Here is a 56,917-nt window from a genome sequence, read left to right on the forward strand (position 1 = left end):
TCCCAGACCTTGCTGCCCAAGGCTTGCCAGCGCTTTCACCAGCAGCACCGGGGCGTGAGCGTGAGTATCCTGGCGCAGGAGTCGCCGTTGCTGGAGGAGTCACTGGTTGCCCAGCAGCATGACCTGGGCCTGACCGAGGTAGAACAGATACCGCGTGGCGCCTACGGCGAATTGCTATTCAGCGCCAACATGGTGTGCGTGCTGCCCGACGGGCACCCGTTGCAGGCCAGGGCCGAGCTGGAGCTGAGCGATTTCCATGAGGTCGACTTCATCAACCTGGCCAGCCTGGACACCTACCGGCAGCGCCTGGACCAGCACTTTCGCGCGGCAGGGGTGAACCGCCGCACGGTCATCGAGACCACCAGTGCTGCCTCGGTGTGCGCCATGGTCAGGCAGGGCCTGGGGGTGGCGATCATCAACCCGCTGAGCGGCCTGGAGGCGGCGCAGGGCGGGTTGCCGATCCGGCGGTTGCGGGTGTCGGTGCCGTATCAGGTGATGCTGATCAGGCCGGACCACCGGCCGGCGTCGGCGGCGGTGGAGCCGTTTTGCCAGGCGTTGCGGGTGCAGGCCCGGGAGATGCAGCAGGCTCTGGCATGATCGTTGTGGGGGAACTGCCTTGCACAAAACCTAAAAACTGGCGCGATCACTGTGGGAGCGGGCGTGCCCGCGAAGCAGGCGACGCGATGGATGGCACCGGCTGTGCCGGTGTTCGCGGGCATGCCCGCTCCCACAATGATCGCGCCGGTATTCAGTTCGTCACAGCTCGCAGACGAAGGTGCCGGTCCCGGCCAGGATGTTCTCCAGGGTTTCCTTCACTTCATCCATGTCACTCAACTCGCTGGTCAGGTTGATCTCCAGCACTTCATCCCCCTTCAGCGCATCCCGGTCGCCGGCCGCCACTTCGATCAGCAGGCGCTTGGCACTCAGGGTCACTTTCAGCCCATCCAGCGTCGACGGCTCGTCATCCAGGGTCAGGTCGACGGTGTCTTCGTCCGGGTAGCGGGTCAGCAGGAACATCTGACCCTTGTCGCTGTGGCAGCACAGGGTCGCCATGTTGTCTTCCTCGTCATCGCAAGGGGTGGCGAACAGCAGGGCAGTATTGATTTGCATGGACAAGGCTCGGATCAAAGGAAACGGAAGGGAATTCTGACAGTCTTGCCGACAGGCATAAACGTAAAGTTACCCCCCCTTGACCGAAATTGTCGCAGCGCTGCAAGCCTTGATGACCGATCAGTCGTTAAGCTTCGGCGAGCCCTGGGCGTGCCTGCGCACGTTCAACGCCTGGTTTTACCGTCCGCCTTGCCACGGGTTGGCTATCGTTGATCCGTACACGGCGCACGCAGCGACGCTTCAATTATTACAAAGCCCAAGCGGAGTACCACAGATGGCGTTCTTCACCGCAGCCAGCAAAGCCGACTTCCAGCATCAACTGCAAGCGGCCCTGGCGCAGCACATCAGCGAACAGTCCCTGCCACAAGTCGCGCTGTTCGCCGAGCAGTTCTTCGGCATCATCTCTCTGGACGAACTCACCCAACGCAGGCTTTCCGACCTGGCCGGCTGCACCCTGTCAGCCTGGCGCATCATCGAGCGTTTCGACCCCGAATACCCGCAAGTACGGGTGTACAACCCCGATTACGAACGCAATGGCTGGCAATCGACCCACACCGTGGTCGAAGTGCTGCACCACGACCTGCCGTTCCTGGTCGACTCGGTACGCACCGAGCTCAACCGCCGCGGCTACAGCATCCACACCCTGCAAACCACTGTGCTCAGCGTGCGCCGCGGCGCCAAGGGCGAGCTGCTTGAACTGCTGCCCAAGGGCACCCAGGGCGAGGACGTACGCCATGAGTCGCTGATGTACATGGAGATCGACCGTTGCGCCAACGCTGCCGAGCTGACGGTGTTGGCCCGCGAGATCGAGCAGGTGCTGGCCGAGGTGCGGGTGGTGGTGGCCGACTTCGAACCGATGAAGGCCAAGCTGCGTGAAGTGGTTGCGGAGGTGGAGCAGACCGCCTTTGGCCCGGCGCAGAACGAAAAGGGCGAGGTCAAGGCTTTCCTCGAGTGGCTGCTGGACAACCACTTCACCTTCCTGGGCTATGAAGAATTCACCGTCAAGGGCGACGCCGATGGCGGCCAGATGGTCTACGACGAGCAGTCGTTCCTCGGCCTGCCGCGCCGCCTGCGCGTTGGCCTGACGAGCGACGAGCTGCGCATCGAAGACTACGCCGTGGCCTACCTCAACGAACCGCTGCTGCTGTCGTTCGCCAAGGCCGCGCTGCCAAGCCGCGTACACCGCCCGGCCTACCCGGACTACGTGTCGATCCGCCAGCTGGACGCCGACGGCAAGGTGATCAAGGAGCACCGCTTCATGGGCCTGTACACCTCGTCGGTGTACGGCGAAAGCGTGCATGCCATCCCTTATATCCGACAGAAGGTCACCGAAGTCGAGCGCCGCTCGGGCTTCGATCCCAAGGCCCACCTGGGCAAGGAACTGGCCCAGGTACTGGAAGTACTGCCGCGCGACGACCTGTTCCAGACCCCGGTCGACGAGCTGTTCAGCACCGTCATGTCGATCGTGCAGATCCAGGAGCGCAACAAGATCCGCGTGTTCCTGCGCAAGGACCCATACGGCCGCTTCTGCTACTGCCTGGCCTATGTACCGCGGGAAATCTACTCCACCGAAGTGCGGCAGAAGATCCAGCAGGTGCTGATGGAGCGCCTGAAGGCCAGCGACTGCGAGTTCTGGACCTTCTTCTCCGAATCGGTGCTGGCACGTGTTCAGCTGATTCTGCGGGTAGACCCGAAAAACCGCATCGACATCGACCCGCAGCAGCTGGAACGCGAAGTGATCCAGGCCTGCCGTTCGTGGCATGACGACTACTCGGCACTGGTGATCGAGAACTTCGGCGAAGCCCAGGGCACCAACATCCTCGCCGACTTCCCCAAAGGTTTCCCGGCCGGCTACCGCGAGCGCTTCGCCGCGCACTCGGCGGTGGTCGACCTGCAGCACGTGCTGAACCTGTCGGAAAGCAAGCCGCTGGCGATGAGCTTCTACCAGCCATTGACCCAGGTCGGGGAACGCACCCTGCACTGCAAGCTGTACCACGCCGACACGCCGCTGGCGCTGTCCGACGTGCTGCCGATCCTGGAGAACCTTGGCCTGCGCGTACTCGGCGAGTTCCCGTACCGCCTGCGCCATGCCAGTGGCCGCGGCTACTGGATCCATGACTTCGCCTTCACCTACAGCGAAGGCCTGAGCCTGGACATCCAGCAGCTCAACGACACCCTGCAGGATGCCTTCATCCACATCGTCCGCGGCGATGCCGAGAACGACGCCTTCAACCGCCTGGTGCTGACCGCCGGCCTGCCATGGCGCGACGTGGCGCTGCTGCGCGCCTACGCCCGTTACCTGAAGCAGATTCGCCTGGGCTTCGACCTGGGCTACATCGCCAGCACCCTGAACAACCACACCGACATCGCCCGCGAGCTGACCCGGTTGTTCAAGACCCGCTTCTACCTGGCGCGCAAGCTCACCCAGGAAGACCTGGATGACAAGCAACTGCGCCTGGAGCAAGCCATCCTGACCGCGCTGGACGACGTGCAGGTGCTCAACGAAGACCGCATCCTGCGTCGCTATCTGGACCTGATCAAGGCCACCCTGCGCACCAACTTCTACCAGCCGGACGCCAACGGCCACAACAAGTCGTACTTCAGTTTCAAGTTCAACCCCAAGCTGATCCCCGAGCTGCCTAAACCAGTGCCCAAGTTCGAGATCTTCGTCTACTCCCCACGGGTCGAAGGCGTGCACCTGCGCTTTGGCAACGTTGCCCGCGGCGGCCTGCGCTGGTCCGACCGTGAGGAAGACTTCCGCACCGAGGTGCTGGGCCTGGTGAAAGCCCAGCAGGTAAAGAACTCGGTGATCGTGCCGGTCGGCGCCAAGGGCGGCTTCCTGCCGCGCCGCCTGCCGCTGGGCGGCAGCCGTGACGAGATCGCCGCCGAAGGCGTGGCGTGCTACCGCATCTTCATTTCCGGCCTGCTCGACATCACCGACAACCTGAAGGACGGTGGCGTGGTGCCGCCGGCCAACGTGGTACGCCATGACGATGACGACCCGTACCTGGTGGTGGCGGCCGACAAGGGCACCGCGACCTTCTCGGACATCGCCAACGGCATCGCCATCGACTACGGCTTCTGGCTGGGCGACGCCTTCGCCTCGGGCGGCTCGGCCGGTTACGACCACAAGAAGATGGGCATTACCGCGCGCGGCGCCTGGGTGGGCGTGCAGCGCCACTTCCGCGAGCGCGGCATCAATGTGCAGGAAGACCCGATCACCGTCATTGGCGTCGGCGACATGGCCGGCGACGTGTTCGGCAACGGCCTGCTGATGTCCGACAAGCTGCAACTGGTGGCGGCGTTCAACCACCTGCACATCTTCATCGACCCGAACCCGGAGCCTGCTTCCAGCTTTGCCGAGCGCAAGCGCCTGTTCGACCTGCCGCGCTCGGCCTGGAGCGACTACGACACCAGCATCATGTCCGAAGGCGGCGGTATCTTCCCGCGCAGTGCCAAGAGCATCGCCATCAGCCCGCAGATGAAAGAGCGCTTCGCCATCGAAGCCGATCGCCTGACCCCGACCGAGCTGCTCAATGCGCTGCTCAAGGCACCGGTAGACCTGCTGTGGAACGGTGGCATCGGTACCTACGTCAAGGCCAGCACCGAGAGCCACGCCGATGTCGGCGACAAGGCCAACGACGCGCTGCGGGTCAATGGCAACGAGCTGCGCTGCAAGGTGGTGGGCGAGGGCGGCAATCTGGGCATGACCCAGCTTGGCCGGGTCGAGTTCGGCCTGCATGGCGGCGCCACCAACACCGACTTCATCGACAACGCCGGCGGCGTGGACTGCTCCGACCACGAGGTCAACATCAAGATCCTGCTCAACGAAGTGGTGCAGGGTGGCGACATGACCGAGAAGCAGCGCAACCAGCTGCTGGGCAGCATGACCGACGAAGTGGCCGGGCTGGTGCTGGGCAACAACTACAAGCAGACCCAGGCGCTGTCGCTGGCGGCCCGCCGCGCCCGCGAGCGGATTGCCGAGTACAAGCGCCTGATGGCCGACCTGGAAGCCCGTGGCAAGCTGGACCGTGCCATCGAGTTCCTGCCGTCCGAAGAGCAGTTGGCCGAGCGCCTGGCCGCCGGCCAGGGCCTGACCCGTGCCGAGCTGTCGGTGCTGATCTCGTACAGCAAGATCGACCTCAAGGAACAGCTGCTCAAGTCGCTGGTGCCGGACGACGACTACCTGACCCGCGACATGGAAACCGCCTTCCCGCCGTCGCTGGTCAGCAAATTCGCCGAGTCCATGCGCCGCCACCGCCTGAAGCGCGAAATCGTCAGCACCCAGATCGCCAACGACCTGGTCAACAACATGGGCATCACTTTCGTCCAGCGCCTGAAGGAGTCGACCGGCATGAGCCCGGCCAACGTGGCCGGGGCCTACGTGATCGTGCGCGACATCTTCCACCTGCCGCACTGGTTCCGTCAGATCGAGGCTCTGGACTACCAGGTGCCGGCGGAAATCCAGCTGACCCTGATGGACGAGCTGATGCGCCTGGGCCGTCGTGCCACCCGCTGGTTCCTGCGCAGCCGCCGCAACGAGCAGGACGCCGGGCGCGACACCGCGCACTTTGGGCCGAAGATCGCGCAACTGGGGCTCAAGCTCGACGAGTTGCTCGAAGGCCCGACCCGCGAGCGCTGGATGGTGCGCTACCAAGGCTTCGTCGAGGCTGGTGTGCCGGAGTTGCTGGCGCGCATGGTGGCTGGTACTACCCACCTGTACACCCTGTTGCCGATCATCGAGGCTTCGGACGTTACCGGCCATGACCCGGCGCAGGTGGCCAAGGCGTTCTTCGCCGTGGGCAGCGCACTGGACCTGACCTGGTACCTGCAGGAAATCAGCAACCTGCCGGTGGAGAACAACTGGCAGGCGCTGGCCCGCGAGGCGTTCCGCGACGACATCGACCTGCAGCAGCGGGCGATCACCATCTCGGTACTGCAGATGGCCGATGCACCGGAAGACATGGACGCCCGTGTGGCGCTGTGGGCCGAGCAGCACCGGGTGATGGTGGAGCGCTGGCGCGCCATGCTGGATGACCTGCGCAATGCAACGGGTACCGATTATGCGATGTACGCGGTGGCCAACCGCGAGCTGGTCGACCTGGCCATGAGCGGGCAGGCGGCGGTGGTGCCGTCCTGAGCCATGAGCTGAAATGAAAAGCCCCGGCAGTGATGCCGGGGCTTTTTTGTATTCCTGTGTTGGCCCCTTCGCGGGCATGCCCGCTCCCACAGGTCCCCACCGACCTTTAGTCTTGTGCGATACCTGTGGGAGCGGGCGCGCCCGCGAAGAGGCCGGTACCGGCTTACTTGAACCTGCGCTCCACCCCTTTCTCCACCAGGATCTTCGCCGAAATCTCTTCCACCGAAAAATGCGTGGAATTGATGTTGGGAATGTTCTCCCGGCGGAACAGGTTTTCCACCTCGCGCACTTCGAACTCGCACTGGGCAAAGCTGGAATAGCGGCTGTTGGGTTTGCGCTCGTGGCGGATGGCGGTGAGGCGGTCGGGGTCGATAGTCAGGCCGAACAGCTTGTTGTGGTGCTTTTTCAGCACCGCCGGCAGCTGCAGGCGCTCCATGTCGTCCTCGGTCAGCGGGTAGTTGGCGGCGCGGATGCCGAACTGCATGGCCATGTACAGGCAGGTGGGGGTCTTGCCGCAGCGCGATACGCCTACCAGGATCAGGTCGGCCTTGTCGTAGTAGTGGGTGCGTGCGCCATCGTCATTGTCCAGGGCGAAATTCACCGCCTCGATGCGTTCCATGTAGTTGGAATTGCCGCCGATAGAGTGCGATTTGCCGACCGAATACGACGAATGGGCAGTCAATTCCTGTTCGAGCGGGGACAAAAACGAAGAAAAGATGTCGATCATGAAGCCATTCGAGGTAGCCAGGATCTCACGGATGTCCTGATTGACGATGGTATCGAAGATGATCGGGCGTACACCATCGCGCTCGGCCGCAGCGTTGATTTGCTGGACCATGGTCCGCGCCTTTTCCGGCGAATCGATGTAGGGACGGGTGAATTTATTGAACGGAATGCTCTCGAATTGAGCGAGCAGACTCTGGCCCAGGGTTTCGGCGGTGATGCCGGTGCCGTCGGAGATGAAGAACGCGGTTCGTTTCATTTGCGATCTGGGCCTTAAGCTGATGACGTTTCTTGGATATGATAAGTTCGGTTTGCCGAATGCGGCTGTCGGCATTCTCACTTATTTTCCAGGTACAGGCCACAAGCGTCCGGCCAAGTCAACGAAGGCAGGCGGGCGCCATTGAGCTTTTCCAACACAGTTAGTGGAGAGATCACCTTGGTAGAGTACGTAGTTTCCCTCGATAAGCTCGGCGTCCATGATGTGGAGCATGTGGGGGGCAAGAACGCATCCCTGGGCGAGATGATCAGCAACCTCGCAGGTGCTGGTGTATCGGTGCCGGGCGGCTTTGCCACTACGGCGCAGGCGTACCGCGATTTTCTCGAACAGAGTGGTCTCAACGACCGTATCCACGCCGCGCTCGACGCACTCGATGTGGATGACATCAACGCCCTGACCAAGACCGGCGCGCAGATTCGCCAGTGGGTCATGGAAGCCGACTTCCCGGCACGTCTGGATTCGGAAATCCGTACGGCCTTCGCCGAAATGGCTGCCGGCAACGACAACATGGCCGTTGCCGTGCGTTCCTCGGCTACCGCCGAAGACCTGCCGGACGCCTCGTTCGCCGGCCAACAGGAAACCTTCCTCAACATCCGCGGCGTCGACAACGTGATCCGCGCGGCCAAGGAAGTGTTCGCCTCGCTTTTCAACGACCGTGCCATCGCCTACCGCGTGCACCAGGGCTTCGACCACAAGCTGGTGGCCCTGTCCGCCGGCGTGCAGCGCATGGTCCGCTCCGAAACCGGCACCGCCGGCGTCATGTTCACCCTCGACACCGAGTCGGGCTTCCGCGACGTGGTGTTCATCACCGGCGCCTACGGCCTGGGCGAAACCGTGGTGCAGGGTGCGGTCAACCCTGACGAATTCTACGTGCACAAAAACACCCTTCAGGCAGGCCGCCCGGCCATCCTGCGCCGCAACCTGGGCAGCAAGGCGATCAAGATGGTCTATGGCGAAGAAGCCAAGGCCGGCCGTTCGGTCAAGACCGTCGAAGTGGACCGCGCCGAGCGCGCGCGCTTCTGCCTGACCGATGCCGAGGTCAGCGAGCTGGCCAAGCAGGCCATGATCATCGAGCAGCACTACCAGCGCCCGATGGACATCGAATGGGCCAAGGACGGTGACGACGGCAAGCTGTACATCGTCCAGGCGCGCCCCGAGACGGTGAAGAGCCGCTCCAGCGCCAACGTCATGGAACGCTACCTGCTGAAAGAGAAGGGCACCGTTCTGGTCGAGGGCCGCGCCATTGGCCAGCGCATCGGCGCCGGCAAGGTCCGCGTGATCAACGACGTATCGGAAATGGACAAGGTCCAGCCGGGCGACGTGCTGGTCTCCGACATGACCGACCCGGACTGGGAACCGGTGATGAAGCGCGCCAGCGCCATCGTCACCAACCGCGGCGGGCGCACCTGCCACGCGGCGATCATCGCCCGTGAGCTGGGCATTCCGGCTGTGGTCGGTTGCGGCAACGCCACCCAGGTGCTGAAAGACGGCCAGGGTGTGACCGTATCCTGTGCCGAAGGCGATACCGGCTTCATCTTCGAGGGCGAGCTGGGCTTCGATGTGAAGCAGAACTCGGTCGACGCCATGCCCGACCTGCCATTCAAGATCATGATGAACGTCGGCAACCCGGACCGTGCCTTCGATTTCGCCCAGCTGCCCAACGCCGGTGTCGGCCTGGCGCGCCTGGAGTTCATCATCAACCGCATGATCGGCGTGCACCCCAAGGCGCTGCTGAACTACGCCGGCCTGCCAGCCGACCTGAAGGACAGCGTCGACAAGCGCATCGCCGGCTACAACGACCCGGTAGGCTTCTATGTCGAGAAGCTGGTCGAGGGCATCAGCACCCTGGCTGCGGCCTTCTACCCGAAAAAGGTCATCGTGCGCCTGTCGGACTTCAAGTCCAACGAGTACGCCAACCTGATCGGCGGCAAGCTGTACGAGCCGGAAGAAGAAAACCCGATGCTCGGCTTCCGTGGCGCTTCGCGCTACATCAGCGAATCGTTCCGTGACTGCTTCGAGCTCGAGTGTCGTGCGCTCAAGCGCGTGCGTAACGAGATGGGCCTGACCAACGTCGAGATCATGGTGCCGTTCGTGCGTACCCTGGGTGAAGCCAGCCAGGTTGTCGACCTGCTCGCCGAAAACGGCCTGGCCCGTGGCGACAATGGCCTGCGCGTGATCATGATGTGCGAACTGCCGTCCAACGCCATCCTCGCCGAAGAGTTCCTGGAGTACTTCGACGGCTTCTCGATCGGCTCCAACGACCTGACCCAGCTGACCCTGGGCCTGGACCGTGACTCGGGCATCATCGCCCACCTGTTCGACGAGCGTAACCCTGCGGTGAAGAAGCTGCTGGCCAACGCCATTGCCGCGTGCAACAAGGCTGGCAAGTACATCGGCATCTGCGGCCAGGGCCCGTCGGACCACCCGGACCTGGCCAAGTGGCTGATGGAGCAGGGTATCGACAGCGTGTCGCTGAACCCGGACTCGGTACTCGAAACCTGGTTCTACCTGGCTGAAGGCCAGGGCGCGGTCTGATGCAGTAAAACGCGGGGGTACGTCTGGCGTACCCCCGCCTGGTTTTTTCCAGGGCGAGCTCCAGCAATGGAACCCGCCCTTTTTTGTGCACCAAGCAACCTTATGCAAAGCAGCAGTACTCTATTCCCCGTGGCCCTGCTCAGTGCCGAACGCCGCGGCGACCTCAGCGAAGACGTGTACCGGATCAAGGCCGGCAACAGCCCTGACCCCAGCGTCGAGCTGGCTGTCACCCGCCTGGGGCTGGCCGATCAGGGCCAGGCCCAGGGCGTACCGGTCATTCTCTTGCACGGCAGCTTCTCCAACCGCCGCTTCTGGTATTCCCCCAAAGGGGTTGGTCTGGGCGCCTATCTCGCCCGCGCCGGCTTCGATGTGTGGATCCCGGAAATGCGCGGCCATGGCCTGTCGCCGCGCAACCATGACTGGAAGCACAACAGCGTTGCCGCCTATGCCCGCGATGACCTGCCGCTGATTGCCGCGTTCGTGCGCGAGCAGTCGGGCCAGACGCCGCACTGGGTCGGCCATTCCTTGGGCGGCACGACCCTGGCGGCAGCGCTGGGCGGTGGCTTTCTGGCTGCCGAACAGGTGGCCAGCGTGGCGCTGTTCGGTACCCAGATCAGCCGCGTGTACTGGCCGCTGAAGGTGCCACCGCTGGCCTGGGGGGCCAAGCTGCTGCTCAAGCGCTGGGGGCAGATTTCCGGGCCGCGTTTCAAGCGTGGGCCGGAGGATGAGCCGATCGGCCTGGCCCTGGAAAGCATGCGCTGGCATGGCCTGTTCGGGCGCTTTGGCGACAAACAGAGCGACTGGTGGGCGGGGCTGGCCAAGGTGGATGTGCCGCTGCTGGCCGTGGCTGGTGCGGGGGACTTCCAGGACCCGGTGTGGGCCTGCCGCAAGCTGTTCGAGCAATTCGGCGGTGAGCGCAAACAGTTTCTGCGGCTGGGGCTCGAGGAAGGCTTCGACGCTTTCGGGCATGTCGACATGCTGGTGAGCAAGGCCGCGCAGGTGCAGGTGTGGCCGCTGGTGGAGCGTTGGCTGCGGGATCCGCTGGTGCCGGTGCATGAATCCACGGTGGTGGCGGAGCCTGTGCCCGTCAGCTGAGTTTGCGTCGCCTGTGCTGGCCCTTTCGCGGGCACGCCCGCTCCCACAGGGACCTCACAGCATTCAGCCCCTGTGTGGTCCCTGTGGGAGCGGGCGTGCCCGCGAAAGGGCCGGTACAGGCAAAACACAACTGACTGCTTGGTCCCGGATGACTGCAATGGGCTCTACGGTGTAGCCTTGGCCGATATCCGCTTTCGTTGTGACTGACAGGAGCTTCCCATGCAGCATTACGTTACGCCCGACCTGTGTGATGCCTACCCGGACCTGGTGCAGGTGCTGGAACCGATGTTCAGCAATTTTGGTGGCCGCGATTCGTTCGGCGGCCAGATCGTCACCATCAAGTGCTTCGAAGACAACTCGCTGGTCAAGGAGCAGGTCGAGCTCGATGGCAAGGGCAAGGTCCTGGTCGTCGATGGTGGTGGCTCGCTGCGCCGCGCACTGCTCGGCGACATGCTCGCCGAGAAGGCTGCCAGGAACGGTTGGGAAGGCCTGGTGATCTACGGCTGCGTGCGTGACGTCGACGTGTTGATCCAGACCGACGTCGGCGTGCAGGCCCTGGCCAGCCACCCGATGAAGACCGACAAGCGCGGCATCGGCGACCTCAACGTGCCAGTGACCTTCGCCGGGGTGACCTTCCGCCCGGGCGAGTATGTGTATGCCGACAACAATGGCGTGCTGGTCTCGCCAAGCCCGTTGAAAATGCCTGAGTAAGGCGCCGCCCGCGCTGATGGAGCTTTGATGTTCGAGGAAGACAACGCGCAGTGGGGGCTGGTGCACGCCCTGGTGCTCGATGGCAAAGGTGGCGCGCGCTCGATTGCCCGTACCGAGCTGGACGACCTGCAGCTGCAACCCGAGCAAAGCCTGTGGCTGCACTGGGATCGCAGCCATCCGCAAACCCGCACCTGGCTGCTGCACGACAGCGGCCTGAGCGCGTTCGCCTGCGAGCTGCTGCTGGAAGAAAACACCCGGCCGCGCCTGCTGCCCATGGCCGATGAACAGTTGTTGCTGTTCCTGCGTGGGGTCAACCTCAACCCGGGTGCAGAGCCGGAAGACATGGTCTCGGTGCGTATCTTTGCCGAGGCGCAGCGGGTCATCTCGCTGCGCCTGCGGCCGTTGCGCGCCAGTGACGAGATTCTCCAGCAGCTCGAAGAGGGCAGGGGCCCGAAATCGGCTTCCGAGCTGTTGCTGCTGATGGGCGAACTGCTCACCGAAAAGGTTCAGGGTCTGGTCAGCGACCTGTCCGAACTGGCCGACATTGAAGAAGAAAAGGTTGAATCCGACGAACGGTATACCCCGGAGAACGGCAGCCTGCAGCAGATCCGCCGGCGTGCCGCCGGTCTGCGGCGTTTTCTTGCCCCGCAGCGGGAAATCTACGCCCAGTTGTCGCGCAGCAAATGGAGCTGGTTCGCCGATGCCGATGCCGATTACTGGAACGAGCTGAACAACAGCCTCATCCGCTACCTCGAAGAGCTGGAACTGACCCGCGAACGTGCCGCGCTGGTGCTGGAAAGCCAGGATCGCCGGCGTAGCGAGCGCATGAACCGCACCATGTACCGCTTCGGCATCATCACCTGCATCTTCCTGCCCATGAGCTTCATCACCGGGCTGCTGGGCATCAATGTCGGCGGCATCCCCGGGGCGGAAAACCCCTATGGTTTCCTGTTCGCCTGCATCGTCGTGCTGGGGCTGGCGGTGGGGCAGTGGTGGCTGTTTCGGCGGTTGCGGTGGGTATAGATGTCGATTGACCTGCTCTGGCCTCTTCGCGGGCACGCCCGCTCCCACAGGGACACCACAGCCTTCAGGTTCTGTGGGATCCCTGTGGGAGCGGGCGTGCCCGCGAAGAAGCCGACGCGCATTCATTTTGAAACACTCGTCCCAATGCGATGTGTGACCCATCGACCGGCCATCTCGTCTCTGACTGACACTGCGCGAGGTGCCCATGCACGATCCGTTTGAAGAATCCCTGCGCGACCTGCTCAAGGCGTCCCCCTCCGGCAATGACCGGGACGACCGGGACGACGCCGCTTGCCTGGGTCGCGTGCTGAAAACCGCCAACCGCCAGGTTGGCGCGGGCGATCTGTTCAGCCTGCTTGGCCGCTGGAGCCAGGCGCTGCTGATCGCCGTGAACAATGGCGCGGCGCATGTTGCGCCGGTGCGTCGACACTCTTCCCGCAACGCTGCCAACGGCAGCAAAGCAGATAAGGCCGATTGAATATGGAACTCGATCTCTGGACCCAGAGCCTGGTCACCGCCATGACTGCCCTTTGGACCAAGGTAGCGAACTTCATCCCCAACCTGTTCGGCGCGCTGGTCGTGGTGCTGCTCGGTTTCGTGGTGGCCAAGCTGCTCGACACGCTGCTGTCCAAACTGCTGGCCAAGTTCGGCCTGGACCGCCTGATGGCCGGCACCGGCCTGACCAAGATGCTCGGCCGGGTCGGCATCCAGGTACCCATCTCCACCCTGATCGGCAAGATCGTCTACTGGTTCGTGCTGCTCATCTTCCTGGTCTCGGCCGCAGAGTCGCTGGGCCTGGAGCGGGTTTCGGCAACCCTCGACATGCTTGCCCTTTACCTGCCGAAGGTGTTCGGCGCAGCCCTGGTGCTGCTGGCCGGCGTGCTGCTGGCCCAGGTGGCCAACGGCCTGGTACGCGGCGCTGCCGAAGGCATCGGCCTGGAATACTCGGCAGGCCTGGGCCGTATCACCCAAGGCCTGGTGATCATCATCAGCATCTCGGTGGCCATCAGCCAGCTGGAGGTGAAAACCGACCTGCTGAACCATGTGATCGTGATCGGGCTGATTACCGTTGGTCTGGCCGTTGCGTTGGCAATGGGCCTCGGTAGCCGCGAAATCGCCGGGCAGATCCTGGCCGGCATCTACGTGCGCGAACTTTATCAGGTGGGCCAGCAGGTGCGAATTGGAGAGGTCGAAGGGCACATCGAGGAAATCGGTACGGTCAAGACGACGCTGCTGACCGATGATGGCGAACTGGTGTCGCTGTCCAATCGCGAGTTGCTTGAGCAGCGAGTCAATAGCCGCTAACCGCACAAAGCTGTTAATGTATGCCGCCGCGAAAATCGACCCACGGGGTCGCGCGGCGACATTGACCTGACTGTCGGCCAGATCCGTTTTGAATAAAGTTCATTCGCCGCCCATGCGTTATGACCCCCGCGAGCTCACCGACGAAGAGTTGGTGGCGCGTTCGCATGAAGAGCTGTACCACGTTACCCGCGCCTATGAGGAGCTCATGCGGCGCTACCAACGGACCCTGTTCAACGTCTGTGCACGTTATCTGGGGAACGACCGTGACGCGGACGATGTCTGTCAGGAAGTCATGTTGAAAGTGCTGTACGGGCTGAAGAACTTCGAGGGTAAGTCCAAGTTCAAGACCTGGCTCTACAGCATCACCTACAACGAATGCATTACCCAGTACCGCAAGGAGCGCCGTAAACGTCGGCTGATGGATGCCTTGAGTCTGGACCCTGTCGAAGAGGCGTCCGAAGACAAGGCTCCGAAGCCGGAAGAAAAAGGCGGGCTGGACAAGTGGCTGGTGCATGTGAACCCGATTGACCGGGAAATCCTGGTGCTGCGTTTTGTCGCAGAGCTGGAATTTCAGGAAATTGCCGACATCATGCACATGGGCCTGAGCGCGACAAAAATGCGCTACAAGCGCGCGCTAGACAAGCTTCGGGAGAAATTTGCCGGCCTCGATGAAACTTAGTGGCGTGCAAATATCTCTAACGAACCGGCGAGTTCTGCTAGACTTGCCGTCGAGTTGTCCCCCTTGTTTGTGGTGGGACTGCTTAACTATCACCAGATGGGGATTTAACGGATGAAATTGAAAAACACCTTGGGCTTGGCCATTGGCTCGCTCGTCGCTGCTACTTCGTTCGGCGTTCTGGCTCAAGGCCAAGGCGCTGTGGAAATCGAAGGCAACGTTACCAAGCAGTACTACGACAGCGAACGTAACTTCAAGAACGACGGCACCAATCCTGGTGTTCGCCTGGGCTACTTCCTGACCGACGACGTTTCCCTGGACCTCGGCTACAACGAGACCCACAACGCTCGTGGTGAAGTCTTCAACAAAGACATCAAAGGTTCCAAGGCCAAGCTCGACGCTACCTACCACTTCGGTACCGTTGGCGACGCTCTGCGTCCGTACGTTTCCGCCGGTTTCGCTCACGAGAGCCTGGGCCAGGCCACTCGTAGCGGCCGCGACCACTCCACCTTCGCCAACGTTGGCGCTGGCGCCAAGTGGTACATCACCGACATGTTCTTCGCCCGTGCTGGCGTAGAAGCCATGTACAACATCGACAACGGCAACACCGAGTGGGGCCCGACCGTTGGTGTTGGTCTGAACTTCGGCGGTAGCCCGAAGCAAGCTGAAGTCGCTCCGGCCCCAGTTGCCGAAGTGTGCTCCGACTCCGACAACGACGGCGTTTGCGACAACGTCGACAAGTGCCCTGACACCCCGGCCAACGTTACCGTTGACGCTGATGGCTGCCCGGCTGTTGCCGAAGTCGTTCGCGTTGAGCTGGACGTCAAGTTCGACTTCGACAAGTCGGTCGTCAAGCCAAACAGCTACGGCGACATCAAGAACCTGGCTGACTTCATGAAGCAGTACCCACAGACCACCACTACCGTGGAAGGTCACACTGACTCCGTCGGCCCAGACGCTTACAACCAGAAGCTGTCCGAGCGTCGTGCCAACGCTGTCAAGCAGGTCCTGACCCAGCAGTACGGCGTAGAATCCAGCCGTGTTGATTCGGTTGGCTACGGCGAAACCCGTCCGGTTGCCGACAACGCCACCGAAGAAGGCCGCGCTGTCAACCGTCGCGTTGAAGCTCAGGTAGAAGCCCAGGCCAAGTAATTGGTTTGAAGCTTCATGAAAAACCCGGCCTCGGCCGGGTTTTTCTTTGCCTGGGATTTGTGTGGTGTGTGCCGACCCTTTCGCGGGCTTGCCCACTCCCACAGGTTCGTCGTATGTCGCAGGCTATGTGCAATCTCTGTGGGAGCGGGCAAGCCCGCGAAGGGGCCTTTACAGGCACTGCATTAACCTGCTATTGCCACCAATTCCTGAACCACCTGTTCCCCAACCACCTCCCCAATCACCAAAATCGCCGGGCTACGCAAGCCAAACCCCCGCGCATCCTCGACCATCCCCCGCACATCGCTCCTGCATTCCCGCTGCTGCGGCAACGAGGCATTCTCGATCATCGCCACCGGCGTCGCCGGTGCCATGCCCCCGTCCAGTAACCCTTGGCGCACCTGCTCCAGCCTGGCCACGCCCATGTACACCACCAGGGTCGTCCCGCCCTGGGCCAAGGCCGCCCAGTTCAGTTCGCTGTCGTCCTGGGTATGGGCCGTGACCAGCGTCACGCCACGGCTTACGCCACGTGAGGTCAGGGAAATACCGCATTGCGTGGCGCCGGCCAGCCCGGCGGTAATGCCATTGACCACTTCTACCTCGATACCATGCCCCTGCAACCACAGCGCCTCTTCACCGCCGCGGCCGAAGATGCACGGGTCGCCGCCCTTGAGCCGCACCACGCAGCGCCCTTGCCGCGCATGGCGCAGCATCAGGCGCTGGATGAATGCCTGCGGTGTGGAGCGGCAGCCGCCGCGCTTGCCCACGGCAATCACACGGGCCTGTGGGCAGTGCTCCAGCACTACCGGGTTGACCAGGTCGTCGATCATCACCACAGCGGCTTGCCGCAAGGCGCGTACAGCCTTGAGGGTAAGCAGCTCCGGATCACCAGGACCAGCACCAACTAGCCAGACTTTCGCATTCATCAGGGTTTCCTCATCGGCAAGGTGCGTTCAGCCCTTGAGCAGGGTGAGCAGCAAAATCAGGTTGAACAGCAAGGACAGCAGGGCCAGGGTGCGCCAGACCTTCAACGGTTCGCGCTCCAGCAACGGCCGTGGCCGGGTGGGCAGCTCCTGGCGGTCGCCACGTTCGAGCAGCAGCAACCAGTGTTCGGCGGTTTCGAAGCGCTGCGCCGGGTCGGCTGCCAGTGCCTGCTGCAGGTTGTGCTGCAGCCATTCCGGCAGGTCGGGGCGGTAGCGCGCGGCGTTGACCGGCTGGCCGAAGCGTGGGCGCTGGAAGGCCTCCACCTCGCCGTAGGGGTAATGCCCGGTCAGCAGGTGATACAACGTCACTCCCACGGCATATAGGTCCTGGCGTGGGCTGGGCGGTTGGCCGTCGAACGCTTCCGGGGCAATGTATGACGGTGTGCCCGGCAACTCGTGCAGCGGGTCTTCGGACAGCCCCGGGCAGTAGGCCAGGCCGAAGTCCAGCAGGCGCAGCTGGCCATCGCTGCCCAGGTGCAGGTTCTCTGGCTTGATGTCGCGGTGCAGCAGGTTGCGCCGGTGCAGTACGCCGACCGCCTGCAGCAGCTGCCGGGCCAGCTCCAGCCACTGCGGCATGGGTAGCGGGCCGTGCTCGGCCAGCAGCGCTGCCAGGCTCTGGCCGGGGTATTCGCGCATCACGTAGTACAGGTGCTGGCGCTGGCTGGCGGTGTGCAGCTCGGGAAAGTGCCGGCCAGCGACCCGGCGCAGGAACCATTCCTCCAGCAACAGCCCTTGCGCCGCGCCGGGCTCCTGCGCGCGCGCGGGTGGCAGTGTCTTCAGCAGCCAGGCTCGGCCCTGACTATCGCGCACCCGGTACAGCAGCGACTGGCGGCTTTGCGAAAGCAGCTTTTCGGCTTGCCAGCCATCGATTACCTGGCCTTCACGCAACGGGCCGGGCACCGGCCATTGCTGCAGTTGCGCCAGGGTGTCACCCAGGTTGGCAGTGCCCAATTGCTCGACCTGCACCAGCAAGGCACTGGCGTTGTCCTGGCTACCGTTCAGGTGCGCGCTGGCGACCAGGGTATCGACGGCCAGTTGCAGGTCGGGTTGCTCGCGCAGCACCGCCTGGATGTGCTGGTCGCCCAGGCTGGCCCATACGCCATCGCTCAACAACAGGAAGCTCTCGCCCGGCTGCAGCTCGCCTTCCAGGTAATCCACCAGCAAATGCTGGTCCAGGCCCAGCGCACGCTTCAGTACATGCTGCATGCCGGGCTGGTCCCATACGTGATCTTCGCTCAGGCATTGCAGGCGCCCGGCGTGCCAGCGGTACACGCGGCAGTCTCCCACGTGGGCCAGGGTAAAGCGTCGGCCGCGCAGCACCAGCGCGCTGAGGGTGGTCAGCAGTGGCTGGCCACTGCCTTGGGCGCGCAGCCAGCGGTTTTGCGCCAGCAGCAGGCGGTCCAGTGCCTGGGCCACGCTCCAGGTCGCGGGGGTGGCGTAATAGTCCAGGGCCAGCGCCTGCAGGCTGGCACGGGCTGCCAGGCCGCCATCGGCACATTGGCTGACGCCGTCGGCGAGGGCGAACAGGTAGCCTTTGCTGGCGGCCAGCTCCGGCGCCGGGGTAACCAGGCGCAGGGCGTCCTGGTTTTCCTCGCGCGGCCCGGTGGCGCTGGCCTGGGCAAAGTTCAGTTGCAGGCTCATGGCTGTGCCTCAGACCCGTGCCGCGGTAACCGCAGCCGAGCCCCAGGTGGTGCGCCAGCGCTGTTTCACGCCGTGCAGGCCGAACCAGGCCAGCAAGCCCAGGCTGGCGAACAGCCACAGCCCCAGTTGGTAGTCACCGGTGTGCTGCTTGATGGTGCCAAGCCCGGCGGCCAGCAGGAAGCCTCCGATGCCGCCGGCCATGCCGATCAGCCCGGTCATCACGCCGATCTCCTGGCGGAAGCGTTGCGGCACAAGCTGGAACACCGCGCCATTGCCGGCCCCCAGGCCGAGCATGGCGCTGACGAACAGGGCCAGTGCGGCGGCGGCGCTAGGCAGGTTGAAGCCGACTGCAGCGATGCAGATGGCCGCCACGCTGTACATGCCCAGCAGGGTGCGGATGCCGCCGAAGCGGTCGGCCAGGGCGCCGCCGAGCGGGCGCATCAGGCTGCCGGCGAACACGCAGGCAGCGGTGTAGTAGCCGGCGGTGACCGGGCTCAGGCCATACTGGTCGCTGAAATAGCCGGGCAGGGCGCTGGCCAGGCCGATGAAGCCGCCGAAGGTGACGCTGTAGAAGAACATGAACCACCAGCTGTCTCGGTCGCCCAGGGCCTTGAGGTAGTCGGCCATGGCTTTTGGCTTGGGCCGCTGCGGAGCATTGCGTGCCAGCAGGGCGAACACCAACAGGGCCAGCGACAGCGGGATCAGCGCGAAGCCGAACACGTTGTTCCAGCCAAAGCCCGCAGCCAGCGCGGGGGCCAGCAGGGCGGCGAACACTGTGCCGGAGTTGCCGGCACCTGCAATGCCCATGGCTTTGCCTTGGTGCTGTGGCGGGTACCATTGCGAGGCCAGCGGCAGTGACACAGCGAACGAAGCGCCGGCAAAGCCGAGGAACACGCCCAGCAGCAGCGCTTGTTCATAGCTGTGCACGCCCAGGTGCCAGGCAGCGGCGAGGGCGACGATGACCACCACTTGGCCGATCAGCCCCGCGGTCTTGGGTGACAGGCGGTCGACCAGCACGCCCATGGCGAAGCGCAGGATCGCCCCGGCCAGGATCGGCGTGGCCACCATCAGGCCCCGTTGTTGTGCACTCAGCTGCAGATCGGCGGCAATCTGCACCGCCAATGGGCCAAGCAGGTACCAGACCATGAAGCTGAGGTCGAAGTACAGGAACGCGGCGAACAGCGTGGGCACATGCCCGGATTTCCAGAAGCTGGTACTCATCGAACACCTCACTCGGCAATGCAACGGAACGAAAAAGACGCCGCTACCCGCTCCACGTGCGTGGAGGGGAGAGCGACGTCTTTGTCGGGATTAAGTGGGGCAACCGCCGTTGGCTACCGGTGATATTTGTTCAGCAAGAGATGGGCCAACTCTGAGAAGTTGCAGTCTCCTTGTAGGAGCGGCCTTGTGTCGCGATGGGCTGCGCAGCAGCCCCAGGATCTCAGCTTCGCGGCAGAGATTGCCGGGGCTGCTGCGCAGCCCATCGCGACACAAGGCCGCTCCTACAGGGGACCGCGTGAAGCAGGTTGCTAGCCCAGCATCTCGTGCATGGCAATGATCTGCTCGGCCACCTGGATCAGCTTCTGCTGCCGGCTCATGGCCTGGCGGCGCATCAGGGTGTAGGCCTGTTCTTCGTTGCAGTCCTTCATCTTCATCAGCAAACCCTTGGCCTGCTCGATGCGCTTGCGTTCAGCCAGTTGCTGGTCCCGTGCGAGCAGCTGCGCCTTCAGCGCCTGGTCACTTTCGAAGCGGGCCATGGCCACATCCAGGATCGGTTGCAGCCGCGCGGCATGGATGCCTTCGACGATGTAGGCGCTAACCCCCGCCTGGATCGCCTGGCGCATCACCCCAGGGTCGTGCTCGTCGGTGAACAGCACGATCGGTCGCGGCTGGTCACGGCTGACCAGGACCACCTGTTCCATCACATCGCGGTCCGGTGAGTCGGTATCGATAAGCACCACGTCCGGGCGCACCGTTTCGACGCAGGCGGGCAGGTCGATGGTCAGGCCTGGGGCTTCGATGACCTCGAAGCCGGCCTCGCTCAAGGCCGCCTTGAGGCGGCCGAGTTTGCTCTGGGTGTCGTCGATCAGCAGGATGCGCAACATGAATGGTCCCCCTCACGCGCCGACACGGGCATCGGGCAGGTCGCCCAGGGCATGCAGGCTGAAGCTGCGGGCATAGCCGTAGGGGTCGCTGCCGTCCCAGCGGCTGCCATCTATCAGCAGGCTGCTGCGCATCGGCTGCTCGGGGCAGGCCACGCCGAGGCTTTGGGCCGCCTCGCCATACAGTGCCAGTTGCTGGACCTGGCGCGCCACGCCGAGGTAGTCGGGGTCATCGCGCAGCAAGCCCCAGCGGCGGAACTGGGTCATGAACCACATGCCGTCGGACAGGTATGGCAGGTTGGCCCGGCCGTGATCGTGCAGGCGCAGGGCGTGCGGGTCTTGCCAGTGATTACCCAGGCCATCGTGGTAGCTGCCGAGCAGTCGCGGCTCGATACTTGCCAGCGGAGTGTCCAGGTAGGCGCTGCTGCTGAGCAGTTGCGCGGTGCTGCGGCGGTTTTCCGGACTTTGCTCGATGAAGCGGCTGGCGGCGAGTACCGCCTTGATCAGCGCGCGGGCGCTGTTGGGATATTGCTCGGCAAAGGCGCGGGCGCAGGCCAGGACCTTTTCCGGGTGGTCCGGCCAGATCGACTGGCTGGTGGCCAGGGTGAAGCCCTGGCCCGTGGCCACTGCATGGGCAGCCCAGGGTTCGCCCACGCAGAAACCGTCGATGCGCCCGGCCTGAATATGCGCAGCCATTTGCGCCGGTGGTACCACCACGCTGTCGACGTCGCGCAATGGGTGGATGCCCTGGCTGGCCAGCCAGTAATACAGCCACATGGCGTGGGTACCGGTGGGGAAGGTCTGGGCGAAGGTGAGGCGTGCGCCATGCTGGTGCACCAGGCGCGCCAGTGCTTCAGGGTTGGTCACGCCTTTGCGCTGCAGGGCCGGGGACAGGTTTATGGCCTGGGCGTTCTGGTTCAGCCCCATGAGCACGGCCATGGCGCTGGCCGGTACACCGCCGATGCCCAGGTGCACGGCGTACACCAGGCCATACAGGCAGTGCGCCGCATCCAGTTCGCCGCTGACCAGCTTGTCGCGCAGCCCGGCCCAGGAGCCCTGGCGCTTGAGGTTGAGGGTAAGGCCGTGCTGCTGGGCGAAGCCCTGGGTGGCGGCGACTACCACCGAGGCGCAGTCGGTCAGGGCCATGTAGCCGATGTTCAGGCTGGGCTTTTCCGGCGCGTCGCTGCCGTTGACCCAGGCCAGGGGCGTTGTTCGGGGTGCAGTGTTCACAAGGTTCCTCGCCCGTACTGATAAGGCTGTGGGCTTTTCCGGTGCAACCGATGTGCCATCTGGCAGCATCCCTGTGGAGCAACTGCCCTGTGCCGCCTGCATTGGCCTCATCGCCGGCAAGCCAGCTCCCACAGATACAGCACAGGTTTCAGCCCTTGTGTTGTACCTGTGGGAGCTGGCTTGCCGGCGATGGGCTGCGCAGCAGCCCCACGATTTGCTGTCATGCCGGCCCCACGCTGGCTATAATCGCCCCCTCATTCACCCCGAGCCTTGCCCGCCCATGTATACCCTGGCCCGCCAGCTGCTGTTCAAGCTTTCCCCGGAAACCTCCCACGACCTGTCCCTGGACCTGATCGGTGCCGGTGGCCGTCTCGGCCTCAACGGCATGCTGTGCAAGCAGCCGGCGGCTTTGCCGGTTACGGTCATGGGCTTGAACTTCGCCAACCCGGTGGGCCTGGCGGCCGGCCTGGACAAGAACGGTGCGGCCATCGACGGTTTCGCCCAGCTGGGCTTCGGCTTCGTCGAAATCGGCACCGTCACCCCGCGTCCACAGCCGGGCAACCCCAAGCCGCGGCTGTTCCGCCTGCCGGAGGCAACGGCCATCATCAACCGCATGGGCTTCAACAACCTGGGCGTTGATCACCTGCTCGGCCGGGTACGGGCTGCGCGTTACAACGGTGTGCTGGGCATCAACATCGGCAAGAATTTCGACACCCCGGTGGAGCGTGCCGTCGATGACTACCTGATCTGCCTGGACAAGGTGTACACCGAGGCCAGTTACATCACGGTCAACGTCAGTTCACCCAACACCCCGGGCCTGCGCAGCCTGCAGTTCGGCGATTCGCTCAAGCAACTGCTCGATGCCCTGGCCGTGCGCCGCGAGCAACTGGCCGGCACGCATGGCAAGCGCGTACCTCTGGCAATCAAGATTGCCCCGGACATGAGCGACGAAGAAACCGCCCTGGTGGCCGCCGCGTTGATGGAGTCGGGCATGGATGCGGTGATCGCCACCAACACCACGCTGGGGCGTGAAGGTGTCGAAGGCCTGCCGTACGGTGGCGAGGCGGGTGGCCTGTCGGGTGCGCCGGTGCTGGAGAAGAGCACCCATATCGTCAAGGTGCTGGCGGGCGAGCTGGGCGGCAAGCTGCCGATCATTGCCGCTGGCGGCATTACCGAAGGTCGCCATGCCGCCGAGAAGATCGCTGCCGGGGCGAGCCTGGTGCAGATCTACTCCGGCTTCATCTATAAAGGGCCGGCGCTGATTCGTGAGGCGGTGGACGCTATCGCGGCAATGCCACGGGTTTGATGGGCAATAAAAAAGGGCCCCATCAAGGGGCCCCTGGGCCTTCGCCCGCCGCCCGGATAGGGCGTGCATGGTGAATCGAATTCAGTGTCCTCGTTCAGCCAACGGCGTGATTTTCGTTGAGTCTATGGATGCCAGCGGTGCCAGTCATTCCGTCCCAGTTATCACCGCGACCTTCACGCCAGCCGTTGATCCAGGCTTGGCGAACAGAAGGAAGATTGAAGGGGCAAAGTTCGCGGGATTTGCCGGTGACCCCGTATTGGTAGCCACGTGAATATGCTCTTTCCAACGGATCACGCTTAAGTCTTCTCATAGGGTGTTGCCCTCACTTGTTGACTGTAATGTCCCGTCGGCCTCTCCGAGGCCGGGCAGAGTCTTTCTGCCGGTGTGCGCTCGCTGCCGGCGTGGCGAGCTGAAAGTGCCACCTCGTTGCGAAGTGGCCTGAGACCAGTTCTATCGAATGCGAGTCACGGTGTGAATGATCGATTTGTCATAAGCACGTAACCTTTCCAAGGGTGAGGGGATAAGTAAATAAATGCGACTCAACCTTGTTTAGCGTTGAGCCCGCTATGATCAGGGTTTGCCGATCATTGACGTCATTTCGCCAGCGTTGCTTGCGGATGACAGAAATAATTTGAAATGCGACGAAGGGTCACATCGGCCCTGGTATCGCCAGAATTTTTCATACTGCCTGATGATCTAAGCTGTCTTTGCCACTGGGCCAAGCACAGATCGGTCAGGCGGCCCGGCCTTTCATCGCACGCTCGCGTGTCGGGAAGGGCCACCCGCACGCCTGCTGGAAAGGTGTGCGGGCAAACATCGCGGGGCGATGCGTCGCCCCGTCAGTCAAATAGCCCAAGGCGCTGGATTACTCATGTCGGACCGTTTCGAACTTTACCTCACTTGCCCTAAAGGCCTGGAAGGCCTGCTTGCCGAAGAGGCGCGGGGCCTCGGCCTGGATGACGTGCGCGAGCACACCTCGGCCATTCGCGGCGCCGCCGACATGGAAACCGCCTACCGCCTGTGCCTTTGGTCACGCCTGGCCAACCGGGTGCTGCTGGTACTCAAGCGCTTCTCCATGAAGAACGCCGACGACCTCTACGACGGCGTGCACGCGGTCGACTGGGCCGATCACCTGGCAGCCGACGGCACCCTGGCAGTTGAGTTCAGCGGCCATGGCTCGGGCATCGACAACACCCACTTCGGTGCGTTGAAGGTCAAGGACGCGATCGTCGACAAGCTGCGCAACCGTGAAGGCCTGCGCCCGTCGGTGGAAAAGATCGACCCTGATGTGCGCGTGCACCTGCGCCTGGACCGTGGCGAAGCCATTCTCTCGCTCGACCTTTCCGGGCACAGCCTGCACCAGCGTGGCTACCGCCTGCAGCAAGGCGCCGCGCCGCTGAAGGAAAACCTGGCGGCGGCGGTACTCATCCGCGCCGGCTGGCCGCGCATTGCCGCCGAAGGTGGCGCGCTGGCCGACCCGATGTGCGGTGTGGGTACCTTCCTGGTCGAAGCGGCGATGATCGCCGCCGATATCGCGCCCAACCTCAAGCGTGAGCGCTGGGGCTTCAGTGCCTGGCTCGGCCACGTACCGGCATTGTGGCGCAAGGTGCATGACGAGGCGCAGGCGCGGGCACAGGCCGGCCTGGCCAAGCCACCACTGTGGATCCGTGGTTACGAGGCCGACCCGCGGTTGATCCAGCCAGGCCGCAACAACGTCGAGCGTGCCGGCCTGGGCGACTGGGTGAAGATCTACCAGGGCGAAGTCAGCACCTTCGAACCGCGCCCGGACCAGAACCAGAAGGGCCTGGTCATCAGCAACCCACCCTATGGCGAGCGCCTGGGTGACGAAGCCAGCCTGCTGTACCTCTACCAGAACCTCGGTGAGCGCCTGCGCCAGGCCTGCATGGGCTGGGAGGCGGCGGTGTTCACCGGCGCGCCGCAGCTGGGCAAGCGCATGGGTATTCGCAGCCACAAGCAGTACGCGTTCTGGAACGGCGCCTTGCCGTGCAAGCTGCTGCTGTTCAAGGTGCAGCCCGACCAGTTCGTTACCGGCGAGCGCCGCGAGGCGCAGCCTGAAGGCGCGGAAACCCGCCAGCAGGCAGCACCGGCCAGCGAGCCGGCGCGCCTGTCGGAAGGGGCGCAGATGTTCGCCAACCGCCTGCAGAAAAACCTCAAGCAACTGGGCAAGTGGGCCCGCCGCGAGCAGGTCGATTGCTACCGCCTGTACGATGCCGACATGCCCGAATATGCCCTGGCGGTCGACTTGTACCAGGATTGGGTGCACGTGCAGGAATACGCCGCGCCACGTTCGGTCGACCCGGACAAGGCCCAGGCACGGCTGCTCGATGCGCTGGCCGCCATCCCGCAGGCCCTGGGCATTTCGCCGCAGCGTGTGGTGCTCAAGCGTCGCGAGCGGCAGAGCGGCACGCGCCAGTACGAGCGCCAGGCGACCGAAGGCCGCTTCCAGGAAGTGAACGAAGGCGGCGTAAAGCTGCTGGTCAACCTTACCGACTACCTCGACACGGGCCTGTTCCTGGACCATCGCCCGATGCGCATGCGCATCCAGCGCGAAGCAGCCGGCAAACGCTTCCTCAACCTGTTCTGCTACACCGCTACGGCCACCGTGCACGCGGCCAAGGGCGGCGCGCGCAGCACCACCAGCGTCGACCTGTCGAAAACCTACCTGGACTGGGCGCGACGCAACCTGGCGCTCAATGGCTTCTCCGAGCGCAACCGCCTGGAGCAAGGCGATGTGATGGCCTGGCTGGAAGGCAACCGCGACAGCTATGACCTGATCTTCATCGACCCGCCGACCTTCTCCAACTCCAAGCGCATGGAAGGCGTGTTCGATGTGCAGCGTGACCACGTGCAACTGCTGGACCTGGCCATGGCCCGCCTGGCGCCGGGTGGCGTGCTGTATTTCTCCAACAACTTCCGCAAGTTCCAGTTGGACGAGCACCTTATGGCGCGTTATGCGGTGGAGGAGATCACGGCCCAGACCCTGGACCCGGACTTCGCGCGCAATAACCGTATCCATCGCGCCTGGCGTCTGCAGCTTCGTTGAGGCGACGAGGTACATTGCGCGGCTAATGGCCAATAGCTATAACTGAGGGCAGGGCAAGATAATCCGCAGGACGCTGACGTGACGAGATGGGTGTATGTCAAAGGGTGGCGTGCGTGCGCGGTTGCTTGGCCTGTGCACAGAGGCAGTGTCCGCCTGGGCGGTGGCCGTGGTCGCCCTGGTCGTAGGTGGCCTGTTGACGGCCGTCCTGGCGTTAGCCACGCAAACCTTCTACAAGCAGCAACTGCGCCAGCGCTTCGAGCTGCTGGCCAGCGAGCGTTTCAGCCGTATCGCCGAGCGGTTTGACGAACAGCAGCAGCGCCTGGACGGGCTGCGGCGGTTTTTCAGCTTTTCCAACGAAATCACCCCACACGAGTTCGACGGCTACGCCCGGCCATTGCTGCAGCGGACCCTGGCCTACGCCTGGGCGCCGCGTGTCGAGGCCGCGCAACGCGCCGAGTTCGAGCGCCAGGCCAGTGTGCATTTCGGCCCGGGCTATGTAATCCGCGACCAGGATGAACAAGGCCAGTGGCACCCATCCCCCCAGCGCGACCATTACTTCCCGGTGCTCTATACCCAGTCGGGTGAATTGCCCGGGCTGCCCTATGGTCTGGACCTCGCCGGCCAGGAAGTGCCCTTGGCGGCACTGGCGCGGGCGCTGGGGCCCGGCAGCATGGCGGTGTCCGAGCCACTGCCCATGTTCGATACCAGCTCGGATGCGCGTGGCCTGCTGATGGTGGCGCCAGTGTTTTCCGATGCCAACCCCCGCGGCGCGGCAATGGGCTATGTGATGGCCCTGCTGAGCATGCGTGAACTGGTCAGTGACGGGCGCCCGGTTACGGCAGACGATAACCTGGTGGTGCGTATCGTCGACCCCACCGGGCTGCATGGCCCTGAGGTGATGTTCGATTCACAGAACCCGGTCGCACCTCTGCCGCTGGCCATCAACCAGTTGTTGCACCTGGCTGACCACCACTTCCAGCTGAGTATCCGGCCGAGCCTGGCCTTCGTGCGCGCCAACCGCTCCTCCGCGGTACTGGCGGTAAGCCTGCTGGGCGGCTTGTTGAGCCTGCTGCTCAGTGTGTTGCTCTACAGCCTGTTCAGCCAGCGCCAGCGCGCCTTGGCCCTGGTAGAGCAGCGTACCGCCGAGCTGCGGGTCAGCGAACAGTCACTGCGTGGTACCCATAACCAGCTGCGCAGCGTGCTGGATGCCGCAACCCAGGTGGCGATCATCGCCACCAACCTCAAGGGCGTGGTCAGCACCTTCAACGCCGGTGCCGAGCGCATGCTCGGTTACCCGGCCTGCGAGGCGATCGGCAAGCTGCGCCTGGAGGACTTGGTGTTGCCCGAGGAGTTGAGCCTGCGTGCCCATGCCTTGAGCCTGCGTTTCGGCCGGCCGATTGCAGGTGGCCAGGCCATGTTTGCCGAAACGGTGCAGGAGCATGGTGCCGAGCCGGGGGAGTGGACCTTGTTGCGCGCCGATGGCAGCCAACTGGTGGCCAACATGCTGGTCACCGCCATGCTCGATGAACAGGGGTTATGGATCGGTTACCTGGCGATCTGCATCGATGTCACTGAACGGCGTCGGGTGCATGAGGCGCTGGCGGCGCGTGACCGCCTTCTGGAAAAACTCAGTGCCGAGGTGCCGGGCGGCATCTACCAGTACCGCCTGGATGGCAACGGCCATTCCTGTTTTCCGTACGCCAGCAAGGGCCTGTACGACATCTACGAAGTCGATCTGCAGCAATTGCGCGAGGATGCCACGGCGGTGTTCGAGCGCATCCACCCGGATGACCTCGAGCGCGTGCGCCGCTCGGTGCGTTACTCGGCCGAACACCTGTCGCCCTGGCGTGAAGAATATCGGGTCTGCCTGCCGCGAGCCGGGCTGCGTTGGGTGCGTGGCGAGGCGACACCGGAGGTGGGCGAGCAGGGCTGCACGTTGTGGCATGGCTACCTGACCGATATCTCCGACCTCAAGGGTGTGGAGGAAGAGTTGCGCGCGCTGTCGGTGACCGATTCGCTGACCGGCATCCATAATCGCCGTTACTTCCAGGAGCGGCTCAAGCTCGAGCTGGAACGGGCCCAGCGCGATGGCCAGGCACTGGCGGTCATCATGCTCGATATCGATCACTTCAAGCGCATCAACGACCATTTTGGCCATGCTGTCGGCGATCGCGTGCTGCGCAGCCTGTGCCTGCGTATCAGCCAGCGTTTGCGCCGTACCGATGTTTTCTGCCGGTTGGGTGGCGAGGAATTCATGGTGCTGTGCCCGGGGAGCGATGCCGAGCAGGCGCGGCTGCTGGCGCTGGAACTGTGGCATGGGGTGCGCAATGTGCCGGTGGAAGGCGTGGGCAGGGTGACCGCGAGTTTTGGTGTGGCGGGCTGGCGACCGGGGGAAGGGGCCGATGCCTTGCTGTTGCGGGCTGATGCAGGCGTGTATGCGGCCAAGCAGGCCGGGCGGGACCGGGTGGAGGGGGAGTTGGCTTGATCGTTTTTGGTTGTCGGTGCCGGCCTCTTCGCGGGCTTGCCCGCTCCCACAGGTACTGCACCGTTATTGAACTTGGTGCAATACCTGTGGGAGCGGGCAAGCCCGCGAAGAGGCCGGTACTGGCTGCCTATACCTATCAGTTGGCCGCAGTGCTGCCGGCCAGTTTCGGCTGGCGGTACAGGTCCAGCAGCACCTGGTCGAGCACCTGCGAGGCGCCCCAGGGTTTCGGATCGTTGAGGATCGCCGCCACCGCCCAGGTATGGCCGTTGCTGTCGCGGCTGAAGCCTGCAATTGCCCGCACGGTATTCAGCGTGCCAGTCTTGATGTGCCCTTCGCCGGTCATGGCGGTACGCTTCAGGCGCTTGCGCATGGTGCCATCCATACCCACCAGCGGCATCGAGCTCATGAACTCGGCAGCATAAGGGCTCTTCCAGGCAGCCTGCAGCATCGCGGCCATCTCCCGGGTGCTGACCCGTTCGGCACGCGACAGGCCGGAACCGTTTTCCATCACCAGGTGCGGCGCGGTAATGCCCTTCTTCGCCAGCCACTGGCGCACCACGCGCTGGGCGGCGCGGGCGTCGTCACCGTCGGCATCGGTGCGGAACTGCGCGCCAAGGCTCAGGAACAGCTGCTGGGCCATGGTGTTGTTGCTGTACTTGTTGATGTCGCGGATCACTTCCACCAGGTCTGGCGAGAAGGCACGGGCCAGCAGGCGAGCGCCCTTGGGCACGTTCTCGAAGCGGTCGCCACCCTGGATGCTGCCACCCAGCTCGTTCCAGATCGCGCGCACGGCACCGGCGGCGTAGGTCTGGTGGTCGAGCAGCGACAGATAGGTCTGGGAGTTGCAGCCGTCAGCCAGCTGGCCACTGACCGTTACGCTGATGCCATCGGCCTGCTGCACCGGGTTGTAACGCACATCACCCGAGCACTGTTTGGAGGCCACCGCCTTGACCTGGTTGTCGATACGGATGCTGGCAATCGGCGGTTCGACTGCGATGGTGACCTTGCCGCCATCGTTGCGGGCCACGAAACGCAGGGCCTTGAGGTTGACCAGCAGCGAGTCGGGCTTGACCAGGAACGGCTTGTTCTCATCGCCACCGTCGTCGTTGAACTGCGGCAGGTTGGGCTGCACGAAGTGGCTGCGGTCCAGCACCAGGTCGCCGGTGATGGTGCGCACGCCATTGGCGCGCAGGTCACGCATCAGCAGCCACAGCTTTTCCATGTTCAGTTTCGGGTCGCCGCCACCTTTGAGGTACAGGTTACCGTTGAGTACACCGTTGCTCAGAGTGCCGTCGGTGTAGAACTCGGTTTTCCACTGGAAGGTCGGGCCGAGCAGTTCGAGGGCGGCGTAGGTGGTGACCAGTTTCATGGTCGAGGCCGGGTTGACCGAGACATCGGCATTGAACACGGTCGGTGTGCCGGGGCCGTCCAGCGGCAGCATCACCAGCGACAGGGCAGAATCCTGCAGCTTGTTGGCCTTGAGGGCCTGCTGCACCTTGGCAGGCAGCGTGGTGTTGACGGCGGCGGCCTGGCTGGGCAGGGCGAGTGGCAACAGCAGGCCGGCAAGAACGAGGGGACGAAGCGTTTTGATCATGATCGATAAATACCCTACGGCGAGGGAAAAGGGCATTGGGGCTGTAAGGAGTGATGGCCCCAGGGTGAAAGAATACGCATTATGCCCCAAGCGCAGCGACGATGCGCCACGTTCGACGGAAAAGCACCCCCAATAAAAAAGGCCACCCCTGAGGGTGGCCTTTTCAGCGATCGAGCCGGGCCGGTATTACTCGGCCTTGTTGATCGGCTTTTCCGGGTACCAGGCGTCCAGCAGCGGGCTGACCTCGATCTTGGTCAGTTCGCTACGGCCTTTGAGCCAGGCTTCAACGGCTGCACGCTGTTCTTCGCTGACCGAGCCGCGTTTGACCGAACACACCAGGCCGAAATCGTCACCGCCTACATAGTCCAGGCCATTGGCGTCCATGGCTTCTGCCAGGAACGCGTCGAGGAAAGCATCGATTGCCTGGTCATCCAGATCTTCCTTGAATTCCAGGTTCAGCTCGAAGCCCAATTCCTGAAACTCGTCGACACACAGCTTCTTGCGCAGACGACGGGAGCGGTTTGTGGCCATGAAACAATCCTCTTAGGTAATAACGCCGCGCAGTCTACCAGTTAACACGCCTGGCTGCCTGCCTGTGTGCAGGTGCCTGTGGCCAGTTCCCTGGCCAGGGCACGTTCTACCCGGTACATATGCCGCGCCAGTGCCTGGCGCCGCAGGCGTAACTGGGTGGTAGGCAAGCCGCTTGCCTCGAGGGCTTCGCAGGCTTTCATCAGCTCGGGGGCTTCCAGCATCCGCGCGGCACTGAGCACCTTGTGCGCCTGTTCGGCAATGGCATCGCTGTCATGCTGCGGATGCAATGCCATCAAGGTGGCCAGGTCGGCCTGCAGGCTCTGCTGCAACGCCTGCAGGAAACGCTGGCGATCATTCGGGTCATGCCCGACCACCGTGGCCAGGCCGTCCAGATGGTAGAGCTTGCGGCGCGGTTTCTTCTGGCGGCGTGGGCGGATACTGGCAAGACGCTGGCTGAGCGTGCCCAGGCTGATGGGTTTGAGCAGGCAGTCGTCCATGCCGGCGCTCAGGCACTTGCGGCGTACCTCCGGCTGTGCGTTGGCGGTGTAGCCGAGAATGGTGCAGCGCTGCCGCTTGCCATGGCGTTCCTCGGTACGTACGGCAGTGGCCAGCTGGTAACCGTTCATGTGCGGCATGTTGCAGTCGAGCACCAGCACATCGAAGTCGCCCGCCCGCCAGGTAGCCAGGCCTTCGCGACCGTCTTGGGCGCTGGTGTGCTCAAGCCCCAGGTAGCCAAGCTGCTGTGCCATCAGTTGCAGGTTGGCCGGGTGGTCGTCGATCACCAGCACGCTCAGCCGTGGGTCGGGCACGTCGAGGTTTTCGATCAGCGGGGCCGGCTGCGCTGCTGCGTCAACCCGCTGCAGCGGCATCTTCAGGCGCACCTGGGTGCCGACATCCTCCAGGCTCTTTATGGTCAGGCTGCCGCCCATCATCTCGCACAGGTTGCGACAGATGGCCAGGCCCAGCCCGGTACCTGCACGGGCGCTCTGGCTATGCGGGTTGGCCTGGATGAACGGGTTGAACAGGCGCTGCAGGTCGTCGGCGTGGATACCGATGCCACTGTCGCGCACTTCCAGCTCCAGAACTGCGGGGGTAGTGCTGCCGTCGTCCACCAGGCCGACGCATATGCGCACCTGGCCATGCTCGGTGAACTTGATGGCGTTGCTTACCAGGTTGGACAGGACTTGCTTGAAACGCAGGGGGTCGAGCAGGGCATGGCAGCGGGCGGCCGGTGCGATGATCACCTCCAGGGCCAGGCCTTTCTGCCGGGCCTGGCCCTCGAAAATGCGCCCCACCGACTCGACCAGGGCCGCCAGGTCGACGGCCTCCGGGGCGAGGGACAAATGCCCGGACTCGATGCGCACAATGTCGAGGATATCGCCGATCAGGCCCAGCAGGTCCTTGGCCGAATGGTGGGCCAGCTCCAGCGCACAGCGGTCTACACGGCCTTGGTCGGCGCGCTTGACTGCCAGCTCGAGCATGCCGATGACGGCATTCATCGGGGTGCGGATTTCGTGGCTGATGGTGGCCAGGAACGTGCTTTTGGCGCGGTTCGCATCATCGGCCTGCTGCTTGGCCTGGCGCAGCTCCATGACCAGATGGCGGCGCTCGCTGATGTCGATCCAGCCACCGATGATGCCCTGCACCTCACCCAGTGAGTCGCGGTACGGCAGAATCCAGTGGTAGATGGTCATCTCCCGGCCCTGGATCCGAAGTGGCCGGTCCATGATCAGCGGCGAGCCTTCGGCCATCACCTTCAGATAATCGGCGTGGATCTGCCGGGTCTGCTCGTAATCGGCGAACAGGCTCCCCTCCAGGTTTTTGCCGATGACCTCCTCGGAGCGGGCCTGCACGGCTTCCAGGTAGCTGTAGTTGCAGCTTTGCAGTCGGCCCTCGCGATCACGCACGTACATGGGGTGGGGCGTGCCGTTGAGGAGGGCGCGCATGAACGCCAACTGGTCGTTCAGCGCCCGTTCGGCGCGTTGCCGCTGGCGAATCTGCAGGCGCAGGCGGGCATTCCACAACAAGGCCAGCAGCAACAGCACGGCGGTGCCCAGTACCACCTGTATCGCCAGCCGGTGGTAGCCGTGGTCGTTGCCATCCTCGTGCAGGCTGAAGCCGCGCCAACGGTTGTTGATGACCCCCAGTTCTTCCGGCGAGATGCTCAGCAGCGCCTTGTCGAGGATCGACACCAGCGCTTGTGACGGGGCGCTGGTGGCCATGGCGAAGGTGGCGGGTTCGCTGCCGACGGTGGCCCGGATGACCAGTTCGGGATTGCCAGCCAGGGCGTGGTTGGCGTCGATCAAGGTGGTGATCACCGCATCGACGGCACCACTGTTGAGCAACGCCATGGAATAGAACGAGCTTTCGGTCTCGACCCAGCCGATTTGCGGATAGTGCCGCGACAGCATGGCGTCCATGGCACTGTAGCGGGTAATGGCGATGCGATGACCCTGCAGCTGTTCCAGCGAGGTGAAGGGTTGTTTGTCCTTGCGGCTGACCAGCACATAGGCGCTTTCCAGGTAGGGTTGGCTGATTTGCAGGTCGTCTTCGTTCATCCCGCCGCTGGCCAGTGCAGCAATGACATCGGCGCGGCCATCCTTGAGGCGGGCAATCATGTCGGCAAGGCCACTGGCGCGCTGCACTTCGAAACGCAAGCCGGTGCGCAGGCGAAGGAGTTCGAGCAGGTCGGCGGTGATGCCGCGAAAATGCCCCGAGCCGTCGAAATAGGAAACCGGTGCAGCGGTGTCATCGATTGCAACGCGCATCACCGGGTGTTCTTTCAGCCATTGTTCTTCGGTGTCGGTCAGTTGCAGCTTGCGGTCGGTCAGCAGCAGGTCGCTACCAGCGCTCCAGCGCTTGAAGATGCTGGCGCGTATGGCCGAGGTCTGTCTGTCCAGGGTGGCGTTCACCAGATCCATCAGGACCCGGTCCTCGCGGCGCAGGGCAAAACCGAAGCCGATGGCCTCGTGCTTGCCGAAACTGGCCATGCGCAGACGCGGCAGGTGGCCGCGATTGAGCTGGTAGTGGGTGGAAATGGTATCACCGATGAACACGTCGGCCTGGCCGAACGCCACTGCACTCAGGGCCTGGCTGGACGAGCCGAAGGCCAGAAGCTCGGCCTTGGGGTAGGCGCTGTTCACCTCCTGCCGGGGCAGGTAATGGTAGAGCATGCCCAGGCGCATGCCGCCCAGGCCCGTGTCCAGCGCCCGGCTTTCGTCCTCGCGCGTTACCAGCACCGGTTGGTCGATGGCATAGGGGTGCGACAGGGCCAGGCCATCGCTGGCCGCTTCGTAGCCGTTGGAGCTGCCAAGGAGGTCGATATCGCCCTGCCGGAGCGCCTCGACCGCCGCTTGCCGGCTGGAAAAGCGCAGCACCCGCACGGGCAACTGCAGGGCCTTGCCGATCAGGCTTGCGTACTCGGCGGTAAGGCCCTGGTAGTCGCGGCCCCCACTGGTGATGTCGAACGGCGGGTAGTCTGGTGCCGAGGTACCCAGCACCAGTTCCTGACGGCCTTCGAGCCATTGCCGTTGTGCGTCCGTGAGCGTTGGTAATGCCGGCCTGGCCGATGAGCGTGCCAGCAAGGTATAGGATGAAGCCTCGTGATGGGTAGCCTGTGCCACGCCGCTGAACAGGAGCAGGGTGAGCAGTAGGCGAGCGATACTGTGCGCCATGACTACCCTCAGACCAGCGCGTTGCGTTTGGCCATTTCAATCAGATCGACCAGCGTATTGACCTGAAGTTTGTGCATGAGGCGCTTCTTGTAGGTACTGACGGTCTTGCTGCTGAGGAACATGCCCTTGGCAATTTCCTTGTTGCTGCGGCCCTGGGCGAATAGTTGCAGCACCATCAGTTCGCGGTCATTAACCTGACGGAAAAGTTGCAGGTCGGCATCTACCGCCTGGTTATGCTTGATTGCCTGGCTGGGGAAATAGTTGTAACCAGCCAGCACGGCCTTTACTGCACTGAGCAGTTCGCTCAGGTCCTCCTGCTTGCACACATAGCCTGCGGCACCCGAGTGCATGCAGCGTACGGCAAACAATGCGGGAGATTGCGCGGTCAGTACCAGTACTTTCAGGGGCAAGGCCATGGCCTGGAACCGGGCAAGCACCTCCAGCCCGTCCAGTTTGGGGATGCTGATGTCGAGGATGACCAGGTCTGGGGCGGCTTCGCGAATCATCTGCATGGCGTCCACGCCGTTGTCCGACTCGCCGACAACCTTGTAATTCTGGTTTTCCAGCAACATACGAACGGCCAGGCGGATGACGGGATGGTCGTCGACGATAAATATGGAATGCATGTTCAACTTCCCTGCGGGCGATTGAGGGTGACAGGCGGCACCTTATCGCAGTTGAAAGTCATCGGGCATGCGAGGAAGGGCTATTAGCCCTATATGGGAAATGGCTTACAAGATAAAACAATTTGGGCTACGAAATAAGCGCGTTTAATTCATTGTCAAAGCGTGATTGGTAACTTTTCATTTACTTTTATTCGTGCCGTTTAACTTGCCGCCAGTATATGTAGGAAGTTTCCCACAATGTGCGGTGCAGCTACGGGCGATGTCCGGGCTGCACCGGCAGGGCTCAGGTCGGGCTGGAGCGCCCGGTCATTTCCCGGGCCATTTCACTGGCATAGCTGTCGGTCATCCCCGCGATGAAGTCGATCATGCGCAGGAAGGCGCTGTGCAGCGAGCCGTGTGGGTCGGGGGCATTGTTGCCGATCAGGTCCAGTACCCGGCGACTCTTGAACGAGGGCGTGCGTCCACCGTGCTGCTCGAGGGCGGCCCCGCAGAAGGTGTTCAGCAAGATTTCCAGCGTGGTGTAGGCGCCGATCTCGTGCAGGGTCTTGCGCTTGTCCTGGAAGATCTTGTTGCGTGCCATGTCCTTGGCCTGCAGCACGCAGCGCTTGGCCGGGCCGTGCATGTGTTCGACCAGGTCGCCCCCCAGCTGCCCGGCCAGCAAGGCCTGCTGCTGCTCGACGAAAGCACGGGCGGCAGCGTTGGTCAGGTGCTCGATGGCCTTGCCGCGCAGGATCGCCAGCTTGCGCCGCCGGGAATCGCCAGGGCCGAGCTGACGGTAGGTTTCCGGCAGGTCATCGCCGACCAGATCGAGCAGCAGTGCTTCGACTTCGGCGTATTGCAGCAGCTCCATTTCCAGGCCGTCTTCCAGGTCGATCAGCGCGTAGCAGATGTCATCTGCAGCCTCCATCAGGTAGACCAGCGGGTGGCGCGCCCAGCGCTGGTGTTCCAGTTGCGGCAGGCCGAGCTTGCGGGCGATCTGCTCGAGCAGCGGCAGTTCGCTCTGGTAACTGCCGAACTTGTGCTTCTTGTAGCCCAGAGCGTCGGCGTGGCGTGCGCTCCACGGGTACTTCAGGTAAGTGCCGAGGGTGGCATAGGTCAGCCGGGTACCGCCGTCGAACTGGTGGTACTCCAGCTGGGTGAGTACGCGAAAGCCTTGGGCGTTACCTTCGAAGTTGAGGAAGTCGGCGCGCTCGTCGTCGCTCATGTCGTCCAGCCAGCCACGTCCGGCGGCCTGCTGGAACCAGTGCCGGATGGCGTCTTCGCCAGAGTGGCCGAACGGTGGGTTGCCGATGTCATGGGCCAGGCAGGCCGACTGCACGATCATCCCCAGGTCGCTGGGGGCGCACCAGTCCGGCAGGCTGTCGCGCAGGGTTTCGCCGACGCGCATGCCCAGCGAGCGGCCGACGCAGCTGACTTCCAGCGAGTGGGTCAGGCGTGTATGGATATGGTCGTTGCTCGAAACCGGGTGCACCTGGGTCTTGCGCCCGAGGCGGCGAAAGGCACCGGAGAAGATGATGCGGTCGTGGTCTTTGTGGAAGGGGCTGCGCCCGAGTTCATCGGCGCTGTACAGGGCTTTGCCCAGGCGTTCGCGGGTGAGCAGGGTGTGCCAGTCCAAGGCGCGGTCTCCTGTAGGTCGAAGGCAGCAGCATATCCTGTAGGAGCAGCCTTGTGCTGCGAAGAGGTCCGTTTGATCGATACAAATTCCTTGCCGCTCCCGGCCTCTTCGCAGCACAAGGCTGCTCCTACAAGGATTGCGATGGTCAGGGGCGGCGGCTGCCTTGCAGGTACAGGCGCAGCAACGGCAGCAGGCTGGTGCCCACGCGCAACAGCCGCGCCAGGTTGCCGCTGCGCACGCCCTTGCCGGTGAGGAAGCCCAGCGCCACCACTGCGCCAATCCCCCAAAGCGGCGCATGCTTGATGCCCAGCCCGTCGTGCAGTGAGCTGCCCATGCCGCGCACGCGGCGCAGTGGCTCAAGCAACTGCGCGGATTCGTGGCGGATTTCCTGGCGGTGCATTTCCATGCGCAGGCGCAGCAGCGCCTTGCGCAGTTCCCGCGGGTTACGGGTGTTTGGCAGTTCTGGCAGGCTCATGGCAACAGGCGCTCCCGGTCCTTGGCAAGTTCCTCGAGGGTGGCGCCGAAGGGCGACGACTCGTCGAACACCGCGGCCTTCAGGCGCAAGCCGCAATACAGCGCGGCTATGCCGTAGAACACGCACAGGCCAATGATGCCGGCCAGGCGATAGCTATCCCACAGCAGCACCAGCAACAGCCCGGACAACGCCGTCAGCAGAAGCAGGGCGAATACCAGGGCGAGGCCGGCGAACAGCAGCAGGCTCAAGGTGCGGCCCTTCTGCTCCTGCAATTCGATGCCGAACAGTTCGATGTGGCTGTGCAGCAGCCCCAGGGCAGCCGCCCCCAGGCGCTTGCCCGAGGCGCTGGCGCCGTTGGCGTCGTTCTCCATGGAAACCCCTCAGCGCCGGTTGGCCAGCAGGCCGATCAACAGGCCGACGCCAGCGGCAATGCCGATCGCCTGCCACGGTTTTTCCTGCACGTACTGTTCGGCACTGCTCAATGCTGCCTGGCCGCGTTCCCGCACCGAGTCCTGGGTCAGTTGCAGGGTTTCGCGGGCCTGGGTCAGGCGGTCGTGGATCTGTTCACGCAACTCGTCAGCCTGGTCGCCGGCCAGGTTGGCAGTGTCGGCCAGCAGCTTCTCGGTGTCGCGGACCAGTGCCTGGAAGTCAGCCATCAATATCTCTTGTGCAGTCTTTGCCGATTTGCTGGCCATGGGTATCTCCCTGTCGATGAGTGTTGGTAGTTCGAGTAATAGCACGCGCGGAAGGTTCAAGTACCGGCGCTGGTATGGGCCTTGCTAAGGCTTTGCCACGTTGCGGGGCGCCCTGGGCGGGTATTGCGCCGATTCAGGGCGTCAGCGCAGCGGATACCGATAAACCTTAACTCAATCCACGACAAACCCAAGAAAAAACCAAGCAGGCTCCGCCCGGTTCACCGAAACGGGGCAGGGAGCTGGCACCGATTCGGTGCAGGGATGCAGGTTCTTGAACTGTCCTGGTGCCTTTTTCAGCAGGTCTGCCTATTTCATGGAAAACATGCACAGCGCGATGGACTCTCTGGTCCACGGTTCAAACACCCTGTTCATTCTCATGGGCGCCATCCTGGTGCTGGCGATGCATGCCGGCTTCGCGTTTCTCGAAGTGGGCACTGTACGCCACAAGAACCAGGTCAACGCCTTGTCGAAGATTCTCAGCGACTTCGCTATTTCGGCATTGGTGTACTTCTTCATCGGCTACTGGATCGCCTACGGGGTCAGCTTCTTCCAGCCGGCGGCAGCGCTGGCTGCCGACCATGGCTATGCGCTGGTCAAGTGCTTCTTCCTGCTGACCTTCGCTGCGGCGATCCCGGCAATCATCTCCGGGGGCATCGCGGAGCGGGCGCGATTTGTGCCGCAACTGTGTGCCACGGCGTTGATCGTAGCGTTCATCTACCCGTTCTTCGAGGGCGTGGTGTGGAACGGCAACCTGGGCGTCCAGGCCTGGTTGCAGGCACGCTTCGGCGCGCCGTTCCATGATTTTGCCGGCTCGGTGGTGGTGCATGCCATGGGCGGCTGGCTGGCGCTGGCGGCGGTGTTGCTGCTGGGTGCGCGCCGTGGGCGCTACCGCGATGGCCGGTTGGTGGCGTTTGCCCCGTCGAGCATTCCCTTTCTGGCATTGGGGTCGTGGATCCTGATCATCGGCTGGTTCGGCTTCAACGTCATGAGTGCCCAGACCCTGCAAGGTGTCAGCGGCCTGGTGGCGATCAACTCGCTGATGGCCATGGTCGGTGGCACCCTGTCGGCCTTGCTGGCCGGGCGTAACGACCCGGGCTTCCTGCATAACGGGCCGCTGGCCGGGCTGGTAGCGGTTTGTGCCGGTTCCGACCTGATGCACCCGATTGGTGCGCTGGCCACCGGCCTGGTGGCGGGGGCGCTGTTCGTCTGGACCTTTACCGCGGCGCAAAACCGCTGGAAGATCGACGATGTGCTGGGTGTGTGGCCGTTGCATGGCCTGTGCGGCGTATGGGGTGGCATGGCCTGCGGCATCTTCGGCCAGGAGGTGCTGGGTGGCATGGGCGGTGTCAGCCTGGTCAGCCAATTGCTGGGCAGCCTGATGGGCGTGGTGGTGGCATTGGCCGGCGGTTTTGCCGTGTATGGTGCAATCCGCGCGCTGCATGGGCTGCGCTTGAGCCATGAGCAGGAGTTCCAGGGCGCGGACCTGTCGCTACACCGTATCGGCGCCACCAGCCAGGATTGAGCCAGGTCAGGTGCACTGTGGGCAGGACGGACCTAGAATAGGTTTCTCCCTGCCAAAGCGGACTTGCCCCATGCTGCCTGAATGCCAACTGTTCGGCACCCTCGGCTGCCACCTGTGTGAAGTGGCCGAGGCCGTGCTGATGCCCTTCGTCGATCATGGCCTGCTGGTGGAACTGGTCGACATTGCCGAGAACGAAACTCTGTTCGAACGCTATGGCCTGATCATTCCGGTGCTGCGCCGTTGTGACAACGGCGCCGAGCTGCACTGGCCGTTCGATGCCGAACAGGTGGTGGCGTTTCTCGCGCAGTAATTGCGCCAGGGGAGGTCTGTCCCTGCTCCATGCGGTGTGCAGCGTTGTGATGATCCGCTGCCGGCACGTTGAGGCCGGCATCCTTCACCGGTCATCAGGAATCCAGCCATGCGCATTACCCCCCATTTCACCCTCGATGAAATGACTGTTTCGCAGCTCGCCGCCAGGGAAGGGCTCGACAACAATCCTCCAGCCGAGGCGCGTGCCAACCTGCAGTTGCTGTGCAATGCACTGGAGCAGGTGCGTGCGCTGTTCGGCGCACCGGTCATCGTCAGCAGTGGCTATCGCAGCCCCGCAGTCAATCAGCGCATTGGCGGGACGCTGACGAGCAAGCATCTGCAGGGGCTGGCGGCTGATTTCACGGTGATTGAAGTGACCCCGCGCGAGGTTGTGCGACGGATCAGCGAAAGCACCATCCCCTTCGACCAGCTGATCCTCGAATTCGATGACTGGGTGCACCTGGCCGTGTCGCGCGGCGCCCCTCGGCGCCAGGTGTTGACCATCCGTAAAGGCACCGGCTATCTGCCGGGCCTGCAATGAAGCGCATTGACGGCGGCAAGGGGATATTCGTATGCTGTATATAAATACAGTGTCGAGGTGAAGCCATGCTCAATGTCGAGCAACTCAAGTACAGCGTCAACCGCATGCCCGTCGAGCGGGTGGCCGACGCTGTTCTGGAACTGCGCCTCGAAGGCCTGGTGACCGACGACCGCACGCCGTTCGGCAAGGTCCACTTCAATACCTGCTTCGCCGAGATCGAGGCCCTGTTCCAGCGTGCCGGCTATCACCGCGGGCTGGATGTGGTGGGGTATCAGGGGTTGCTGTATGCCCTCTACGACCCTGGGCGCTGGGAGCCGGTGCAGGTGTTGCGCTGGCTGAAGGATCGCTGCGAGGCCATTGCCCAGGCTGGTTGAGGGCGCGGGCTTGGGGGATAATGCGCGGCCGTGAACGTTTCGAGCCCTGCCATGACCACGCCTTTCGACCCCGCCCGCCAGCAAGCCAGCACGGTGTGCCTGCCCCCCGGTAACTGGGCGACGGTGCTCGACTGCCTGTGTGACCATTTCAAGGCCATCGACCGCGCCCAGTGGCTCGATCGTTTTGCCCGTGGCCGGGTGCTTGATGCCGAAGGGCGGGCGGTTTCTGCCGAACTGCCTTACAAGCGCGGTATGCGATTGCACTACTTCCGTGAGGTGCCGAACGAGCGGCCGATCCCGGTGCAGGAGGCCATACTGCATGTGGATGAGCACCTGGTGGTAGCCGACAAGCCGCATTTCCTGCCTGTGACGCCGACTGGTGAATACGTCGAACAGACCTTGCTGCGCCGTCTGATCCGCCGCCTGGGCAACCCGCATCTGGTGCCGTTGCACCGTATCGACCGGCATACCGCCGGGCTTGTGCTGTTTTCCGCCAACCCGCAGAGCCGCAGTGCCTACCAGCGGCTGTTCCCCGAACGACGCATCGACAAGCGCTACCAGGCAATTGCGGCGGCCATGCCGCAGCACGATTTCCCGCTGGTGCACAAAAGTCGCCTGGTACATGGCGAGCCGTTTTTCCGCATGCACGAGGTAGAGGGGGAGGCCAACAGCGAAACCCTGGCCGAAGTGCTGGAGAAGAATGGCGAGCTATGGCGTTACGGGCTGTCGCCGGTAACTGGCAAGACCCATCAGTTGCGCGTGCACATGGCAGCGCTGGGGGCGGGGATCTGCAATGACCCATTCTATCCGCAGCTTCTCAACGACGAGGACGACTACCAGCGGCCGCTGAAGTTGCTGGCGCAGAGCCTGCGCTTTGCAGACCCGCTGAGCGGGGAAGAACGCTACTTCGAGAGCTGTTTGCAGCTGGATTGGTAGTCTGGACGGGGTCGTTGTAGGAGCGGCCTTGTGTCGCGATGGGCCGCGAAGCGGCCCCGGCATTTTTTGCATCACCGCTGAACTCCAGGGGCCGCTTCGCGGCCCATCGCGACACAAGGCCGCTCCTACAGGGCCCTAGCGGTTAAACCGCTCCACCAGCGAGTACTGGGTACCCGCCGTACTGGTCAGCTCTTCGCTGAGCAGCGCCGAGTGCTGGGCCTGTTCGGCAGTCTGGTCGGCCAGGTCGGCGATGGTGCTGATGTTGCGGCTGATCTCGTCAGCCACTGCAGTCTGCTCTTCGGTCGCTGCAGCAATCTGGGTGGCCATGTCGGTGATGTTGGCCACCGCTTCACTGATACCCACCAGCGCCTCGTCGGCCTGCATCACACGGTCGACGCCTTCCTGCGCCTGGCGATGGCCGGTTTCCATGGTCAGTACGGCATTGCTGGCGGTTTGTTGCAGCTTGGCGATCAGGCCGTGGATCTGCCCGGTGGATTCGGCAGTGCGCTGGGCCAGCTGGCGCACTTCGTCGGCCACCACGGCAAAGCCTCGGCCCATTTCACCGGCACGTGCCGCTTCGATCGCCGCGTTCAGCGCCAGCAGGTTGGTCTGGTCGGCGATGCCCTTGATCACATCGACCACGCCACCAATCTCGTCGCTGTCCTTGGCCAGTTGCGTCACCGTCTGGCCGGTTTCGCCCACCGCCGCCGACAGGCGCTCGATGGCCTCGCGGGTTTCACCGGCAATCTGCCGGCCCTGGCTGGTCAGGCGGTTGGCTTCCTGGGTGGCATCGGCGGTGCGCTGCACGTGGTTGGCCACTTCCTGGGTGGTGGCGGCCATCTGGTTGACCGCAGCGGCAACCTGCTCGGTCTCCACCCGTTGGCGCTCCAGGCCCGAAGAGCTCTTGTGCGCAAGCGCGTCAGACTGGCGCGCCTGTTCGCTGAGGTGTTCGGCGCTGTCCTGCAGGCGGGTCAGGCAGGTTTTCATGCGCGCGTCCTGGCTGAGCATGGCCATTTCCAGGCGCGCCTGCACGCCCCGGCTGTCGGTGTACATCTGCGCGATCAGCGGGTCGGAGGTGGTTTGCTCGGCCAGGCGCAGCAGGCGCTTGAGGCCGCGCTGCTGCCAGCTCAGGCCCAGCAGGCCCAGCGGTACGGAAAGCCCGGCAGCCAGGGCGAAGCCCCAGGAATGGCCCAGCCAGTTGCCGATCAGGAAGCCCACCTGGCTGATCAGGATGAACGGCAACCAGTCCTGCAGCACCGGTAGCCACTTGTCCCGGCGCGGTACCGGCGGCTTGCCCTGGTTGATGCGCTGGTACAGCGCCTCGGCGCGGCGGACCTGCTCGGCGGTGGGCTTGACCCGCACCGATTCGAAGCCGACCACCTGGTTGTTGTCGAAGATCGGCGTGACATAGGCGTTGACCCAGTAATGATCGCCGGACTTGCAGCGGTTCTTGACGATGCCCATCCACGGCTGGCCCTGCTTGAGGGTTTGCCACATGTGAGCAAACACCGCTGGCGGCACGTCAGGGTGGCGCACCAGGTTATGCGGGGCACCGGTCAGTTCTTCGCGGGTGAAACCACTGATCTCGATGAAGGCATCGTTGCAGTAAGTGATCACACCTTTGGCATTGGTGGTGGAGATCAACCGCTGCTGGGCAGGGAAAGTCCGTTCTCTCTGGGTAATCGGCTGGTTGTTACGCATGGGTTGATAGTCCGCAGGGCTTTCGACTGGTATCGGCAAGCCGCTGGTTTTATTGAATGAATAATTAATGTGCTTGACCTGTGGCAGCAGGCCATCACTTTAGGTCTGGGTTAGCCAACGAGCACGTTCAAGTAATTTAGCGTCATTATTTCGTTTTTACCGCTGTTTAATGACGGATAAGTCGAATGATGACCGAATGGCTAGCCAAGAGCCAGCATCGGATAGCTGAACAGGGTGAAATGCACCAGGTTCAGGCCAAAATGGCAGAGCACCGCAGCCGCCACGCCGCCCCAGCGGTACGCCAGGCCGTAGCCGATACCGGCAAGGGTGGCCAGGTATACCCATTGCCAGCCGTCCCCCAGGTGGGCCAGGCCGAACAGCAAGGCGGCGGCGAACAATGCCAGCCCTTGGTGGCGCAGCAGCCGTTGCAGGCCGGCCTGGATGTAGCCGCGGAACAACAGTTCTTCGGTCAGGCTTACCAGCAGCAGGTTGTTCAGCAGCCAGAGCCAGGCTTGGTCGGGCCATTTCGGGGCCCAGGCCAGCATGCCCATTGCCCAGGCGCTGCCCAGGCAGGCGAGCAGGGTCAGGGGCAGGGCGTACAGCAGGCTGGTCGCCAGGCCTTGGCTGCGCCACAGGAACAGCCAAGGGCAGGCCAGCAGCAGCCAGGCGCCGATCAGCGGTTTGTCCAGGTTCAGGTACATCGTGAAGGGCAGGGCGCCAGGGCTGAGGACAACGCCGTCGATGACCTTGGCAGCGTTGAAGCCGGGCAGCCAGTGCAATGCCAGGGCGATGGCCGAGAGGATGAACAACGTGTGGCCGAGGGCTTGTTGCCAGCGCTGGGGGCGGCGAGCGAGCAGGGCGCTGGCAAGCAGGGCGAGAAAGGTGGGCAGGGTGGTGATGCCGAGGTTGCCATAGCTCAGGGCGAGGGTGTAGCCGAGCGCCAGGAGTAAAAGTGCGATCAGGTTGAAGCGAGGCACGAGTGGTCCTTTTCGGGTAAACGGAAACGGGCCGCTACGCGTCGTCTGTAGGAGCGGCCTTGTGTCGCGATGGGCCGCATAGCGGCCCCAAATTTCAGCTTCGCCGCCGCTATCCAGCGGGTCCGCTGCGCGCCCCATCGCGACACAAGGCCGCTCCTACAGGCGATCGGCGTGCACGGCAGCCCCAAGCATACGCGCCTCAACCAGCAATCAGCTGGCGCAACACATAATGCAATATCCCCCCTGCCTTGAAGTACTCCACTTCATTCACGGTATCGATCCGGCACAGCACCTCGATCTGCTCGTGCTGCCCATCCTCGCGGGTGATGCGCAAGGGCAAGCTCATGCCCGGGCGGATCTGTGTACCGTTCAAGCCCAGCACATCGATCTTCTCCTTGCCGGTCAGTCCCAGTTGCTTGCGGTTGTGCCCGGCCTTGAATTGCAGCGGCAGTACGCCCATGCCTACCAGGTTGGAGCGGTGAATGCGCTCGAAGCTTTCCGCCAGTACCGCTTTGACCCCCAGCAGGTTGGTGCCTTTGGCGGCCCAGTCGCGGCTCGAGCCGGTGCCGTATTCCTGGCCGGCGATCACCACCAGCGGCGTGCCTTCCTGCTGGTAGCGCATGGCCGCGTCGTAGATCGACAGCTTCTCGCCACTGGGCACGTGCAGGGTGTTGCCACCTTCTTCGCCCGCCAGCATTTCGTTGCGGATGCGGATGTTGGCGAAGGTGCCGCGCATCATCACTTCATGGTTGCCACGCCGTGAGCCGTAGGAGTTGAAGTCGTGGGGCTCCACGCCCTGCTCACGCAGGTAGCGCCCGGCCGGGCTGTCGGCCTTGATGTTGCCGGCCGGGGAAATGTGGTCGGTGGTCACCGAGTCACCCAGTAGCGCCAGGATCCGCGCACCCTGGATGTCGGTGACCTGCGGGGGTGGCCCGCCGATGTCGTCGAAGAACGGCGGATGCTGGATATAGGTAGAATCGGCCTGCCACACGTAGGTGGCCGCCTGCGGTACCTCGATGGCCTGCCACTGTGCATCGCCGGCGAACACTTCGGCGTATTCCTTGTGGAACATCGCCGTGTCTACCTTGGCCACGGCAGCGGCAATTTCCTGCTGGCTGGGCCAGATGTCGCGCAGGTACACCGGCTGGCCATCCTTGCCGGTGCCCAGAGGGTCGCGGGTCAGGTCCAGGCGTACGCTGCCGGCCAGGGCATAGGCCACCACCAGTGGCGGCGAGGCCAGCCAGTTGGTCTTGACCAGCGGGTGCACGCGGCCTTCGAAGTTGCGGTTACCCGACAACACAGAAGCCACCGTGAGGTCGGCGCTGCCGATGGCTTTTTCGATCGCTTCATCCAGCGGGCCGGAGTTGCCGATGCAGGTTGTGCAGCCATAGCCGACCAGATCGAACCCCAATTGGTCCAGATAGGTGGTTAGCCCGGCGGCCTTGAAGTAGTCGGTGACCACCTTGGAGCCCGGCGCCAGCGAACTCTTGACCCAGGGTTTGCGTTGCAGGCCTTTCTCCAGGGCCTTTTTCGCCACCAGCCCGGCGGCCATCATCACACTGGGGTTCGAGGTGTTGGTACACGAGGTGATCGCGGCAATCACCACGGCGCCATCGCGCAGGGTGTGGGTCTGGCCTTGATGGCTGTAGTCGATCTCCCCAGCCTGGTCGGCGTTGCCCACCGCCACGCCGCCGCCACCTTCGCTTTCCAGGCGGCTGACCTCTTTGGCCAGCGGTTTGGGTTGCAGTTCGATGAAGTGGTCGAAGGCCTGGCTGACCTGGCCCAGGGCTACCCGGTCCTGCGGCCGCTTGGGCCCGGCCAGGCTGGCCTCGACCTCTTGCATGTCCAGCGCCAGGCTGTCGCTGAACAGTGGCTCCTGGCCCGGCTGCCGCCACAAGCCCTGGGCTTTGCAGTACTGCTCGACCAGTTGCACCGTCGCCTCGGGGCGGCCGGACAGGCGCAGGTAGTCCAGGGTCACCTGGTCGACGGGGAAGAAGCCGCAGGTGGCACCGTATTCCGGGGCCATGTTGGCGATAGTTGCCCGGTCGGCCAAGGGCAGCTCTGCCAGGCCGTCGCCGTAGAACTCGACGAACTTGCCCACCACGCCCTTCTTGCGCAGCATCTGCGTCACCGTCAGCACCAGGTCGGTGGCGGTGATGCCTTCGCGCAGCTTGCCGGTCAGCTTGAAGCCGATCACTTCAGGGATCAGCATCGACACCGGCTGGCCGAGCATGGCCGCCTCCGCTTCGATCCCGCCCACGCCCCAGCCGAGCACGCCGAGGCCGTTGATCATGGTGGTATGCGAATCGGTACCGACCAGGGTGTCGGGGAAGGCGTAGGTTCGGCCATCGGCCTCACGGGTCCAGACGGTGCGGCCGAGGTATTCGAGGTTGACCTGGTGGCAAATACCAGTACCCGGCGGTACCACGCGGAAGTTGTCAAAGGCGCTCTGGCCCCAGCGCAGGAAGGCATAGCGCTCGCCGTTGCGCTGCATTTCGATGTCGACGTTCTCGCTGAAGGCCTGCGGCGTGCCGTAGCGGTCGACCATCACCGAATGGTCGATCACCAGGTCCACGGGTGAAAGCGGGTTGATCCTCTGCGGGTCGCCGCCGGCCTTGGCCATGGCAGCGCGCATGGCGGCCAGGTCGACCACGGCCGGCACACCGGTAAAGTCCTGCATCAGCACCCGCGCCGGGCGGTACTGGATCTCGCGGTCGGAGCGTCGCTCGCCCAGCCATTGGGCGAGGGCGCGCAGGTCGTCGCCGGTGACGGTCTTGCCGTCCTCCCAGCGCAGCAGGTTTTCCAGCAGTACCTTCAGCGACATGGGCAGGCGCTGCAGGTCGCCCAGTAGGCGGGCGGCCTCGGTGAGGCTGAAGTAGTGGTAGGTCTGGTCGCCGACCTTGAGGGATTTGAGGGTATTCAGGCTATCGAGCGAGGGCATTGCCAACTCCTTCTGCGCAGGTGCCTGGCAAGATATGCCTGTGGCACCGCTGTGTATCGATCCGCACGGCACGGACCTGGCTGAAAGGTCAGGTTAGACCGCTTTGCGTCAACTGACCCTTTTCTGGACCGGCGGGGCGTGTCGCAGGTTCCGATCTTCCTTTATCATCGCCGCCCTGCCGGCGCCTGTGGCGCGCCAGCCGTAGTGGAGTGAGAGATGAATACCCTGTTCATGCATTGCCGGCCCGGTTTCGAGGGTGAGGTGTGCGCCGAAATCAGCGAACATGCCGCCCGCCTGGGCGTTGCCGGCTATGCCAAAGGCAAGCCGCAGAGTGCCAGTGCCGAGTTTGTCTGTAGCGAGGAGGGCGGTGCCGAGCGCTTGATGGGGGAGCTGCGCTTCAACCAGCTGATTTTCCCGCGGCAGTGGGCTCGTGGCGGTTATGTCGAACTGCCGGAAAGCGACCGTATCAGTGTGCTGCTGGCGCATCTGGCCGGGTTCCCGGTGTTCGGCAGCCTGTGGCTGGAGGTGCTGGACAGTAACGAAGGCAAGGAACTGTCCACCTTCTGCCGCAAGTTCGAGGTGCCGCTGCGCAAGGCTTTGGAAAAGGCCGGCCGCCTGGTCGACGATGCCAGCCGCCCACGCCTGCTGCTCACCTTCATCAGCGGCCGCCGGGTATTTGCCGGTGTTGCCCAGGCCAACAACAGTGCACTGTGGCCCATGGGCATCCCGCGTCTGAAGTTCCCCCGCGAGGCGCCCAGCCGCTCGACCCTCAAGCTGGAAGAGGCCTGGCATCAGTTCATCCCGCGCGAGCAGTGGGAGCAGCGCCTGGGCGATGACATGACCGGTGTCGACCTGGGGGCCTCGCCGGGTGGCTGGACCTACCAGCTGGTGCGCCGGGGCATGCTGGTGACCGCCATCGACAACGGGCCGATGGCCGAAAGCCTGATGGACACCGGGTTGGTTCAGCACCTGATGGCCGATGGTTTCACTTGGCAACCGAAGCAGCCGGTGGACTGGATGGTGTGCGACATCGTCGAGAAACCGGCCCGTACCACCTCGCTGATCGAGACCTGGCTGGGCGAGGGGTTGTGCCGTGAAGCTGTGGTCAACCTGAAGCTGCCGATGAAACAGCGTTATGCCGAAGTACGCCGGCTGCTCGACCGCATGGAGGCGACCTTCAAGGCGCGCAAGATCAAGGTGTCGATTGCTTGCAAGCAGCTGTATCACGACCGTGAGGAAGTGACCTGCCATCTGCGCCGGTTGGACTTGAAGCCGCGCTAGCACAGCGAACCGCTTTGCTCTTGCTCTTGCTCTTGCTCTTGCTTCGGCTTTTGCTTCTAAGCGCGCGATAGTTCAGGCGCCGCCGATTGCGACTTCAGGAGGCCGAGCGAAGGGACTGCGGAGGGAGGTGACGGGCATGGATGCCCGTCAAGCGCTGAGGCCCCATGGATGGGGCCTGCAGCGCGTACTCCCGGGAGCAGGCCCGTAGCGAGGGGACCCCGGAGCGAAGCGTAGGGGCCGGATGATAGGAGCCAGCGTTTTTTGGTTACTTTTTGTCGCGTTTGACAAAAAGTGACCCGCCGTAAGGGCGGAAAGGTGAATAAGCGCCACCTTCGCAAATGAATGTTGACCTTGTTGTTGATGCCCACGCTTGAAAGCGAAGAGCGAAGAGCGAAGAGCGAAGAGCGGAAAAGTACTGGTCTTGATCTCGCGCATAGTCCATTTACGATGGCGACGGTTACTCACCTTTTCGCCCTTACGGCGAGTCACTTTTTGTCAAACGCGACAAAAAGTAACCAAAAAACGCTGCGCTCCCATCATCCGGCCCCTCCGCTACGCTACGGGGTTCCCTCGCGCCGGTCTTGCTCCCGGGAGGACGCGCTGCAGGCCCCATCCATGGGGCCTCAGCGCTTGACGGGCATCCATGCCCGTCACCTCCCTCCGCAAGCCCTCTGCTCGGCCTCCTGAAGTCGCGAAGATCAAGATCAAGATCAAGATCAAGATCAAGATCAAGATCAAGATCAAGATCAAGATCAAGATCAGGAGCAGGAGCAGGAGCAGGAGCAGGAGCAGGAGCAGGAGCAGGAGCAGGAGCAGGAGCAGGAGCAGGGCGCGTCTTCACAGGCGGTGCTTGGACCACGTCGCGCGATGCGCGACAATAGCGATCATTTGCGGAGTCCCCCATGACCAATTTCACCCCCGACGCCATCCTCGACGCCACCGGCCTGAACTGCCCGGAACCGGTAATGATGCTGCACCAGCACGTGCGCAACCTGGCCGCTGGCGGCCTGCTCAAGGTCATCGCCACCGACCCCTCGACCCGCCGCGATATCCCCAAGTTCTGCAACTTCCTCGGCCACGAACTGCTGCAGCAGCAGGAAGACGCCGGTACCTTCCTGTACTGGATTCGCAAGAAAGCCGACTGAACCGCTCTGGAACACGTCTGGCGTTGCGCCTACACTGCGTTCCCCAGACAGGAGAGCGCCATGCTGATAGTTGCCGACGAGAACATCCCGCTGCTCGATGCATTCTTCCAGGGTTTCGGCGAAATCCGCCGTTACCCCGGCCGAAGCCTCGATACCGCCAGCGTAAGGGACGCCGACATTCTACTGGTGCGCTCGGTGACCAAGGTCGACCGCCAGTTGCTCGAAGGCAGCCGCGTGCGCTTCGTCGGCACCTGCACCATCGGCACCGACCACCTCGACCTGAACTACTTTGCCGAAGCCGGCATCCACTGGAGCAGCGCACCGGGCTGCAATGCCCGCGGCGTGGTCGATTATGTGCTGGGCAGCCTGCTGACCCTGGCCGAGCTGGATGGCGTGGCACTGCCCGAGCGCGTGTATGGCGTAGTGGGCGCGGGTGAGGTGGGTGGCCGCCTGGTGCGGGTGCTGCACGGCCTTGGCTGGAAGGTACTGGTATGCGACCCGCTGCGCCAGGCCGCCGAGGGCGGTGACTACGTCAGCCTCGAGACCATCCTGCAACAGTGCGATGTGATCAGCCTGCACACCCCCTTGCAGCGTGGCGGCGACCACCCGACCTGGCACCTGCTGGGCCAGGCGCAGCTGGCACAGTTGCGCCCGGGTGCCTGGCTGGTCAACGCCAGCCGTGGCCCGGTAGTGGACAACGCCGCCCTGCGCGAATTGCTGCTGGACCGCGAAGACCTGCATGCGGTGCTGGATGTGTGGGAGGGTGAGCCGCAGGTCGACCTGCAACTGGCCGACCTGTGCACATTGGCTTCGCCGCACATTGCCGGCTACAGCCTTGACGGCCGCCAGCGTGGTACGGCGCAGATCTACCAGGCGCTGTGCCGCTTCCTCGGTGTGGATGAACAGGTGCAACTGGCCGACTTGCTGCCCCGGCCACCGCTGGCGCAGATCGAACTGGATGCCAGCGCCGACCCGGCCTGGGCCTTGGCCACCCTGTGCCGCGCGGTTTACGACCCACGCCGCGACGATGCCGATTTCCGCCGCAGCCTCAGCGACGACCCGCAGCAGCAGCGCGCAGCGTTCGACCAGTTGCGCAAGCAGTACCCGCCACGGCGCGAGATCGAGGGGCTGGCGGTGCGCGTGCGCGGGGAGTCGCCGCAGTTGGCGCAGCTGGTCAGTGCCTTGGGTGGGGTGTTGGTCTGACAGCCTTTCGAAACCTGTACCGGCCTCTTCGCGGGCTTGCCCGCTCCCACAGGGACCACACAGACCCTAAGGTGGGGACCTGTGGGAGCGGGCGAGCCCGCGAAGAAGGTTGAGCTGGTCTGTCAGGATTATCCAAGGCAAATAAAAACCCGGCGCAAGCGCCGGGTTGCAAGGAATTCGCCGATCAACCTTTGCGTACGCGCTCTACCCGGCTTTCTTCCAGGGCCTTGCAGGCCTGCTGGATCATCTGCTCGGTGATCGGTACTTCGCGCCCCTTCGCATCGATGATCGAACCGCACACCTGCGGCGGTGGTGTGGTCCGGGGCTTCTGGTTGTCGCTGCCATGCTGCAAGCTCATGTATTGTCTCCTCATCAGGTTCAAGCGCAGGTTAACCCTGTGCCGTGACTGGCCTGTGACAGTACCTGCAGGGTCACGGCAGGCACAGTCCAACAGAAACGGCAGTAAAGCTCCATAGCCTGGTTAGACCGATAGGCTATAGCAACCCTGCAAGGGTTCCACAGGCGTGGATGAGTGGTAGGCTGCGGTTTCCCACCATTGTGGTCAGCGCCATGCCCGAATCGGTTTCCCCACGTCAACGCCGCGCCTTGCGCCTGGGTTGGCAGTTTATCCGTCCTTACCGTCGCCAGGTGATGCTTGCCTTGCTGGCCCTGATAGTCACCGCCGCCATCACCCTGTCCATGGGCCAGGGCATCCGCCTGCTGGTGGACCAGGGCTTCATGACCCGCTCCGCGCATCAGCTCAACCAGACCATCGGCCTGTTCCTGCTGCTGGTGTTGGCCCTGGCGGTGGGTACCTTCAGCCGCTTCTACCTGGTGTCGTGGATCGGCGAGCGCTGCGTGGCCGATATCCGTCGAGCCGTGTTCGACCACCTGATCGGCTTACATCCCGGGTTTTTCGAAGACAACCGCAGCTCCGAGATCCAGTCACGCCTGACCGCCGACACCACCTTGCTGCAATCGGTAATCGGCTCTTCGCTGTCGATGTTCCTGCGCAACGCGCTGATGGTCATCGGTGGTGTGGTGTTGCTGTTTATCACCAATCCCAAGCTCACCAGCATCGTGGTGGTGGCCCTGCCGCTGGTGCTGGCGCCGATCCTGCTGTTTGGCCGCCGGGTACGCAGCCTGTCGCGGCAGAGCCAGGACCGGGTAGCCGATGTAGGCAGCTATGTGGCCGAGACACTCGGGCAGATCAAGACCGTGCAGGCCTACAACCACCAGGCGCATGACCGCGAGCTGTTCGCCGGTACGGTCGAAGCGGCTTTTGCCGTGGCCCGGCAGCGTATTGCCCAGCGTGCCTGGCTTATCACCCTGGTGATCGTGCTGGTACTGGGAGCGGTGGGGGTGATGTTGTGGGTTGGCGGCATGGACGTGATCGCCGGACGTATTTCCGCGGGCGAACTGGCCGCCTTCGTGTTCTACAGCCTGATCGTCGGCAGTGCCTTCGGCACCCTCAGCGAGGTGATCGGCGAGTTGCAAAGGGCGGCGGGCGCCGCCGAGCGCATTGCCGAACTGTTGGCGGCGCGCAGTGCAATCCTGCCGCCCGCCGTGGCGCAGGTGCTGCCGCAGCAGCGGGCCAGTGGGCGTATCGAACTGCAGCAGTTGGTGTTCGCCTACCCGTCACGGCCCTCGGTGGCGGCTGTCGATGGCCTGAGCCTGGCCATCGAGCCGGGGCAGACCGTGGCACTGGTGGGCCCCTCGGGGGCGGGCAAGTCGACCTTGTTCGATTTGTTACTGCGCTTCTATGAGCCCCAGCAGGGGCGCATCCTTCTCGATGGCAAGGCGATCACCGAACTTGACCCCGATCACCTGCGCCAGCAGTTCGCCCTGGTGGCACAGAACCCCTCGCTGTTTCGCGGCACGGTCGAGGCCAACATCCGCTATGGCCGGCCCGAGGCGACCCTGGCCGAGGTCGAGGCAGCCGCCCGGGGTGCCCATGCCGACGCATTCATCCGGCAATTGCCGCAGGGCTACCAGACACAGCTGGGCGAGGGCGGCATCGGCTTGTCCGGCGGGCAGCGGCAGCGCCTGGCCATTGCCCGTGCGTTGCTGGTCGATGCGCCGATCCTGTTGCTGGACGAAGCCACCAGCGCACTCGACGCACAAAGCGAACACCTGATCCAGCAGGCGCTGCCCAGCCTGATGGCCGGGCGCACCACACTGGTGATCGCCCATCGTCTGGCTACGGTCCAGCATGCCGACCGTATCGCGGTCATCGACAAGGGCCGGCTGGTGGCGGTGGGGACGCATCGCCAGTTGATCGAAGAGAGCCCGCTGTATGCGCGGCTGGCGGCCTTGCAGTTCACCACGGGGTAGCTTGCAGTGGCCTTGTAACATTTCTGTAGTATTTGCCTGAGAGTATCTAGCCCAACTGTTGCGTAAGTGCTCGACCTGGCTGCCATTGCTTGATGGCAGCCTTTTTTTGGCCTGCCCGCAACCGGGCTGCGTTGCGCCTTGTTGCCAGCTTGCGCGGCCCTCCGGTCTTCCTCCTGCTTTCCGAGATCCAAGATGTTGCGTAAATCCCTCAGAGTGCAAATTCTCTCCCTGCTCGGCGGCAGTCTGGTGGCGATGTTGCTGATCGCCCTGGTGTGCTTCCAGTTCCTTTCGTCCAGCGTGCGCGGCTACGCCGAGCTGGTCGACGGGCCGCTGCGGGCCTCGCAGTTGATCGACGAAGCCAACCTGCAGTTCAAGATCCAGGTGCAGGAGTGGAAGAACGTGTTGTTGCGCGGGCGCCAGCCGGCTGATATGGACAAGTACTGGCAGCAGTTCCAGGCTCGCGAGCAGCAGGTGCAGCAACTGCTCGGGCAATTGATCGACAGCAGCGACGCCAGGCTCAAGGCGCCGCTGCAGCAACTGCGTGACAGCCACCGGCAGCTGGGCCAGGCCTATGCGCAGGGGCGCCAGGCATTCCAGGCGGCGGGCGGCGACCCGGTGGCCGGCGACCAGGCGGTCAAGGGCGTGGACCGCGCCGTCAGCGAGCAGATGAGCGAACTGGTCGAGCAACTGCGTGCCGATGCCCGTCAGCACGCCGCCAGCCTCAGTGCCGGCGCCGAGCGCACGGTATGGCTGGGCTTGCTGGTGATGCTGGCCTCGGCCGTGCTGGTGGGGCTGCTCAGCCTGTGGCTGGTCAACCGCAGCCTGATCGAGCCGATCCGCCAGTTGATCGAGTATGTCGCGCAACTGAGCCAGGGCCGCTTTGCCGCCCGGGTAGACAGCCGCCGTGAGGACGAACTGGGCCGTCTGGCGCGGGCCGCCAACACCCTGCGCGATTTCCTCGCCGACACGGTCGGCCGGCTGCAGGACAACGCCCAGGAACTGGAAGGGGCCAGCGGCCAGCTGCGCAGCATCGCCGGCGACATGGCCCGTGGTACCCACGACCAGTTTCAGCGCACCGACCAGGTGGCCACGGCCATGCACGAGATGTCCGCCACTGCCCAGGAGGTCGCCCGCCACGCCGCCGAGGCCGCCCGCGCGGCGGACGATGCCGACCACAGTGCCCAGGCGGGCGAGCAGGTGATGCAGCAGACCATCGACATCATCGGCGCGGTCAACCGCGAAATTGCCGGCACGGCGGCGGTGATTCGCGACCTGGAGCATGACAGCGCGCGCATTGGCAAAGTCCTTGAAGTGATCCGCGGCATTGCCGAGCAGACCAACCTGCTGGCGCTCAACGCGGCCATCGAAGCGGCCCGTGCCGGCGAGGCCGGGCGAGGTTTTGCGGTCGTCGCCGATGAAGTGCGCAGCCTGGCCCAGCGCACGGCGGCGTCGATCGCCGAGATCCACCAGATCATTGAGGCGGTGCAGTCGGGGGCGGTGGAGGCGGTCAAGGCCATCGAAAGCGGCCAGCAGCGCAGCGAGGAGGGTGCCGAGCAGGTGCAGCAGGCCGGGCAGATGCTGCAGCGCATCACCCTGGCAGTGGAAGCGATCCGCGACATGAACCGGCAGATCGCCACGGCGGCCGAAGAACAGACCAGCGTCGCCGAGGACATCTCCTGCAACCTGATCGAAATCACCCGCATCGCCACGGCCAACCAGCAGGCGGTGCAGCATACCGAACAGGCGGGGCAGCGCCTGCATGGGTTGTCGGGGCAGCTGGGTGAAGTCACCTCCCGCCTCAGCGCCTGATGCCCAGTCATGCCTGACGCGGTCCCTGTAGGAGCGGCCTTGTGTCGCGATGGGCCGCAAGGCGGCCCCAATGTCTCGGCAACAGTGCTGATATCGCAGGGGGCTGCTTTGCAGCCCATCGCGACACAAGGCCGCTCCTACAAGGGCAGCGCAAGGCGGGGAAATCCGCCATTTCATTGCAGTGCATCCGGCCCCCCTGGCGGATTGTCGCCATGCTCCCCGTCGCCCGCCCCCTGTATTCACTGCTCCAGACCCAGTTGGCACGTTCCCTGCTCAAGGCGGCGCGCGTGTACACAACAACTGGATAACATCAATGAAGAAATTCCTGCTGACGTTCCTCTGCCTGGGCGTCATCGGCTGCTCCAAACCCGCGGAACCGGAAAAGACCGTCGACGTGCTGCTGATCGGCGGTGGCATCATGAGTGCCAGCCTGGGTACCTACCTCACCGAGCTGGAGCCCTCCTGGAAGATCGACGTCTACGAGCGCCTGGATCAGGTGGCCGAAGAAAGCTCCAATGCCTGGAACAACGCCGGCACCGGTCACTCCGCGTTCTGCGAGTTGAACTACACCAGTGTGGGCAAGGACGGCAATATCGATATCAGCAAGGCCGTGGGGGTCAACGAGCAGTTCGAGGTGTCCAAGCAGTTCTGGGCCTACCAGGTCGAGCAGGGCGTGCTGAGCAACCCGAAGTCGTTCATCAACAACGTGCCGCACATGAGTTTTGTCTGGGGTGACGACAACGTCGCCTTCCTGCACAAGCGCGTCGACGCCCTGCAGCACAGCTCGCTGTTCCGCGGCATGGAAATCTCCGAAGACCACGAGCAGATCCGCAAGTGGGCGCCGCTGGTGATGGAGGGCCGTGACCCGGGGCAGAAGGTCGCCGCCACGCGCATGGCCATCGGTACCGACGTGAACTTTGGCGAAATCACCCGCCAGTTGTTCGCCGCGATGACCCGCAACCCCAATGTGTCGCTGAACCTGCGCCATGAGGTGCGTGACATCGTGCGCAACGACGACGGCACCTGGCATGTGCGGGTGGCCGATCTGGCCAACGGCGGCGAGGAAAAGGTCGTCAACGCCCGCTTCGTGTTCATTGGTGCCGGTGGTGGCGCGCTGAAGCTGCTGCAGAAGTCGGGCATCCCTGAAGCCGAAGGCTATGCCGGCTTCCCGGTCGGTGGTCAGTTCCTGATGACCGACAACCCCGACCTGGTCGCCCGCCACCAGGCCAAGCTGTACGGCAAGGCCTCGGTTGGCGCGCCGCCGATGTCGGTACCGCACCTGGACACGCGGATGATCGATGGCAAGCAGGTGCTGCTGTTCGGCCCGTTCGCCACCTTCTCCACCAAGTACCTCAAGCACGGCTCGCTGCTGGACATGTTCGCCTCGCTGAACAGCCACAACGTGCTGCCGATGGTCAATGCCGGTATCGACAACATCGACCTCAGCACCTACCTGATGGGGCAGCTGATGCTCAGTTTCGATGACCGCATGAACGCGCTGCGCGAGTACTTCCCCAACGCCAAGAACGAAGACTGGAAGTTGCTGCAGGCCGGCCAGCGGGTGCAGGTGATCAAGAAGGACCCGGTCCTGGGCGGTGTGCTGCAGTTCGGTACTGAAGTGGTGGCGGCGCAGGACGGCAGCATCGCTGCGTTGCTGGGAGCTTCGCCGGGTGCCTCGACAGCGGCTCCGATCATGCTGACCGTGCTGGAAAAGACCTTCAAGGACCGTATCCAGTCGCCAGCCTGGCAGGCCAGGCTCAAGGAAATCGTGCCAAGCTATGGGCAAAAGCTGAACAACAATCTGGCGCTGACCAACCAGACCCGGGCATGGAGCAGTGAACGCCTGCAGTTGCTGTATGTGCCGGTGGAGGCCGAGCAAGCGTTATGACCGCTTGACGCAGCCCTTTGTAGGAGCGGCCTTGTGTCGCGAGAGGGCTGCGAAGCAGCCCCGGCGATATGTGTAGCGATGCCGGAATCTGGGGCCGCTTTGCGGCCCATCGCGACACAAGGCCGCTCCTACAGGGCGCGCGCGCGCTGGGGCAGGGCACTTTTCAACGCACAACAAAAAGCCCGCACAAG

44 protein-coding genes and 1 pseudogene (1 of these 45 cut by a window edge) are annotated in these 56,917 nt (G+C 63.8%); 25 read left to right on the plus strand and 20 right to left on the minus strand.

Annotated elements, in window-relative coordinates; genetic code table 11:
- Positions 1–597, plus strand: the 3' portion of a protein-coding gene (locus tag AC2T3R_RS07975) for a LysR family transcriptional regulator (RefSeq protein ID WP_015269490.1). The gene continues 309 nt to the left of window position 1, outside the view; the window shows 597 of its 906 coding nt (coding positions 310–906); its start codon lies off the left edge, out of view; the stop codon is at positions 595–597.
- Positions 598–756: 159 nt separating this feature from the next.
- Here the strand turns inward: AC2T3R_RS07975 and AC2T3R_RS07980 are convergent, their stop codons facing one another.
- Entirely contained in the window at positions 757–1,110 is a 354-nt protein-coding gene (locus tag AC2T3R_RS07980) for a hypothetical protein (RefSeq protein ID WP_013971664.1), read from the minus strand.
- A gap of 274 nt (positions 1,111–1,384) precedes the next feature.
- Between AC2T3R_RS07980 and AC2T3R_RS07985 the strand changes: the two genes are divergently transcribed.
- On the plus strand, positions 1,385–6,250 hold the full coding sequence (locus AC2T3R_RS07985; protein WP_410953318.1) for an NAD-glutamate dehydrogenase: 4,866 nt from the start codon (positions 1,385–1,387) through the stop codon (positions 6,248–6,250).
- A gap of 163 nt (positions 6,251–6,413) precedes the next feature.
- Here the strand turns inward: AC2T3R_RS07985 and ppsR are convergent, their stop codons facing one another.
- Positions 6,414–7,232, minus strand: a complete 819-nt coding sequence (gene ppsR, locus AC2T3R_RS07990; RefSeq protein ID WP_024086557.1) for a posphoenolpyruvate synthetase regulatory kinase/phosphorylase PpsR — start codon at positions 7,230–7,232, stop codon at positions 6,414–6,416.
- 177 nt (positions 7,233–7,409) lie between these two features.
- On the opposite strand from ppsR, the gene ppsA reads away from it, so the two are divergent.
- The 8 genes from ppsA to AC2T3R_RS08030 all read left to right on the plus strand — a co-directional run bounded on the left by ppsA (position 7,410) and on the right by AC2T3R_RS08030 (position 15,747).
- Positions 7,410–9,785: a phosphoenolpyruvate synthase gene (ppsA, locus tag AC2T3R_RS07995; RefSeq protein ID WP_015269493.1), complete on the plus strand. Its 2,376-nt coding sequence runs from the start codon at positions 7,410–7,412 to the stop codon at positions 9,783–9,785.
- Positions 9,786–9,887: 102 nt separating this feature from the next.
- Entirely contained in the window at positions 9,888–10,880 is a 993-nt protein-coding gene (locus AC2T3R_RS08000) for an alpha/beta fold hydrolase (protein WP_367070685.1), read from the plus strand.
- A 219-nt stretch (positions 10,881–11,099) separates the two neighbouring features.
- Positions 11,100–11,591 (plus strand): ribonuclease E activity regulator RraA, encoded by a 492-nt coding sequence (rraA, locus tag AC2T3R_RS08005; protein ID WP_013971668.1) that lies wholly within the window; start codon positions 11,100–11,102, stop codon positions 11,589–11,591.
- A 27-nt stretch (positions 11,592–11,618) separates the two neighbouring features.
- Positions 11,619–12,614 carry a zinc transporter ZntB gene (locus tag AC2T3R_RS08010; RefSeq protein WP_013971669.1) on the plus strand — a complete coding sequence of 332 codons (996 nt, stop codon included), beginning with the start codon at positions 11,619–11,621 and terminating at the stop codon, positions 12,612–12,614.
- A gap of 205 nt (positions 12,615–12,819) precedes the next feature.
- Positions 12,820–13,092 (plus strand): hypothetical protein, encoded by a 273-nt coding sequence (locus tag AC2T3R_RS08015; protein WP_004376140.1) that lies wholly within the window; start codon positions 12,820–12,822, stop codon positions 13,090–13,092.
- A gap of 2 nt (positions 13,093–13,094) precedes the next feature.
- Positions 13,095–13,919: a mechanosensitive ion channel family protein gene (locus tag AC2T3R_RS08020; RefSeq protein ID WP_004376138.1), complete on the plus strand. Its 825-nt coding sequence runs from the start codon at positions 13,095–13,097 to the stop codon at positions 13,917–13,919.
- Positions 13,920–14,031: 112 nt separating this feature from the next.
- Positions 14,032–14,598 (plus strand): RNA polymerase sigma factor SigX, encoded by a 567-nt coding sequence (gene sigX / locus AC2T3R_RS08025; RefSeq protein WP_003248665.1) that lies wholly within the window; start codon positions 14,032–14,034, stop codon positions 14,596–14,598.
- 111 nt (positions 14,599–14,709) lie between these two features.
- Positions 14,710–15,747: an OmpA family protein gene (locus AC2T3R_RS08030; RefSeq protein ID WP_004376136.1), complete on the plus strand. Its 1,038-nt coding sequence runs from the start codon at positions 14,710–14,712 to the stop codon at positions 15,745–15,747.
- Positions 15,748–15,929: 182 nt separating this feature from the next.
- Here the strand turns inward: AC2T3R_RS08030 and cobA are convergent, their stop codons facing one another.
- The 5 genes from cobA to AC2T3R_RS08055 all read right to left on the minus strand — a co-directional run bounded on the left by cobA (position 15,930) and on the right by AC2T3R_RS08055 (position 21,700).
- Entirely contained in the window at positions 15,930–16,670 is a 741-nt protein-coding gene (gene cobA, locus AC2T3R_RS08035) for a uroporphyrinogen-III C-methyltransferase (RefSeq protein ID WP_410953319.1), read from the minus strand.
- 27 nt (positions 16,671–16,697) lie between these two features.
- Positions 16,698–18,368, minus strand: a complete 1,671-nt coding sequence (locus tag AC2T3R_RS08040; RefSeq protein WP_486744903.1) for a bifunctional protein-serine/threonine kinase/phosphatase — start codon at positions 18,366–18,368, stop codon at positions 16,698–16,700.
- 9 nt (positions 18,369–18,377) lie between these two features.
- A complete protein-coding gene (locus tag AC2T3R_RS08045; RefSeq protein WP_013971672.1) occupies positions 18,378–19,589 on the minus strand; it encodes a nitrate/nitrite transporter in 1,212 nt (403 codons plus the stop codon).
- A 308-nt stretch (positions 19,590–19,897) separates the two neighbouring features.
- Positions 19,898–20,473 (minus strand): ANTAR domain-containing response regulator, encoded by a 576-nt coding sequence (locus AC2T3R_RS08050; RefSeq protein ID WP_013971673.1) that lies wholly within the window; start codon positions 20,471–20,473, stop codon positions 19,898–19,900.
- A gap of 12 nt (positions 20,474–20,485) precedes the next feature.
- Complete coding sequence (locus AC2T3R_RS08055; protein ID WP_024086562.1) at positions 20,486–21,700, minus strand: CmpA/NrtA family ABC transporter substrate-binding protein; 1,215 nt, start codon at positions 21,698–21,700, stop codon at positions 20,486–20,488.
- A 280-nt stretch (positions 21,701–21,980) separates the two neighbouring features.
- Between AC2T3R_RS08055 and AC2T3R_RS08060 the strand changes: the two genes are divergently transcribed.
- A complete protein-coding gene (locus AC2T3R_RS08060; protein WP_024086563.1) occupies positions 21,981–23,006 on the plus strand; it encodes a quinone-dependent dihydroorotate dehydrogenase in 1,026 nt (341 codons plus the stop codon).
- A 94-nt stretch (positions 23,007–23,100) separates the two neighbouring features.
- Here the strand turns inward: AC2T3R_RS08060 and rmf are convergent, their stop codons facing one another.
- Positions 23,101–23,316 (minus strand): ribosome modulation factor, encoded by a 216-nt coding sequence (gene rmf / locus AC2T3R_RS08065; RefSeq protein ID WP_003248687.1) that lies wholly within the window; start codon positions 23,314–23,316, stop codon positions 23,101–23,103.
- Positions 23,317–23,877: 561 nt separating this feature from the next.
- On the opposite strand from rmf, the gene rlmKL reads away from it, so the two are divergent.
- Positions 23,878–26,070: a bifunctional 23S rRNA (guanine(2069)-N(7))-methyltransferase RlmK/23S rRNA (guanine(2445)-N(2))-methyltransferase RlmL gene (gene rlmKL / locus AC2T3R_RS08070; protein WP_039614905.1), complete on the plus strand. Its 2,193-nt coding sequence runs from the start codon at positions 23,878–23,880 to the stop codon at positions 26,068–26,070.
- A 94-nt stretch (positions 26,071–26,164) separates the two neighbouring features.
- Positions 26,165–28,555, plus strand: a complete 2,391-nt coding sequence (locus AC2T3R_RS08075; RefSeq protein ID WP_486744904.1) for a sensor domain-containing diguanylate cyclase — start codon at positions 26,165–26,167, stop codon at positions 28,553–28,555.
- A gap of 136 nt (positions 28,556–28,691) precedes the next feature.
- Here the strand turns inward: AC2T3R_RS08075 and dacB are convergent, their stop codons facing one another.
- The 8 genes from dacB to AC2T3R_RS08115 all read right to left on the minus strand — a co-directional run bounded on the left by dacB (position 28,692) and on the right by AC2T3R_RS08115 (position 37,765).
- Positions 28,692–30,149 carry a D-alanyl-D-alanine carboxypeptidase/D-alanyl-D-alanine endopeptidase gene (dacB, locus tag AC2T3R_RS08080; protein WP_410953564.1) on the minus strand — a complete coding sequence of 486 codons (1,458 nt, stop codon included), beginning with the start codon at positions 30,147–30,149 and terminating at the stop codon, positions 28,692–28,694.
- A gap of 186 nt (positions 30,150–30,335) precedes the next feature.
- The gene (locus AC2T3R_RS08085) at positions 30,336–30,680 is read right to left on the minus strand and encodes a YggL family protein (RefSeq protein ID WP_004376110.1); all 345 of its coding nucleotides are present in this window, start codon (positions 30,678–30,680) and stop codon (positions 30,336–30,338) included.
- A gap of 41 nt (positions 30,681–30,721) precedes the next feature.
- Positions 30,722–34,354, minus strand: a complete 3,633-nt coding sequence (locus AC2T3R_RS08090; protein ID WP_486744905.1) for an ATP-binding protein — start codon at positions 34,352–34,354, stop codon at positions 30,722–30,724.
- A gap of 8 nt (positions 34,355–34,362) precedes the next feature.
- Entirely contained in the window at positions 34,363–34,980 is a 618-nt protein-coding gene (locus AC2T3R_RS08095; protein ID WP_367245640.1) for a response regulator, read from the minus strand.
- A gap of 283 nt (positions 34,981–35,263) precedes the next feature.
- The gene (locus tag AC2T3R_RS08100) at positions 35,264–36,595 is read right to left on the minus strand and encodes a deoxyguanosinetriphosphate triphosphohydrolase (protein ID WP_486744906.1); all 1,332 of its coding nucleotides are present in this window, start codon (positions 36,593–36,595) and stop codon (positions 35,264–35,266) included.
- Between the two features lie 145 nt (positions 36,596–36,740).
- The gene (locus AC2T3R_RS08105; RefSeq protein ID WP_486744907.1) at positions 36,741–37,070 is read right to left on the minus strand and encodes a hypothetical protein; all 330 of its coding nucleotides are present in this window, start codon (positions 37,068–37,070) and stop codon (positions 36,741–36,743) included.
- Positions 37,067–37,441, minus strand: a complete 375-nt coding sequence (locus AC2T3R_RS08110) for a phage holin family protein (RefSeq protein WP_013971683.1) — start codon at positions 37,439–37,441, stop codon at positions 37,067–37,069. The genes AC2T3R_RS08105 and AC2T3R_RS08110 overlap by 4 nt, the downstream gene beginning before the upstream one ends.
- Positions 37,442–37,450: 9 nt before the next feature.
- A complete protein-coding gene (locus AC2T3R_RS08115; protein WP_013971684.1) occupies positions 37,451–37,765 on the minus strand; it encodes an ElaB/YgaM/YqjD family protein in 315 nt (104 codons plus the stop codon).
- A 313-nt stretch (positions 37,766–38,078) separates the two neighbouring features.
- Here AC2T3R_RS08115 and AC2T3R_RS08120 point away from each other — a divergent pair, with 313 nt between their 5' ends.
- The 5 genes from AC2T3R_RS08120 to AC2T3R_RS08140 all read left to right on the plus strand — a co-directional run bounded on the left by AC2T3R_RS08120 (position 38,079) and on the right by AC2T3R_RS08140 (position 41,447).
- A complete protein-coding gene (locus tag AC2T3R_RS08120) occupies positions 38,079–39,287 on the plus strand; it encodes an ammonium transporter (protein ID WP_015269506.1) in 1,209 nt (402 codons plus the stop codon).
- Positions 39,288–39,357: 70 nt separating this feature from the next.
- Positions 39,358–39,597, plus strand: a complete 240-nt coding sequence (locus tag AC2T3R_RS08125; RefSeq protein ID WP_004376101.1) for a glutaredoxin family protein — start codon at positions 39,358–39,360, stop codon at positions 39,595–39,597.
- Between the two features lie 108 nt (positions 39,598–39,705).
- Positions 39,706–40,137, plus strand: coding sequence for a D-Ala-D-Ala carboxypeptidase family metallohydrolase (locus tag AC2T3R_RS08130; protein ID WP_023661723.1), 432 nt, complete (start codon positions 39,706–39,708; stop codon positions 40,135–40,137).
- A 65-nt stretch (positions 40,138–40,202) separates the two neighbouring features.
- Positions 40,203–40,511 carry a hypothetical protein gene (locus tag AC2T3R_RS08135; RefSeq protein ID WP_039614911.1) on the plus strand — a complete coding sequence of 103 codons (309 nt, stop codon included), beginning with the start codon at positions 40,203–40,205 and terminating at the stop codon, positions 40,509–40,511.
- A 51-nt stretch (positions 40,512–40,562) separates the two neighbouring features.
- The gene (locus tag AC2T3R_RS08140) at positions 40,563–41,447 is read left to right on the plus strand and encodes a pseudouridine synthase (RefSeq protein WP_015269509.1); all 885 of its coding nucleotides are present in this window, start codon (positions 40,563–40,565) and stop codon (positions 41,445–41,447) included.
- A gap of 135 nt (positions 41,448–41,582) precedes the next feature.
- Here the strand turns inward: AC2T3R_RS08140 and AC2T3R_RS08145 are convergent, their stop codons facing one another.
- The 3 genes from AC2T3R_RS08145 to acnA all read right to left on the minus strand — a co-directional run bounded on the left by AC2T3R_RS08145 (position 41,583) and on the right by acnA (position 47,066).
- Positions 41,583–43,148, minus strand: a complete 1,566-nt coding sequence (locus AC2T3R_RS08145) for a methyl-accepting chemotaxis protein (RefSeq protein ID WP_015269510.1) — start codon at positions 43,146–43,148, stop codon at positions 41,583–41,585.
- Between the two features lie 200 nt (positions 43,149–43,348).
- Positions 43,349–44,125 (minus strand): CPBP family glutamic-type intramembrane protease, encoded by a 777-nt coding sequence (locus tag AC2T3R_RS08150; protein WP_486744908.1) that lies wholly within the window; start codon positions 44,123–44,125, stop codon positions 43,349–43,351.
- Positions 44,126–44,324: 199 nt separating this feature from the next.
- Entirely contained in the window at positions 44,325–47,066 is a 2,742-nt protein-coding gene (acnA, locus tag AC2T3R_RS08155; protein WP_410953568.1) for an aconitate hydratase AcnA, read from the minus strand.
- A 216-nt stretch (positions 47,067–47,282) separates the two neighbouring features.
- Here acnA and rlmM point away from each other — a divergent pair, with 216 nt between their 5' ends.
- From rlmM to pdxB, 3 genes are all read left to right on the plus strand, one after another.
- A complete protein-coding gene (gene rlmM / locus AC2T3R_RS08160) occupies positions 47,283–48,347 on the plus strand; it encodes a 23S rRNA (cytidine(2498)-2'-O)-methyltransferase RlmM (RefSeq protein WP_410953569.1) in 1,065 nt (354 codons plus the stop codon).
- A 902-nt stretch (positions 48,348–49,249) separates the two neighbouring features.
- Entirely contained in the window at positions 49,250–49,492 is a 243-nt protein-coding gene (gene tusA, locus AC2T3R_RS08165; protein WP_486744909.1) for a sulfurtransferase TusA, read from the plus strand.
- Between the two features lie 60 nt (positions 49,493–49,552).
- On the plus strand, positions 49,553–50,695 hold the full coding sequence (gene pdxB / locus AC2T3R_RS08170) for a 4-phosphoerythronate dehydrogenase PdxB (protein WP_486744910.1): 1,143 nt from the start codon (positions 49,553–49,555) through the stop codon (positions 50,693–50,695).
- Positions 50,696–50,879: 184 nt separating this feature from the next.
- On the opposite strand, the gene AC2T3R_RS08175 is transcribed toward pdxB, so the two are convergent.
- Positions 50,880–51,053 carry a PA1571 family protein gene (locus tag AC2T3R_RS08175; protein ID WP_013971693.1) on the minus strand — a complete coding sequence of 58 codons (174 nt, stop codon included), beginning with the start codon at positions 51,051–51,053 and terminating at the stop codon, positions 50,880–50,882.
- A gap of 212 nt (positions 51,054–51,265) precedes the next feature.
- On the opposite strand from AC2T3R_RS08175, the gene AC2T3R_RS08180 reads away from it, so the two are divergent.
- The 4 genes and pseudogenes from AC2T3R_RS08180 (at position 51,266) to mqo (ending at position 56,726) form a co-directional block, all read left to right on the plus strand.
- A complete protein-coding gene (locus AC2T3R_RS08180) occupies positions 51,266–53,029 on the plus strand; it encodes an ABC transporter transmembrane domain-containing protein (RefSeq protein ID WP_486744911.1) in 1,764 nt (587 codons plus the stop codon).
- 765 nt (positions 53,030–53,794) lie between these two features.
- Positions 53,795–53,905, plus strand: a pseudogene (locus tag AC2T3R_RS08185) (hypothetical protein); the annotation flags it as partial.
- A 228-nt stretch (positions 53,906–54,133) separates the two neighbouring features.
- The gene (locus AC2T3R_RS08190) at positions 54,134–54,838 is read left to right on the plus strand and encodes a methyl-accepting chemotaxis protein (RefSeq protein WP_371053073.1); all 705 of its coding nucleotides are present in this window, start codon (positions 54,134–54,136) and stop codon (positions 54,836–54,838) included.
- Positions 54,839–55,151: 313 nt separating this feature from the next.
- Positions 55,152–56,726 (plus strand): malate dehydrogenase (quinone), encoded by a 1,575-nt coding sequence (gene mqo, locus AC2T3R_RS08195; protein WP_486744912.1) that lies wholly within the window; start codon positions 55,152–55,154, stop codon positions 56,724–56,726.
- Positions 56,727–56,917: the final 191 nt, after the last annotated feature.

The organism is Pseudomonas sp. PVC-5-1, from assembly GCF_057444345.1.

What these genes read in the sequence shown, in the direction of transcription:
- AC2T3R_RS08120 (WP_015269506.1), top strand. Translation starts at nt 38,079, where the DNA reads ATGGAAAACATGCACAGCGCGATGGACTCTCTGGTCCACGGTTCAAAC.
- AC2T3R_RS08050 (WP_013971673.1), bottom strand. Translation starts at nt 20,473, where the DNA reads ATGTTGCGCATCCTGCTGATCGACGACACCCAGAGCAAACTCGGCCGC.
- AC2T3R_RS08085 (WP_004376110.1), bottom strand. Translation starts at nt 30,680, where the DNA reads ATGGCCACAAACCGCTCCCGTCGTCTGCGCAAGAAGCTGTGTGTCGAC.
- dacB (WP_410953564.1), bottom strand. Translation starts at nt 30,149, where the DNA reads ATGATCAAAACGCTTCGTCCCCTCGTTCTTGCCGGCCTGCTGTTGCCA.
- AC2T3R_RS08190 (WP_371053073.1), top strand. Translation starts at nt 54,134, where the DNA reads ATGTCCGCCACTGCCCAGGAGGTCGCCCGCCACGCCGCCGAGGCCGCC.
- AC2T3R_RS08000 (WP_367070685.1), top strand. Translation starts at nt 9,888, where the DNA reads ATGCAAAGCAGCAGTACTCTATTCCCCGTGGCCCTGCTCAGTGCCGAA.
- AC2T3R_RS08020 (WP_004376138.1), top strand. Translation starts at nt 13,095, where the DNA reads ATGGAACTCGATCTCTGGACCCAGAGCCTGGTCACCGCCATGACTGCC.
- AC2T3R_RS08095 (WP_367245640.1), bottom strand. Translation starts at nt 34,980, where the DNA reads ATGCATTCCATATTTATCGTCGACGACCATCCCGTCATCCGCCTGGCC.
- AC2T3R_RS07980 (WP_013971664.1), bottom strand. Translation starts at nt 1,110, where the DNA reads ATGCAAATCAATACTGCCCTGCTGTTCGCCACCCCTTGCGATGACGAG.
- AC2T3R_RS08040 (WP_486744903.1), bottom strand. Translation starts at nt 18,368, where the DNA reads ATGAGCCTGCAACTGAACTTTGCCCAGGCCAGCGCCACCGGGCCGCGC.
- AC2T3R_RS08135 (WP_039614911.1), top strand. Translation starts at nt 40,203, where the DNA reads ATGCTCAATGTCGAGCAACTCAAGTACAGCGTCAACCGCATGCCCGTC.
- AC2T3R_RS08030 (WP_004376136.1), top strand. Translation starts at nt 14,710, where the DNA reads ATGAAATTGAAAAACACCTTGGGCTTGGCCATTGGCTCGCTCGTCGCT.
- rmf (WP_003248687.1), bottom strand. Translation starts at nt 23,316, where the DNA reads ATGAGAAGACTTAAGCGTGATCCGTTGGAAAGAGCATATTCACGTGGC.
- AC2T3R_RS08105 (WP_486744907.1), bottom strand. Translation starts at nt 37,070, where the DNA reads ATGAGCCTGCCAGAACTGCCAAACACCCGTAACCCGCGGGAACTGCGC.
- sigX (WP_003248665.1), top strand. Translation starts at nt 14,032, where the DNA reads ATGCGTTATGACCCCCGCGAGCTCACCGACGAAGAGTTGGTGGCGCGT.
- mqo (WP_486744912.1), top strand. Translation starts at nt 55,152, where the DNA reads ATGAAGAAATTCCTGCTGACGTTCCTCTGCCTGGGCGTCATCGGCTGC.
- AC2T3R_RS07985 (WP_410953318.1), top strand. Translation starts at nt 1,385, where the DNA reads ATGGCGTTCTTCACCGCAGCCAGCAAAGCCGACTTCCAGCATCAACTG.
- AC2T3R_RS08180 (WP_486744911.1), top strand. Translation starts at nt 51,266, where the DNA reads ATGCCCGAATCGGTTTCCCCACGTCAACGCCGCGCCTTGCGCCTGGGT.
- AC2T3R_RS08015 (WP_004376140.1), top strand. Translation starts at nt 12,820, where the DNA reads ATGCACGATCCGTTTGAAGAATCCCTGCGCGACCTGCTCAAGGCGTCC.
- cobA (WP_410953319.1), bottom strand. Translation starts at nt 16,670, where the DNA reads ATGAATGCGAAAGTCTGGCTAGTTGGTGCTGGTCCTGGTGATCCGGAG.
- rraA (WP_013971668.1), top strand. Translation starts at nt 11,100, where the DNA reads ATGCAGCATTACGTTACGCCCGACCTGTGTGATGCCTACCCGGACCTG.
- ppsR (WP_024086557.1), bottom strand. Translation starts at nt 7,232, where the DNA reads ATGAAACGAACCGCGTTCTTCATCTCCGACGGCACCGGCATCACCGCC.
- acnA (WP_410953568.1), bottom strand. Translation starts at nt 47,066, where the DNA reads ATGCCCTCGCTCGATAGCCTGAATACCCTCAAATCCCTCAAGGTCGGC.
- AC2T3R_RS08060 (WP_024086563.1), top strand. Translation starts at nt 21,981, where the DNA reads ATGTATACCCTGGCCCGCCAGCTGCTGTTCAAGCTTTCCCCGGAAACC.
- AC2T3R_RS08115 (WP_013971684.1), bottom strand. Translation starts at nt 37,765, where the DNA reads ATGGCCAGCAAATCGGCAAAGACTGCACAAGAGATATTGATGGCTGAC.
- AC2T3R_RS08090 (WP_486744905.1), bottom strand. Translation starts at nt 34,354, where the DNA reads ATGGCGCACAGTATCGCTCGCCTACTGCTCACCCTGCTCCTGTTCAGC.
- AC2T3R_RS08125 (WP_004376101.1), top strand. Translation starts at nt 39,358, where the DNA reads ATGCTGCCTGAATGCCAACTGTTCGGCACCCTCGGCTGCCACCTGTGT.
- AC2T3R_RS08140 (WP_015269509.1), top strand. Translation starts at nt 40,563, where the DNA reads ATGACCACGCCTTTCGACCCCGCCCGCCAGCAAGCCAGCACGGTGTGC.
- AC2T3R_RS08110 (WP_013971683.1), bottom strand. Translation starts at nt 37,441, where the DNA reads ATGGAGAACGACGCCAACGGCGCCAGCGCCTCGGGCAAGCGCCTGGGG.
- AC2T3R_RS08010 (WP_013971669.1), top strand. Translation starts at nt 11,619, where the DNA reads ATGTTCGAGGAAGACAACGCGCAGTGGGGGCTGGTGCACGCCCTGGTG.
- AC2T3R_RS08175 (WP_013971693.1), bottom strand. Translation starts at nt 51,053, where the DNA reads ATGAGCTTGCAGCATGGCAGCGACAACCAGAAGCCCCGGACCACACCA.
- rlmKL (WP_039614905.1), top strand. Translation starts at nt 23,878, where the DNA reads ATGTCGGACCGTTTCGAACTTTACCTCACTTGCCCTAAAGGCCTGGAA.
- AC2T3R_RS08045 (WP_013971672.1), bottom strand. Translation starts at nt 19,589, where the DNA reads ATGAGTACCAGCTTCTGGAAATCCGGGCATGTGCCCACGCTGTTCGCC.
- pdxB (WP_486744910.1), top strand. Translation starts at nt 49,553, where the DNA reads ATGCTGATAGTTGCCGACGAGAACATCCCGCTGCTCGATGCATTCTTC.
- rlmM (WP_410953569.1), top strand. Translation starts at nt 47,283, where the DNA reads ATGAATACCCTGTTCATGCATTGCCGGCCCGGTTTCGAGGGTGAGGTG.
- AC2T3R_RS08075 (WP_486744904.1), top strand. Translation starts at nt 26,165, where the DNA reads ATGTCAAAGGGTGGCGTGCGTGCGCGGTTGCTTGGCCTGTGCACAGAG.
- tusA (WP_486744909.1), top strand. Translation starts at nt 49,250, where the DNA reads ATGACCAATTTCACCCCCGACGCCATCCTCGACGCCACCGGCCTGAAC.
- AC2T3R_RS08145 (WP_015269510.1), bottom strand. Translation starts at nt 43,148, where the DNA reads ATGCGTAACAACCAGCCGATTACCCAGAGAGAACGGACTTTCCCTGCC.
- AC2T3R_RS08130 (WP_023661723.1), top strand. Translation starts at nt 39,706, where the DNA reads ATGCGCATTACCCCCCATTTCACCCTCGATGAAATGACTGTTTCGCAG.